The sequence below is a fragment of the Sphingobacterium sp. MYb388 genome (assembly GCF_037479535.1).
In the GTDB taxonomy this organism is placed as follows: domain Bacteria; phylum Bacteroidota; class Bacteroidia; order Sphingobacteriales; family Sphingobacteriaceae; genus Sphingobacterium; species Sphingobacterium anhuiense.
In genome coordinates this window covers 980,414-1,038,084 of sequence record NZ_JBBGYV010000002.1, presented here as the reverse complement: position 1 = coordinate 1,038,084, position 57,671 = coordinate 980,414, and the positions used below count along the sequence as shown (strand labels likewise).

At 35.3% G+C, this 57,671-nt stretch carries 51 protein-coding genes (2 of these 51 running past the window's edge); 26 read left to right on the top strand and 25 right to left on the bottom strand.

Features of this window, described 5'->3' with window-relative positions:
- The 8 genes from WH188_RS10115 to rodA all read left to right on the top strand — a co-directional run.
- Positions 1-79, top strand: partial view of an NAD(P)/FAD-dependent oxidoreductase gene (locus WH188_RS10115; protein ID WP_132772643.1) — the 3' portion only. It extends 1,241 nt beyond the left edge of the window; the window shows 79 of its 1,320 coding nt (coding positions 1,242-1,320); the start codon falls outside the window, past its left edge; the stop codon is at positions 77-79.
- Between the two features lies 1 nt (position 80).
- A complete protein-coding gene (locus WH188_RS10110) occupies positions 81-1,736 on the top strand; it encodes a DNA polymerase/3'-5' exonuclease PolX (RefSeq protein ID WP_132772641.1) in 1,656 nt (551 codons plus the stop codon).
- 83 nt (positions 1,737-1,819) lie between these two features.
- Positions 1,820-3,478 carry a M1 family metallopeptidase gene (locus WH188_RS10105; RefSeq protein WP_132772639.1) on the top strand — a complete coding sequence of 553 codons (1,659 nt, stop codon included), beginning with the start codon at positions 1,820-1,822 and terminating at the stop codon, positions 3,476-3,478.
- A 173-nt stretch (positions 3,479-3,651) separates the two neighbouring features.
- On the top strand, positions 3,652-4,677 hold the full coding sequence (locus tag WH188_RS10100; protein WP_021191193.1) for a rod shape-determining protein: 1,026 nt from the start codon (positions 3,652-3,654) through the stop codon (positions 4,675-4,677).
- A gap of 89 nt (positions 4,678-4,766) precedes the next feature.
- On the top strand, positions 4,767-5,609 hold the full coding sequence (gene mreC / locus WH188_RS10095; RefSeq protein ID WP_132772637.1) for a rod shape-determining protein MreC: 843 nt from the start codon (positions 4,767-4,769) through the stop codon (positions 5,607-5,609).
- Positions 5,602-6,117, top strand: a complete 516-nt coding sequence (locus tag WH188_RS10090) for a rod shape-determining protein MreD (protein WP_132841317.1) — start codon at positions 5,602-5,604, stop codon at positions 6,115-6,117. The genes mreC and WH188_RS10090 overlap by 8 nt, the downstream gene beginning before the upstream one ends.
- Positions 6,118-6,152: 35 nt before the next feature.
- Positions 6,153-8,129 (top strand): penicillin-binding protein 2, encoded by a 1,977-nt coding sequence (mrdA, locus tag WH188_RS10085; protein WP_132772634.1) that lies wholly within the window; start codon positions 6,153-6,155, stop codon positions 8,127-8,129.
- Entirely contained in the window at positions 8,122-9,387 is a 1,266-nt protein-coding gene (gene rodA / locus WH188_RS10080) for a rod shape-determining protein RodA (RefSeq protein ID WP_132772632.1), read from the top strand. The genes mrdA and rodA overlap by 8 nt, the downstream gene beginning before the upstream one ends.
- 20 nt (positions 9,388-9,407) lie before the next feature.
- On the opposite strand, the gene WH188_RS10075 is transcribed toward rodA, so the two are convergent.
- Genes WH188_RS10075 through WH188_RS10065 form a run of 3 tightly spaced genes read right to left on the bottom strand, consistent with a single transcriptional unit; the run spans position 9,408 to position 11,736 of the window.
- On the bottom strand, positions 9,408-10,262 hold the full coding sequence (locus WH188_RS10075) for a nucleoside phosphorylase (RefSeq protein ID WP_168127447.1): 855 nt from the start codon (positions 10,260-10,262) through the stop codon (positions 9,408-9,410).
- Positions 10,259-10,876, bottom strand: a complete 618-nt coding sequence (locus tag WH188_RS10070) for a YigZ family protein (RefSeq protein ID WP_021191198.1) — start codon at positions 10,874-10,876, stop codon at positions 10,259-10,261. Before WH188_RS10070 ends, WH188_RS10075 begins: the two co-directional genes overlap by 4 nt.
- Positions 10,873-11,736, bottom strand: a complete 864-nt coding sequence (locus WH188_RS10065; protein ID WP_021191199.1) for a hypothetical protein — start codon at positions 11,734-11,736, stop codon at positions 10,873-10,875. The genes WH188_RS10070 and WH188_RS10065 overlap by 4 nt, the downstream gene beginning before the upstream one ends.
- A gap of 878 nt (positions 11,737-12,614) precedes the next feature.
- On the opposite strand from WH188_RS10065, the gene WH188_RS10060 reads away from it, so the two are divergent.
- From WH188_RS10060 to WH188_RS10040, 5 genes are all read left to right on the top strand, one after another.
- Positions 12,615-13,439, top strand: coding sequence for a prephenate dehydratase (locus WH188_RS10060; RefSeq protein WP_132772628.1), 825 nt, complete (start codon positions 12,615-12,617; stop codon positions 13,437-13,439).
- A 133-nt stretch (positions 13,440-13,572) separates the two neighbouring features.
- On the top strand, positions 13,573-14,679 hold the full coding sequence (locus WH188_RS10055; protein ID WP_021191200.1) for a chorismate mutase: 1,107 nt from the start codon (positions 13,573-13,575) through the stop codon (positions 14,677-14,679).
- Positions 14,679-15,926 carry a 3-phosphoshikimate 1-carboxyvinyltransferase gene (aroA, locus tag WH188_RS10050; RefSeq protein WP_132772626.1) on the top strand — a complete coding sequence of 416 codons (1,248 nt, stop codon included), beginning with the start codon at positions 14,679-14,681 and terminating at the stop codon, positions 15,924-15,926. Before WH188_RS10055 ends, aroA begins: the two co-directional genes overlap by 1 nt.
- 68 nt (positions 15,927-15,994) lie before the next feature.
- Positions 15,995-17,098, top strand: coding sequence for a chorismate synthase (aroC, locus tag WH188_RS10045; protein ID WP_132842160.1), 1,104 nt, complete (start codon positions 15,995-15,997; stop codon positions 17,096-17,098).
- A complete protein-coding gene (locus tag WH188_RS10040) occupies positions 17,088-17,948 on the top strand; it encodes an ROK family protein (RefSeq protein ID WP_021191202.1) in 861 nt (286 codons plus the stop codon). Before aroC ends, WH188_RS10040 begins: the two co-directional genes overlap by 11 nt.
- Before the next feature lie 20 nt (positions 17,949-17,968).
- Here the strand turns inward: WH188_RS10040 and WH188_RS10035 are convergent, their stop codons facing one another.
- Positions 17,969-20,383 (bottom strand): alpha-ketoacid dehydrogenase subunit alpha/beta, encoded by a 2,415-nt coding sequence (locus WH188_RS10035; protein ID WP_168127446.1) that lies wholly within the window; start codon positions 20,381-20,383, stop codon positions 17,969-17,971.
- A 212-nt stretch (positions 20,384-20,595) separates the two neighbouring features.
- Here WH188_RS10035 and WH188_RS10030 point away from each other — a divergent pair, with 212 nt between their 5' ends.
- From WH188_RS10030 to WH188_RS10015, 4 genes are all read left to right on the top strand, one after another.
- Complete coding sequence (locus WH188_RS10030; RefSeq protein ID WP_168127445.1) at positions 20,596-21,774, top strand: DEAD/DEAH box helicase; 1,179 nt, start codon at positions 20,596-20,598, stop codon at positions 21,772-21,774.
- 85 nt (positions 21,775-21,859) lie between these two features.
- Complete coding sequence (locus WH188_RS10025) at positions 21,860-22,606, top strand: hypothetical protein (RefSeq protein WP_132772619.1); 747 nt, start codon at positions 21,860-21,862, stop codon at positions 22,604-22,606.
- Positions 22,606-23,409: a 3-keto-disaccharide hydrolase gene (locus WH188_RS10020; RefSeq protein ID WP_237682805.1), complete on the top strand. Its 804-nt coding sequence runs from the start codon at positions 22,606-22,608 to the stop codon at positions 23,407-23,409. The genes WH188_RS10025 and WH188_RS10020 overlap by 1 nt, the downstream gene beginning before the upstream one ends.
- A gap of 11 nt (positions 23,410-23,420) precedes the next feature.
- A complete protein-coding gene (locus tag WH188_RS10015; protein ID WP_021191207.1) occupies positions 23,421-23,873 on the top strand; it encodes an NUDIX domain-containing protein in 453 nt (150 codons plus the stop codon).
- 550 nt (positions 23,874-24,423) lie between these two features.
- On the opposite strand, the gene rlmH is transcribed toward WH188_RS10015, so the two are convergent.
- Positions 24,424-24,897: a 23S rRNA (pseudouridine(1915)-N(3))-methyltransferase RlmH gene (rlmH, locus tag WH188_RS10010; protein WP_132842155.1), complete on the bottom strand. Its 474-nt coding sequence runs from the start codon at positions 24,895-24,897 to the stop codon at positions 24,424-24,426.
- Between the two features lie 497 nt (positions 24,898-25,394).
- Between rlmH and WH188_RS10005 the strand changes: the two genes are divergently transcribed.
- Positions 25,395-26,276 (top strand): DUF3078 domain-containing protein, encoded by an 882-nt coding sequence (locus WH188_RS10005; RefSeq protein WP_168127444.1) that lies wholly within the window; start codon positions 25,395-25,397, stop codon positions 26,274-26,276.
- A gap of 59 nt (positions 26,277-26,335) precedes the next feature.
- Here the strand turns inward: WH188_RS10005 and WH188_RS10000 are convergent, their stop codons facing one another.
- From WH188_RS10000 to pheT, 5 genes are all read right to left on the bottom strand, one after another.
- On the bottom strand, positions 26,336-26,860 hold the full coding sequence (locus tag WH188_RS10000) for a hypothetical protein (RefSeq protein ID WP_031289036.1): 525 nt from the start codon (positions 26,858-26,860) through the stop codon (positions 26,336-26,338).
- 1,129 nt (positions 26,861-27,989) lie between these two features.
- Positions 27,990-29,543, bottom strand: coding sequence for a ribonuclease Y (gene rny, locus WH188_RS09995; RefSeq protein ID WP_132772610.1), 1,554 nt, complete (start codon positions 29,541-29,543; stop codon positions 27,990-27,992).
- 247 nt (positions 29,544-29,790) lie between these two features.
- The gene (locus WH188_RS09990; RefSeq protein WP_021191210.1) at positions 29,791-30,081 is read right to left on the bottom strand and encodes a cell division protein ZapA; all 291 of its coding nucleotides are present in this window, start codon (positions 30,079-30,081) and stop codon (positions 29,791-29,793) included.
- Positions 30,082-30,136: 55 nt separating this feature from the next.
- Positions 30,137-30,445, bottom strand: coding sequence for a hypothetical protein (locus WH188_RS09985; protein ID WP_021191211.1), 309 nt, complete (start codon positions 30,443-30,445; stop codon positions 30,137-30,139).
- A 36-nt stretch (positions 30,446-30,481) separates the two neighbouring features.
- Positions 30,482-32,878: a phenylalanine--tRNA ligase subunit beta gene (gene pheT, locus WH188_RS09980; protein WP_168127443.1), complete on the bottom strand. Its 2,397-nt coding sequence runs from the start codon at positions 32,876-32,878 to the stop codon at positions 30,482-30,484.
- Positions 32,879-33,288: 410 nt separating this feature from the next.
- Between pheT and purL the strand changes: the two genes are divergently transcribed.
- Positions 33,289-36,963: a phosphoribosylformylglycinamidine synthase gene (gene purL, locus WH188_RS09975; RefSeq protein ID WP_168127442.1), complete on the top strand. Its 3,675-nt coding sequence runs from the start codon at positions 33,289-33,291 to the stop codon at positions 36,961-36,963.
- A gap of 75 nt (positions 36,964-37,038) precedes the next feature.
- Here the strand turns inward: purL and WH188_RS09970 are convergent, their stop codons facing one another.
- From WH188_RS09970 to WH188_RS09950, 5 genes are all read right to left on the bottom strand, one after another.
- Positions 37,039-37,485, bottom strand: a complete 447-nt coding sequence (locus tag WH188_RS09970; protein ID WP_132772605.1) for a DoxX family protein — start codon at positions 37,483-37,485, stop codon at positions 37,039-37,041.
- Positions 37,486-37,869: 384 nt separating this feature from the next.
- Entirely contained in the window at positions 37,870-39,012 is a 1,143-nt protein-coding gene (locus tag WH188_RS09965) for a glutathionylspermidine synthase family protein (protein ID WP_132770117.1), read from the bottom strand.
- Positions 39,012-39,386, bottom strand: a complete 375-nt coding sequence (locus tag WH188_RS09960; RefSeq protein WP_132770120.1) for a hypothetical protein — start codon at positions 39,384-39,386, stop codon at positions 39,012-39,014. Before WH188_RS09960 ends, WH188_RS09965 begins: the two co-directional genes overlap by 1 nt.
- 2 nt (positions 39,387-39,388) lie before the next feature.
- Positions 39,389-39,682 (bottom strand): hypothetical protein, encoded by a 294-nt coding sequence (locus WH188_RS09955; protein ID WP_021191215.1) that lies wholly within the window; start codon positions 39,680-39,682, stop codon positions 39,389-39,391.
- A gap of 141 nt (positions 39,683-39,823) precedes the next feature.
- The gene (locus WH188_RS09950) at positions 39,824-40,315 is read right to left on the bottom strand and encodes a hypothetical protein (protein WP_021191216.1); all 492 of its coding nucleotides are present in this window, start codon (positions 40,313-40,315) and stop codon (positions 39,824-39,826) included.
- A gap of 86 nt (positions 40,316-40,401) precedes the next feature.
- Here WH188_RS09950 and WH188_RS09945 point away from each other — a divergent pair, with 86 nt between their 5' ends.
- The 4 genes from WH188_RS09945 (at position 40,402) to WH188_RS09930 (ending at position 43,155) form a co-directional block, all read left to right on the top strand.
- Entirely contained in the window at positions 40,402-41,052 is a 651-nt protein-coding gene (locus tag WH188_RS09945) for a YiiX/YebB-like N1pC/P60 family cysteine hydrolase (RefSeq protein ID WP_132770122.1), read from the top strand.
- A gap of 63 nt (positions 41,053-41,115) precedes the next feature.
- Positions 41,116-41,823, top strand: a complete 708-nt coding sequence (locus tag WH188_RS09940; RefSeq protein WP_132770124.1) for an FkbM family methyltransferase — start codon at positions 41,116-41,118, stop codon at positions 41,821-41,823.
- A 24-nt stretch (positions 41,824-41,847) separates the two neighbouring features.
- Positions 41,848-42,429, top strand: a complete 582-nt coding sequence (locus WH188_RS09935; RefSeq protein ID WP_132770126.1) for a Crp/Fnr family transcriptional regulator — start codon at positions 41,848-41,850, stop codon at positions 42,427-42,429.
- A 135-nt stretch (positions 42,430-42,564) separates the two neighbouring features.
- A complete protein-coding gene (locus tag WH188_RS09930; protein ID WP_132770128.1) occupies positions 42,565-43,155 on the top strand; it encodes a YceI family protein in 591 nt (196 codons plus the stop codon).
- Positions 43,156-43,204: 49 nt separating this feature from the next.
- On the opposite strand, the gene WH188_RS09925 is transcribed toward WH188_RS09930, so the two are convergent.
- The 4 genes from WH188_RS09925 to WH188_RS09910 form a co-directional block, all read right to left on the bottom strand.
- The gene (locus tag WH188_RS09925; RefSeq protein ID WP_206368487.1) at positions 43,205-43,993 is read right to left on the bottom strand and encodes an SDR family oxidoreductase; all 789 of its coding nucleotides are present in this window, start codon (positions 43,991-43,993) and stop codon (positions 43,205-43,207) included.
- Between the two features lie 31 nt (positions 43,994-44,024).
- A complete protein-coding gene (locus WH188_RS09920; RefSeq protein ID WP_168127441.1) occupies positions 44,025-45,680 on the bottom strand; it encodes an ABC1 kinase family protein in 1,656 nt (551 codons plus the stop codon).
- 107 nt (positions 45,681-45,787) lie between these two features.
- Entirely contained in the window at positions 45,788-46,429 is a 642-nt protein-coding gene (locus WH188_RS09915; RefSeq protein ID WP_168127440.1) for a hypothetical protein, read from the bottom strand.
- On the bottom strand, positions 46,419-46,925 hold the full coding sequence (locus WH188_RS09910; protein WP_021191223.1) for an RNA polymerase sigma factor: 507 nt from the start codon (positions 46,923-46,925) through the stop codon (positions 46,419-46,421). The genes WH188_RS09915 and WH188_RS09910 overlap by 11 nt, the downstream gene beginning before the upstream one ends.
- A gap of 143 nt (positions 46,926-47,068) precedes the next feature.
- On the opposite strand from WH188_RS09910, the gene WH188_RS09905 reads away from it, so the two are divergent.
- Positions 47,069-47,509 carry an acyl-CoA thioesterase gene (locus WH188_RS09905; protein ID WP_132770134.1) on the top strand — a complete coding sequence of 147 codons (441 nt, stop codon included), beginning with the start codon at positions 47,069-47,071 and terminating at the stop codon, positions 47,507-47,509.
- A 50-nt stretch (positions 47,510-47,559) separates the two neighbouring features.
- On the opposite strand, the gene WH188_RS09900 is transcribed toward WH188_RS09905, so the two are convergent.
- Entirely contained in the window at positions 47,560-48,003 is a 444-nt protein-coding gene (locus WH188_RS09900) for an Hsp20/alpha crystallin family protein (protein ID WP_021191225.1), read from the bottom strand.
- A gap of 374 nt (positions 48,004-48,377) precedes the next feature.
- Between WH188_RS09900 and WH188_RS09895 the strand changes: the two genes are divergently transcribed.
- Positions 48,378-49,148, top strand: coding sequence for a methyltransferase domain-containing protein (locus WH188_RS09895; protein WP_168127439.1), 771 nt, complete (start codon positions 48,378-48,380; stop codon positions 49,146-49,148).
- Between the two features lie 39 nt (positions 49,149-49,187).
- Here WH188_RS09895 and WH188_RS09890 read toward each other — a convergent pair whose 3' ends face one another.
- Together WH188_RS09890 and WH188_RS09885 are read right to left on the bottom strand one after the other, a co-directional pair.
- A complete protein-coding gene (locus tag WH188_RS09890) occupies positions 49,188-49,814 on the bottom strand; it encodes a methyltransferase (protein WP_132770138.1) in 627 nt (208 codons plus the stop codon).
- Between the two features lie 406 nt (positions 49,815-50,220).
- Entirely contained in the window at positions 50,221-50,880 is a 660-nt protein-coding gene (locus WH188_RS09885) for a DUF2625 family protein (protein WP_206368484.1), read from the bottom strand.
- Between the two features lie 933 nt (positions 50,881-51,813).
- Between WH188_RS09885 and WH188_RS09880 the strand changes: the two genes are divergently transcribed.
- Positions 51,814-52,794, top strand: coding sequence for a hypothetical protein (locus WH188_RS09880; RefSeq protein ID WP_132770140.1), 981 nt, complete (start codon positions 51,814-51,816; stop codon positions 52,792-52,794).
- Between the two features lie 203 nt (positions 52,795-52,997).
- Here WH188_RS09880 and WH188_RS09875 read toward each other — a convergent pair whose 3' ends face one another.
- From WH188_RS09875 to WH188_RS09865, 3 genes are all read right to left on the bottom strand, one after another.
- Positions 52,998-53,981: a DUF4973 domain-containing protein gene (locus tag WH188_RS09875; protein ID WP_132770142.1), complete on the bottom strand. Its 984-nt coding sequence runs from the start codon at positions 53,979-53,981 to the stop codon at positions 52,998-53,000.
- A 188-nt stretch (positions 53,982-54,169) separates the two neighbouring features.
- On the bottom strand, positions 54,170-56,224 hold the full coding sequence (locus tag WH188_RS09870; protein WP_168127438.1) for a RagB/SusD family nutrient uptake outer membrane protein: 2,055 nt from the start codon (positions 56,222-56,224) through the stop codon (positions 54,170-54,172).
- Positions 56,225-56,235: 11 nt separating this feature from the next.
- Positions 56,236-57,671, bottom strand: the final stretch of a protein-coding gene (locus WH188_RS09865) for a SusC/RagA family TonB-linked outer membrane protein (protein WP_237682804.1). Its footprint extends 1,714 nt past the window's final position; the window shows 1,436 of its 3,150 coding nt (coding positions 1,715-3,150); the start codon falls outside the window, past its right edge; it ends in the stop codon at positions 56,236-56,238.

Here is a 57,671-nt window from a genome sequence, read left to right as displayed (position 1 = left end):
TGTTCGATTAATTTTCTATAAATTCAATCAACCGGCGCCAGAGGTAAAACAACAAGATCAAGTATTAGAAAATAACTAAAATGGATAATAAGACAATTGCTAAAAAATTCAAGTTATGTAGCCAACTGATGGAATTACATAATGAAAACCCATTCAGAACAAAAGCAATTGCCAGTGCATCCTTTAAGTTAGATAAAATACCTTTTCTGCTGGAAACAGCTTCTTTAGAAGAAATAAGCAGTCAGCCCGGTATCGGGAAAAGCACTGCAGAGAAGGTGAAAAAATTAGCCGAAACTGGCTCGTTCGATGAGCTAGACGCAATGTTAAGCATTACTCCAGAAGGAATTTTGGAAATGCTTAACATAAAAGGCTTAGGTCCAAAAAAGATACAAATTATCTGGACTGAGCTCCAGATTGAAAGTGTTGGTGAGTTATTGTATGCGTGCAACGAAAACAGGCTCATTGAGGCAAAGGGTTTTGGCCTAAAAACACAAGAGGATATTAAAAAATCCATCGAATTCTCCATATCCAATCAAGGTTGGTTTTTATATGCAAGGGTATTATCCAATGCAAACAACTTACTAGCTTCATTACAAAAGAACTTATCTCCTACCCTGATTTCATTTACTGGAGATTTTAGACGAAAATGCGAAGTACTTAGCGCTGTTGATATCTTATTGGATACGGATAAACAAACTACTTTAGCTTATCTAAATGCCAATTATGCTGACAGTCTAAAGGAAGAACTTGAATACATTTCATTTCGAGATGAATTAGGATTTTCCTTTCATATATATCTATCAGCAACAGCAGAATTTTACCAAAACTTAATATTAACCACCGGTTCTAAAAACCACTTAGAATTACTCGATCTAACTTTGGTTACAGCTTTAGGTTCTGAAGAAGAAATCTATGCTAAACAAGGCTTAGACTATATTGAACCTGAGCTTCGAGAAGGGCTGGATGAAGTATTTTTGGCGAAAAATCATCAATTACCCAAATTGATCAATTTTGATGATCTTAAAGGAACTTTACATAATCACTCGACATATAGTGACGGTGTGCATACCTTAGCTGAAATGGCAAGATATACAAAGGAAGAATTAGGACTTAGTTATTTCGGAATTTGTGATCACTCAAAAACTGCTGTATATGCCAATGGCCTCCCTATTGAGCGGGTGCAAAAACAGTGGGAAGAAATCGATCAGCTTAATCAACATCTTGCTCCCTTTAAAATATTCAAAGGCATTGAGTCAGATATTTTATCCGATGGTTCGTTAGATTATCCAGATGAAATTCTTGCAGGTTTTGATTTTGTAGTTGCGTCCGTTCACTCTAATCTAAAAATGGATGAAGAGAAAGCAACTGCTAGACTGTTAAAAGCAATAGAAAATCCCTACACGACGATATTAGGACATCCAACAGGTCGCCTCTTATTAAGTAGATCCGGTTATCCATTGGATTATAAAAAAATAATTGATGCTTGTGCGGCTAACAACGTTGTGATTGAAATTAATGCTAACCCGTTAAGACTTGATTTAGATTGGAGATGGCATCGCTATGCCTTAGAAAAGGGCGTACTTTTATCAATTAATCCAGATGCTCACCGCACGGAAGGCTTACTTGATATGCATTACGGGATATTTGTCGCAAGAAAAGGAGGATTAAGTGCTAAAAATTGCCTTAATAGCTTTTCATTAACAGAAATTGAAAGCTTTTTTAATAAAAAAAGCTAATAGATCTATTTCTTAGAAAAGATCCCATTTTTTTAAATAGGCAAATTATCTTATATTTAACACTTATATTAAAATTATAAGCGTTGAAAAATCTATCCTATTTAATTCTATTTCTTTTATTATCTCCCTGCCTTGTAAATGGGCAATTATTATCGGACAAAAATGAATTTTCCCGCAAAGATTCTTTAAGAGGTCAACTGACTCCCTTAAGAACCTGCTACGATGTCACCTATTATCACTTAGATGTTGATATTAATATTCCAAAACGTAGCATTGCAGGAAGCAATCTCATTAAATTTAAAACTATTCAAGATTTCAATCGCATCCAGATTGATCTTTTTGATAATATGGCAATTGATAAAATTCTTTACAGGGGTAAACAGCTAAAGTATACAAGAGAATTTAATGCGGTTTTTATAGATTTTCCAACACAGATTAAAGCAAACACACTGGATTCTATTTTAGTGTATTTCTCAGGCACACCACATCAAGCCAACAGAGCTCCTTGGGATGGCGGATTTGATTGGAAAAAAGACAGCAATAACAAACCTTGGGTAGCAAGTGCAAATCAAGGCATTGGAGCAAGCTTATGGTGGCCCAATAAAGATCATCAGTCAGACGAACCCGATAGCGTCTTAATCTCTGTAACGGTGCCTAAAGAACTTATGAATGTTTCTAATGGTCGTCTCCGTAATACGGAAAGCATCGGTAAGAAGAAAACTAAATTCAACTGGTTTGTTTCCAATCCCATTAACAATTATAACATTGCAATCAATATTGGTGATTACGTACATTTTCAAGATAGCTTTAATGGTGAAAAAGGAAAGCTAGATATTGACTACTACGTACTACGTGAAAATATAGAGCGGGCAAAACCGCATTTCGAGGCCAATGTAAAACCGATGTTAAAAGCATTTGAATATTGGTTTGGCCCCTACCCTTTTTATGAAGACAGTTTCAAACTAATTGAAACATCTCATCTAGGGATGGAACATCAAAGTGGTATAGCGTATGGCAATCGTTTTTTAAATGGCTATCTGGGAAGAGATGGTTCTGGAACAGGATGGGGATTAAAGTGGGACTTTATCATCATACATGAAGCCGGACATGAATGGTTTGGAAATAATATCACAGCATCGGATATTGCCGACATGTGGATTCATGAAAGTTTTACCAATTATTCAGAAGCACTTTATATCGATTACTATTTTGGTAAAAAAGCTGGACAAGAATACATACATGGCAATCGAAGAGCAATTCAAAACAAAACACCGATTCAAGGACAATATCATGTTAATAATGAAGGCTCCGGAGACATGTACAATAAAGGTGGTGTACTGCATAACATGATTAGAACAATTATAGCAGACGATGATAAATGGCGATCTATTTTGAGAGGATTAAACGCTAAGTTTTACCATCAGCAGGTTGATTATGATGATATTGTCAATTTCATCAATCAAGAATCTGGTTTAAACTTCAACTCCATATTTGAGCAATATGTGAAGACAACTTTGATTCCTGTGTTATGTATTTCAGAGACAAAAGATGGAAAAGTTCAGGCGAAATGGAAAAATACAGTCGAAAATTTTGAAATGCCAGTCTATATTGGTACCGCAGATAATAATTTAAAAGCAATTAATATCACGAACAACGACCAAACATTAAATATTCACAATCTAACCAAAGAAAATATAAAGATTGACACTTTTAATTACTACATTGACATACAGAAAAATTAATTTCTGCAGTAAAAACATAAGAAAATGCTTTAATTAACGTTTACTTGTTATCATCCTTAAAGCTCCGCAAAAGAGTTCTAAATTATCAATAAAAAAAATCAAGACTTACCTACAAAAACTAATAATTTTTAGTAGGTTTGCATATTCATAAAAAGTAGCTTAAAATACAGCAAATGGGTTTATTTAACTGGTTTACACAAGAAGTTGCCATCGATTTAGGTACCGCAAATACCTTAATTATCTATAATGACAAAGTAGTAGTTGATGAACCTTCTATTGTAGCCTTTGATCGTACGACAAACAAAGTAATTGCAATCGGACGTCAGGCAATGCAAATGGAAGGTAAGACACACGATAATATAAAAACAGTACGCCCTCTCCGTGATGGAGTTATTGCAGATTTTACTGCCGCAGAACATTTGATTCGTGGTATGGTAAAATTAGTAAATAATGGTAAAAGTTGGTTTTTCCCTTCTTTAAGAATGGTGGTTTGTATCCCTTCAGGAATCACTGAAGTAGAGAAACGTGCCGTACGCGATTCTGCAGAAATTGCAGGAGCAAAAGAAGTGTATTTAATTCATGAGCCAATGGCTGCCGCAGTAGGTATCGGAATTGATGTCGAAGAACCAATGGGTAACATGATTATTGATATCGGTGGTGGAACAACAGAGATTGCAGTAATTGCACTTTCGGGTATTGTTTGCGACCAATCAATCCGTGTTGCAGGAGATAACTTCGACTCCGATATTGTACAGTATATCCGTAGACAGCACAACATCATGATAGGTGAACGTACAGCTGAGAAAATTAAGATTGAAGTTGGTGCCGCTCTTCCAGAATTACAGGATCCACCTGAGGATTTCGCCGTTCAAGGCCGTGACCTCATGACAGGTATCCCAAAACAGATCACCGTTTCATATACAGAAATTGCACATTGTTTAGATAAATCGATTTCTAAAATTGAAGAAGCAATATTGAAAGCTTTAGAAATTACTCCTCCAGAGTTGTCTGCTGATATTTACCAAACTGGTATCTACTTAACAGGTGGTGGTGCTCTACTTAGAGGATTAGATCGCAGAATTCAAGCTAAAACTAAATTACCGGTACACATTGCAGAAGATCCTCTTCGTGCAGTAGTGCGCGGTACAGGCATAGCATTAAAGAATATTGGCAGATTTAAGTTCTTAATGCAATCATAATTGCCACAACATAAAATTTTATATGCGATATAGCTGATTTTTCACTATATCGCTTCTTTATTAAATAGCAAAGTAATAATTATTAAACAATGAGAAACCTTTGGTTATTCCTTAGACGTTATAACGCTTTCTTTTGGTTTATCCTTTTTTTTGGATTTTCTATGTTTCTGGTTGTTACTAACAATACCTTTCAGCGTGCTAGTGCATTAAACTCTTCCAACACGATAATTGGCAATATTTACCAAAAAGTGAATTCATGGAAAAGCTACCTGTCACTAACAGAAACAAATGATCAACTTGTAAAAGAAAATGCAAGTTTGAGAACGCAGTTAGAAAACTATTTGACGACCGATACAGTCGCCATGGCTAAGAGACCGGTCATTGATAGTAGTGAATTTGGACGTTATGAGTTTATTATTGCAAGCGTTACAAATAATAGCATTCACCAAAAAAGTAATTATCTCACCCTAAATAAAGGTTCTTTAGCTGGTATTGAAAAAGGAATGGGCGTAATTGCTCCAAATGGTGTGGTCGGTATTGTGCTAAACGTAACACCGCACTTTTCGACAGTTCAGTCTCTACTTCATCCCGACACAAAAATATCAGTAACATTAGCTAATACAGATGTATTTGGTTCTTTAGTTTGGGGCAGCAACGTAGACTACCGTTTTGCAATGGTCAAAGAAATCCCGAATCACGTAAAAGTTAAGACTGCGGAAAAAGTGTTCACTTCAGGCTACTCTGGCCACTTTCCAAAAGGTATACTCGTAGGCGCAGTTGTGGAAACGGGAATATCTTCCGGAGACTCTTTTTTAGATTTAAGAATTCTCTTGAGTACTAATTTTTCAAACCTCCACCACGTATATGTTGTGAAAGACTTATTGGCAAAAGAATTAAAACAATTAGAAGAAACGAATCAGGATAATGGCTAGAATATTACTCTTTAATATCATTCGGTTTTTGGTACTTATTGCCATGCAAGTATTCTTGTTTAAAAATATCGGCTATTACAATCTAGCAAGTCCTTTTCCATACATTCTATTTATCTTTTTGCTTCCTACCGGAATGCCGAACTTTGTATTATTTACAGTTGCATTTTTAACCGGACTTTCGGTAGATGTATTTTATGATACACTTGGAGTCAATGCCGCAGCTTGTGTTGCCTTAGCCGCCTATCGTGTATTTTTTATGAAAATTACAATTGAAAACGATATGGATACATTCATTACACCAATTTTAGGTGAAATGAATTTTAAATGGTTCTTTTCATATACTTTTTTCGGAACATTGATTCATCACTTTGTTCTTGTCACATTAGAAACATTCAGTTTCAAACAGTTTCAGTACACATTAGCGACTATTGGTTTAAGTTGTATCTTTACAATGGTTATCCTACTCATTTTTAGTTTTCTTTTCTATAAAAGAAAGAGTAGAATTTAGTAATTCCATCGCTTAAAAGGAGGATAAAAGAATTTATGAATAGTTTTTTTGCACGTAAATTTGTCATTCAAGGCATTATTATTAGTATTGCGTTATTAATAATAGCAAGGCTATTTTATCTTCAGATTATAGATGACTCCTATATACATTCTGCTAACAGCAATGTCATGCGGAAAGTTATAGTATATCCCGCACGTGGTGTTATTTTAGATCGTACAGGTCAGGTATTAGTACAAAATGAACCTGTATATGACCTCATGGTTACGCCAAGAGAAGCAAAAGATATCGATACCGCTCTATTATGTCAATTGATTGAAATTGACAAAGAAGGTTTTATCAAACGTATGGATAAAGCCCGTGCACATTCCCCTTATCGTGCCTCCATCTTTGAAAAACAACTATCATCCCGAACGTATGCCCATTTACAAGAGTATTTGTATCGATTCAGAGGTTTCTATGTTCAAAATAGAACTGTGCGAAATTATCCGGATAGTATCGCAGCACAGTTTCTAGGCTATGTAAATGAAGTTACAGAAAAAGATGTGGAGAAGTCAAATGGCTTCTATCGTCCAGGAGATTATATTGGCCGAAGTGGTGTTGAGCGCTCTTATGAAGATTTATTAAGAGGAAAAAGAGGAGTTAAAAACCTCATGGTCGATGCCTTAAATAGACCAAAAGGTGTATTTATGGAAGGACGCTATGATACTTTGGCTGTTTCTGGGGAAGGTCTAGTATCTTCTTTAGACAAAGAACTTCAGATCTTGGGTGAAAAACTGATGAAAAACAAACTGGGATCTATTGTTGCCATTGAACCTTCCACAGGAGAAGTGCTTGCTTATGTAAGTAGCCCCAGTTATAATCCAAATGACATGGTCGGTCGTGAAACAGGTAATAATTATATGAAATTATTAAATGATGAGACCAAACCCTTATTTAATCGTCCAATTCAAGCATCTTATCCCCCTGGCTCTGTATTTAAGGTTGTTGCAGCCTTAACTGCTCAACAAGCTGGCGTTATTGATGAGAACACCTCTTTCTTTTGTCCACATGGTTATAGCTATGGTGGCGGAAGAGGTTTTATGCGCTGTACCCATTACCATGGAGCAACATCTTTGATCAGATCCATTCAAGTCTCTTGTAATACCTATTATGGGTATACTTATGCCAAAATGATTGATTCAAGAGGCCTGTCAGGACCGAAAGCGTACGATCTATGGTACGATGCAATTTCCAAATTTGGTATTGGTCATCGATTAGGAATTGATTTACCTGGTGAAAATGCAGGCTTATTATATAAATCGGAACATTTCACTAAAAGTTACAGAAACGACAAATGGCGTTCATCTTTTAATATTTCATTATCGATTGGTCAGGGAGAAATGGGCGTTACTCCACTGCAGATGGCAAATATTATGGCTATTGTGGCAAATAGAGGTTTTTATTACCGTCCTCACCTTATTAAAGGTATTGGCGATAAAAAGATCGTTAAAAAGGAGTTTACTGAAAAAATATCAGCAGGTGTAGACGCTAAATACTATACTCCGGTAATAGAGGGATTAAGCAGAGCAGTAAATATGGGAGAAGGAACAGCCTTCGCAAATAGAATTGCTGGTATTGAAATGTGTGGAAAAACAGGAACAGCACAAAACCCACATGGTAAAGATCATGCTGTATTCTTTGCATTTGCTCCTAGGGATAATCCTAAAATTGCCATTGCCGTTTTTGTTGAAAATGCTGGTTATGGCGGTGTATGGGCTGGCCCTATTGCCAGTATGATGGTTGAAAAATATATCAAGGATACAATCACAATGCCGAAGCATATTCAAGATCGTATTTACAATGCTAATTTTATGCCTGCTCCAAAAGCAGACCCAAAGAAAGCAGATTTGAAGAAAACTACGGATTCAACTAAATCTAAAAAAGATACCACAAAAAACGTTAACCGTATTGCTGCAGTAATGCCAAAGGAAACAATTGTCCACCATAGTGCTGTAAGGAGAAATCATGAATAACCAAAAAAGTAGTTTTTTCGGAAAGATAGACTGGTTAACCATTTCTTTATGGTTAGCTTTATGTTTGATCGGTTGGTTTAATATACATGCAGCTGTCTATGATCCAGAAAATCCTGGATTATTTAATATGGCAACAAATTATGGTAAACAGTCCATGTACATTGCTTCTGCATTAATTATAGGTATTACCATCTTAATTATAGACGCTAAGTTTTTCAGTTCCGCATCTCCCGTTATCTATGCTGTAGTTGTGCTATTATTAATAGCGGTCTTGGTTATTGGTCGAAATGTTGGTGGAAATCAGGCATGGATTCCTATTGGAAGTTTCAGGCTTCAACCATCCGAATTTGGAAAACTGGCAACCTGTCTCCTCTTGGCCAACTACCTCAGCTCTCAAAGCAACAAAAACCCAAATATGCATACTTTAGCCATCGGTGCTGGTATAGTATTATTCCCCGTATTCCTCGTAATGCTTCAGCCTGATACCGGTTCTGCTCTAGCTTTCTTTTCCCTCATCTTTGTATTCTATCGAGAAGGATATGTCAATAACAGCTTACTTATTTTCGGAGGACTCTGTATTGTCCTATTTGTTATGGCACTACTCGTAAATGCATGGATATTAATTGGCATACTCGCTTTAATTGCGGGCTTTTTCATGTGGACGTTTAGAAAAAAGCGGAAAAATTTAATTAATATAGGAATTCTTTTTGCCGCTTCGTCGGTATTCATATTATGTGTGGATCTTGTCTACAATCATGTTTTACAATCTCATCAAAGAAATCGTATTGATATCATCCTTGGGAAAATGGACGATCCACGAGGACAGGGTTACAATTTAAATCAATCTAAGATAGCAATTGGTTCTGGACAATTTTGGGGTAAAGGCTATCTTCAAGGTACACAGACCAAATACAATTTTGTTCCCGAGCAAAGTACAGATTTTATTTTCTGTACAGTGGGTGAAGAATGGGGATTTGTCGGCTCTACATTTTTAATAGCGATATACTTAACATTATTGCTCCGCATCATTCATATAGCAGAACGACAGCGATCTGCTTTTGCAAGAATTTATGCTTATGGAGTGGCTTCCATCCTATTTTTTCACTTCTTTATTAATATAGGAATGACAATAGGAATTGTACCTGTCATTGGTATTCCATTACCATTCATAAGTTATGGAGGATCTTCGTTATGGAGTTTCACCATTTTACTCTTCATCATGCTAAAATTTGACTCAAATAGAAAAGGAGTTGTTTAATACAACTCCTTTTCTATTTTTTAAAAACGTTCTAAAATCATTTTTATAGCACGATCTACGACTTTATCTGGCTCTGAACTAAAATGTCCCGCTACACGGCTGGCTAAAATAGCATTAATAGATAGCGCTTGATGACCAAACATACGGGATAAAGCATATATTCCAGCAGTCTCCATTTCTAAATTTGTAATTCGTAAACCATCTGACTTGAAGCTATTCGCCAATTGGATCAAATTAGGAAACGTATTTTCAGAGCGCACATTCCTACCCTGAGGTGCATAAAAACCAGGAGCAGTCATCGTCACTCCTTTTGGCAAATCGTAAGCATATTGTGCTAATAAATTTTTACTGGCCTCCGCAACATAAGGCTTTAGATATAAATTCGGAAAAGCATCCCATACTGCTCTTTCCAAAGTTTTCTCATAAGCTGAATAGGGTTTTACATAATATTGCATCAGGGCATCAAAGCCTACTCCAAATGAAGAAGCCAAAATCGTTCCCATTTCAATATCCGATTGAACAGCACCAGAAGTTCCGATTCGAATGATATTTAAACTTGTTAGCTTTGACTTTAATGCTTTTGATTCAAAATCAATATTCACGAGCGCATCCAATTCATTAAAGACAATATCAATATTATCCGTTCCAATGCCTGTTGATATAACAGAAATACGTTTATTACCAATATATCCTGTGTGTGTAATAAACTCCCTTTTTCCCTTCTGAAGTTCAATACGGTCAAAATACTGAGATACCTTTACTACACGGTCAGGATCCCCTACTGTGATAATGGTATCTGCAATATCTTCTGGCATTAAATTCAGATGATAAATACTCCCATCTTTATTCAATATTAATTCTGAATCATTTATCATATTGTCCGCAAATAAGAAAGTTTACAATTATCAATTTTATCAAAACGTGTAATGACCGAATTGACCTGCATTTTTCGTACTTCAATTTCCATATAGCATGTATTATCAAAAACTTGTTTACTGACAGTTATATTCTCTTCTTTAACCACGCGCATCACGTCGTTCATAGCTAAGTAATCAAATTCAATTTTATAGATATCATTGACAGTTTTCTCTACAATCTCTACGGCAGATAAAACCTCTTGAGTCGCCGTTTTATAAGCATTAATCAGACCTGGGACGCCTAATAAAGTTCCTCCAAAATAACGAACCACAACCACAATAATATTTGTTACATCTTGTGATAGTAATACATTTAAAATAGGCCGACCGGCCGTCCCCGAAGGCTCTCCATCATCATTCAGCCGATATACTGTTCGATCCGGACCAATTCGATATGCCCAGCAATGGTGTCTCGCTTTAGGATGTAGGGTTTTTAGATCTGCTATGATTTCCTTCAACTGATCTTCCGTAGTGAATGGGTAGGCATAGGAAATAAATTTACTTCCTTTATCACGAAATATTCCCTCTGCACTTTTTTCAATTGTACGATAAGTATCTTCAAATAAACTCACAAATATGTTATAATTAAAACTGATATAATAGAAAGTGCTAGCCCTAATTTATTGATAGCACTTAATTTTTCTTTAAATAATAAAACACCGACCAGAGCCCCTATTGAAATTACACCAATATTCATCCCTGTGAAAACAATAGAAGGATTATCTGGAATTGCTCGATGAGCTTTCATATAAAACAATATATTCCCAAAATTGAAAAAGCCCAATACAATGCCAAATCCGAAAGATTTAAAAGAAAATGACTGCTTTTCAATTGCTAAGAAATAAATCATAAATAGAAACGCCACAGCTATGGCCAATAAAAAAACAACAAACATAGCTGTAATATAAGGAACAGATTGATGAAGCGCTATTTGTTTAAAAAGAATGTCAATAACACCCATTCCAATAAAAACAATTAAAGGATACAGCAGGCTACCAATCTTATTGTTATTTTTAACATTCCCCTTTTGCCAACCAATGGAACAAATGATAGCAACTAAACCGACTAGAATACCAATTCCTTTATTCCAGGTAATGACTTCCGAAAAAAGTACAAAGGATGCCATTAAAGGAATAAACAGAGACAATCTTTGTGCAATCTCCGTTTTAACCAAACCTGTGTATTGAATTGTCAATGCAATAAAAATAAAAAGTGTTGGAAGTAAAATTGCCAAAGGAATATACAATTCCCAAGGCATTTGTCCAATCTGTATATCTCCGAGGTCTGGCTCTAAAACAAAATAAGTTAGTACTGCTGCTACAGGATAATTCCAGACAATAATTTGTTTGGTGCTTACCTGCTGTAGTTTTGCATACTTTAATAGCACTGCGACCGTAACACTACATAGAACACTTAATAAAACAAAAATCATAAACTTAAATAATTTCGAAAACCGTTTAAAGCTATTCAGGCCTTCTCCTTCAATTTTACGAAATATTCCCCGTATTTCACATTTAGAAGACCTAAAACTGATAAAAGCCAGTTGCTATCTTCAGATAGGAATTAGTGATTGGTATCAAAATTAGCTAGCAATTTTCCAGCGATACAGCTTACTCACTATCCAGCCTTAGTCATTGATGTAGTTTTTATGTTCCGTCATATGAGAAATATCTCCGATAACATAGACTTCTATTTATGCATAACTTAAATAGTGATCGTATGACAAGCAACACACCTTGATATACCTAATCAACTCATTGCGGAGACTAAATGTTGAAAATTTTCAGCTTAATTTTCGATATATTCTAAACAAAAACACAAATAAACCACCAAATTAATGACATAAAATAGTGTTTTTAAAACAAAAATATAACATAAATAAACTTAAAAAAAACACAAAAATAAACTTAAAAAAGAGACAAAATAAACCGATTTTTTTCATAAAAAAATAATCTATATTATAATTTATATGCATTTAAACAAAATAAACAAGGATATCAAACACAAAAAGCACATAAAAAATTACATAAAAAACAGATAAAAAAATAGCTGTTTTTTTCATTAAAAAACACATAAAATTACGACTAAAAAAATATTTAATTTTTATCTTGCATTTATAAAAAACATCCGTATATTTGAAATATCGAAACGAACAAATAATGAAAACGACGACTACATATTTTTTCAATTACTTTTATTTTAGACAATAAGAGCAGGGACGAATTTGTAATTATCACAAGATATTAAAAAGCAAAAGTTCCGATCAACAATCGGAACTTTTGCTTTTTCTAAGAACATATAAAACAAACAATGGGTTTAAAAATTGCAATACAGGGAGTAAAAGCTTCCTTTCATGAAGAAGCATCATTTAAGTACTTCGGTGAAGACATCGAAACGATAGAATGCGATACTTTTAAAAAAACCTGCGAATTATTAAAGCAGAAAAAAGTTGATTATGTTGTAATGGCTATTGAAAACTCAATTGCGGGAAGTATCTTACCCAATTATAATCTTTTGAGAGATTATAAATTCAACATTGTAGGTGAAATTGCCTTAAGCATTCATCAAAATTTATTGGCTTTACCAGGAGTTAAACTTGCTGATATAAAATTCATAGAATCGCATCAAATGGCCATTCGCCAATGCGAAGAGTTCTTGCAGGAATTACCAGATGTTAAAATATCAGAAAGTTCAGATACAGCGGCTTCAGCAGCAAAAGTGGCAAATCAAAAATTAACTGACACTGCTGCTATTGCAGGTACACTTGCTGCAAAAACGTATGGTCTCAATATATTAGAAGCAAAGATTGAAACTAACAAAAAAAATAGTACGAGATTCTTAGTGTTATCCAATGATGTCGAAGAACAAGCAAGTGCAAATAAAGCTTCTTTATCCTTTCAAACAGGAAACTCGGTAGGTTCTTTAGCTTCGATTTTACAATGCTTTGCTGATCAAAATATTAACCTAAGTAAAATCCAATCTATGCCTGTCATAGGAAAAAGAAATGAATATGATTTTTTCGTTGATGTGGAATGGAAAAAGCAATCAGATTATGACGCTGCTATTCGTAAAGTATTAAAACACAGCATCAATTTTAATATTATGGGTGAATATGTAAAAAATGACCGCATATAAGTTCTAGTAAATAAAAAGTAAAAAATAAAACTCACAATAGATATTGAAATCATCATGGCCTAAAGCGCTCGAAAAGTAACGAAAAATGATCATGATAACTTCATAACCACTAAAAAAATAAAATTACATAATAATGAAAAACACATTAGATATCGTCCCTTTAAAATCTTGGTTAGATACAGGAGACAAGCCTTTAATCATAGCAGGACCTTGTAGTGCTGAAACAGAAGATCAATTGGTTTCAACAGCGCATTTATTAGCAAATACTGGTAAAGTAAACATCTTACGTGCAGGTATATGGAAACCACGTACTCGTCCAGGAGAATTTGAAGGTATTGGTTCTATTGGTTTAGAATGGTTGAAAAGAGCAAAAGCAGAGACAGGATTATTGACAGCGACAGAGGTTGCAACAGCGAAGCATGTTGAAGAAGCATTAGCTGCTGGCGTAGATGTGTTATGGATTGGAGCGCGCTCTACTGCAAACCCATTTACTGTGCAAGAAATTGCTGATGCATTAGTTGGAGTAGATATCCCTGTATTCGTTAAAAACCCGGTAAACCCTGATTTATCATTATGGTTTGGTGCTTTAGAGCGTATTAACCGTGCGGGAATCAAAAGATTAGGAGCTATTCATAGAGGTTTCTCTTCTTACGAAAAATCAGCTTTCCGTAACGAACCAATGTGGGATCTTGCGATTCAATTAAAATCATTATGTCCTGATTTGCCAATTATCAACGATCCAAGCCATATCTGTGGTAACCGTGAATTGTTGCCGTACATTTCTCAAAAAGCAATGGATATGGATTTACAAGGATTGATCATTGAATCACATATTGACCCTTCAGTTGCTTGGACTGATGCAAAACAACAAGTTACTCCAGCGGCTTTGGCTGATTTAATTGATCACTTAAACTTACGTAAAGCAGACTCAGATAATCAAGCTTTTGAAGATAAATTAGCAGAATTACGTACAAGCATCGATAAATTAGATGATCTAATTATTCAAAAAATTGGTGAACGTATGAAAATTGCTGAAAAAATTGGCGAATACAAGCGTGATAATAGTGTCACAATCTTACAAGTTAACCGTTGGGACGAAATCGTTCAAAAACGCACGCAGCTCGCTGAAGCATTAACTTTGAGCAATGATTTTGCAGTTAAATTCTTAGAATTAATTCATAATGAATCAATTCGTAAACAGAATGCAATCATGAATACTCAACCTACTGCGGAGGCATAATGAGTCAACAGGTGATTACACTTACTCACCCATCTAAAAGTATTAATGGTACGGTTCAACTTACTGGTTCAAAATCAGAAAGCAACCGTGCCCTTATTATTCAAGCATTGGGAAAAGAGAAAGTACAAATAGAAAATCTTTCGCAAGCTTTTGATACAGTTACACTAAAGAAGGCTCTTCTGCTAGCTACCAATACGCAATCTGAACTAACCAAAATTGATATTGGACCCGCAGGGACCGCAATGCGTTTTTTAACAGCCTATCTTAATCTGATTAAAGGAAATTTCATTCTAACCGGTTCAGAACGTATGCAACAAAGACCTATCGGTATTTTAGTTGACGCGCTCAAGACTATCGGAGCTGATATTCATTACGAAGCAAAATCTGGCTTCCCACCTCTTCATATAGAAGGTGGCATGATTCAGAGTAAGGATAAAATTTCAATTAAGGGAAATATTAGCAGTCAATATATTTCAGCTCTATTGCTCATTGCGGCATCCTTAAAAAAAGGTTTAACACTTGAAATTGAAGGCGAACTTACTTCACGACCTTATGTCACCATGACGTTGAATATGTTGAAAGAAGTTGGTATTCAATACGAATGGTTGCATAATACCATTCATATTCCAAATCAAGAAACAAAGGAAGCAACGATTTATGTCGAACCTGATTGGAGCGCGGCGTCTTATTGGTATGCCATAGTAGCACTTTCTAATTCAGGATCGATCATACTTCCCGGATTGAAAAAAAGTAGTCTACAAGGTGATATAGCAATTGTTGAAATTATGAGCCACTTTGGTGTTGCCTCAGCTTTTGAACAAGATGGTTTACACCTTACAAAAATAAGTGAACCTTCTGGGAAAACATTTTTTGACATGAAAGAATGCCCAGATTTAGCACAGACAGTAGTAGTTATAGCGGCTGCATTAAGACGCGATATATCACTTACAGGTTTAGAAACATTGAAAATTAAAGAAACAGATCGAATTTTAGCTTTAAAAACAGAAATTGCTAAATTCGGAGCAAAATTGATCGAAGATGGAACCACTTATCACATCAAAACTGATGAAGTCTTCGAACCAACAGCTGTTTCTTTCGCCACATATGAAGATCATAGAATGGCAATGGCATTTGCCCCACTTGCATTAATATTCAAAAGTATTAATATTGAGGAACCACAGGTTGTCGAAAAATCTTATCCAGACTTCTGGAAACATTTAGCTGAGCACAAATTTATTATTACTTAGCAAAAAATACCGCAATAATGCTCCTATTATTGCGGTTTTACCTATATTTATAGAAATTATATTAAATCATGGCAGGAAATTCATTTGGCGATTTATTTAGAATTAGCACTTTTGGGGAATCTCACGGAAAAGCGATTGGTGTTATTTTAGATGGCTGTCCTCCAAATATAGCTATTGATGAGGACTTTATCCAAGCAGAACTTGATAAACGTAAGCCCGGTCAATCAAAAATAACCACACAACGCAAAGAAAGTGATACAGCACAAATTCTTTCTGGCGTATTTGAGGGCAAGTCTACAGGAACACCTATTGCCATACTTATCCCAAACGAAGATCAAAGATCGAAAGATTACTCACATATAAAAGATATCTTTAGACCATCACACGCAGACTATACATATCATATGAAATATGGTCATCGTGATTACCGAGGTGGAGGTCGCTCATCGGCTAGAGAAACTGCAGCTAGAGTTGCCGCAGGAGCAATTGCCAAATCCTTTTTAAAACAACATGGAATAGAAATATTTGCGCACGTATCAGGTGTTGGCAAAATTGAATCTCCAAATTTAGATACAAAAGATTTAGAAGCATTGTTAGATTTGAGAGAATCTAATATTGCACGATGTGCTGATCCTGCTACAGCGAATGAAATGATTGAATTCATTGATGCTGTTCGTAAATCAGGTGATACTGTAGGAGGACGCATTTCAACTATTATTAGAAATGTACCAGTCGGATTGGGTGAACCTGTTTTTGACAAATTACATGCGGATCTAGCTAAGGCAATGATGAGCATCAATGCCGTACACGGTTTCGAATATGGATCAGGATTTGCTGGCTCTGAATTACTAGGTTCACAGCATAACGATCTTTTTGTATCTGAAGAACATGATATCCATCGTACTAAAACCCATACCAATTTCTCTGGAGGAATACAAGGTGGTATTTCAAATGGTATGGACATCACATTTAAAACAGCTTTCAAGCCTGTTGCTACTATTATGAGAGATCAACAGACAATTGATTCAAATGGTAATGAAGCTACAGTTCAAGGAAAAGGAAGACATGATCCTTGTGTAGTTTCCCGAGCTGTTATTATTGTTGAGGCAATGGCTGCATTAGTTATTGCTGATCATTTATTAAAACAATCTAGTTACAAAAATGTCAGATAAAAGTGAATTCATTTTAGGAGTGGATATCGGCGGCACACATATTAGCGCCGCTATAGTAAATAAATTAGATTGGAAAATTATTCCGAATAACGTGGTGAGAAACCACGTTTTTTCGCAAGAAAATGCTAAATCGATTTTCCTTACTTGGGCAAACACAATTAACAGTTGCGTAGAAGCTGCTGGATCTATGGTAAAACACATTGGAATAGCAATGCCTGGCCCTTTCGATTATGAAAATGGTGTGTCTATGATGACTGGACAAAGCAAATATGATGACCTATATAAAATGAATGTCAAAACCCCGTTGGCAACATTAATAGGAATTCCAGAACAAAATATTCATTTCATTAACGATGCCGCGGCTTTTTTGCAAGGAGAGGTTTTTGCTCAACATCTAAATACAAAAGAAAGAATTTTAGGAATCACTTTAGGTACAGGTCTCGGTTCAGCAGTCTGGAACAAAGGAGAAAAATCTTTCGATGCCGATCTTTGGAACACACCATATAAAGATTTAATTTTTGAAGAGTTTTTAGTAACCAGATGGTTTATAAAACGGTTTAAGGAACTTACAGATATTGAAGTAACGGGACTTAAACAAATTATCAATGAGCATCAACAAAACCCTGCCTTTAGCATATTATGTGAGGAATATAGCATCCATTTATTGGATTTTCTTGATTTCTTCAGTAAAAAATATAATTGTATAGACTTTGTAATCGGAGGAAATATTGCAAAAGCACTACCTATACTATTGGGTCAAAAGAAAAATCAAGTAGAAGCATATAATATAAAAACTGCAATTCTAGGAGAAGAGGCGGCAATTATTGGTGCTGCCGCTCAATTCTCATAAAAGTATCTATCCCTCACTGACTAAAATAGTGAGGGATATTTATCCGGATTACCTTCGTTCATCATTTCAAAGACAGTTTCCACAATATCATCGCTCGAAGGTTTTGTGAAATAATCACCATCAGAGCCATAAGGAGGCCTATGTGCTTTAGCACTCAACGTTCTAGGCTGACTATCTAATAAATAATAACCATTTTGATCCTCCAATATTTGCTGCATTATAAATGCCGATGCACCACCAGGGACATCCTCATCCACAACCAATAATTTATTCGTCTTTTTTAACGATTCAGCACATAAATGAGCTTTATCAAAAGGCTGTAAAGTTTGAGCATCAATAATTACAACACTGATGCCCAATCGATCCAGTTCCATCGCAGCCTCTTCGACCACACGTAAAGTAGAACCATATGAAACAACAGTAATATCAGCACCTACTCTAATGCACTCAGCATAACCAATCGGGATCGTAAAGTCACCAATATTATCTGGTAAACGTTCTTTTAAACGATAACCATTTAAACACTCGATCACAAGAGCAGGCTCATCGGATCTAAACAAAGTATTATACATTCCAGCAGCTTGCGTCATATTACGAGGAACACAAATATGCAACCCCCTTAAAGTCCCCAAGATCATAGACATTGGGGAACCCGAATGCCAGATACCCTCTAAACGATGACCACGAGTACGAATAATAACAGGCGCTTTCTGTCCCCCAAACGTACGATAACTCAAACTCGCCAAGTCATCGCTCGCCACCGTAATACCATAAAGAAGATAATCTAAATATTGAATTTCAGCAATAGGCTTAAGTCCCCTAATAGCCAATCCAATTCCTTTCCCTATAATAGAATTCTCTCTAATTCCAGTATCAAATACTCTATGTTCTCCAAACTTCTCTTGTAGACCAGCAAACCCTTGATTTACATCACCAATTTTACCAACATCCTCACCAAATGCTAACAAGCGCTCATCTCGACGGAAATTCTCTTCGAAGCATAAGTTAAGAACTTCCCGGCCGTCAATAAATTTAGCATCATCAGAATATTGAGGGGCGATAACTTGGACATTTTCCGGACCATCAACTCCTGTGGTAAATAATTTCGAATTATATCGGGATTCATTTACCCCTTGTTGAAGTTTATACCAAGCCAATAAAGCACCTTTACCTTCAATATCCTTCCCTTTCAGTTCACGAATAACCTTGCGGACAGTACTATAAACCTCCTTCAAAGAAGGTTCAGTTAAAGATTGCAATTGTTTTAAAGGTAATTCGACCAGTTCGTCATCAATTTGACTTAAAAGTCCAATAGCCTGTGAAGCATCAACAGCTAAAGCTTTATTATAATCAGACCAGGCACGTCTCTGCTCCTTCCTCACGAAATCCTTCGCTTCTTCATCAATTAAATTCAACTGCTCAGCAGTTGCAATATCCGAATCAATCAACCATTGATGCATTTTAGCAATACAATCATGCTCAAGCTCCCAGTTTAAACGCTCTTTCGACTTATAACGTTCATGAGAACCAGAAGAAGAATGCCCCTGTGGTTGAGTCAACTCGATAACATGAACAATACAAGGCGTATGGTGCTCCCTAGCATATTTTGCAGCTCGCTCATAAGCCTGACAAAGTCCTGGGTAATCCCAGCCTTTTACTTTAAATATCTCAAAACCGTTAGATCCATCTTCCTTCTGAAATCCTTTCAAAACTTCGGAGATATCCCCTTTAGTCGTTTGCACCTCATTCGGAACCGAGATTCCATAACCGTCATCCCATATCGAAATAACAACAGGAATCTGTTTAACACCTACAGCATTGACAACTTCGAAAAATACTCCCTCTGAAGTTGACGCATTACCTACAGAACAAAAGACAACCTCATTACCCCCATTAGAAAAATACTTTAAATAAGATAAATTCGGATTCTCACGATACAGTTTTGAAGCTAGGCCAAGACCTAAGATACGAGCCATTTGCCCGCCAGTAGTCGAAATATCTGAGAAAGTATTCTTTTGCTTCGTTTGGTCCAACCAATTACCTTCCTCATCAATAACACGGACTGAAAAATGACAATTCATTTGACGCCCCGCAGAAGAAGGATCATACTCAACATCAGGATGAGCATATAATTGCGAAAAAAAATGATAAATTGAGGTCATTCCACTTGCAAAGGCCAAGGTTTGGTCCCTATAATATCCGGAACGCCAATCACCCTTTTGAAATACTTTAGACACTGCAATCTGCGCCAGTTCCTTCCCATCTCCAAAAATTCCAAATTTTGCTTTTCCTGTTAAGACTTCCTTACGTCCCAATAGACTAACATATCTGCTCTCTACTGCAACCCTATAATCTTCAACAATGATCTTTCTAAAGTCATCAAAACTTAATTTCGAATTTAAATCACTGCCTTGGTCTAATGTGGTTTCCAACATATTATATTTTCAGTTTCCAACAAATTTAATAAAAATAATATTCTAAAATAATCATTATTAACATTAATAAATAATTGGAGATAGCTATTTAAACAATATAAATAATTGCTTAACGGAATTAGCACTTACAATTAGCTTATAGCTACTCTACTAAAGAATATTATCAATTTAGTCACTAAATCTTATCTTTGGTAAAATAAAACATCAAAACTTTGAAATTTCAAGATCTTAATATTCATTCAAGTCTTTTATCCATCTTAGAGCAATCAGGATTCACAATCCTGACATCCGTTCAAGAACTTGTGATTCCTCATATACTAAATAAAAAAGATCTTATTGCGATTGCTCCTACAGGAACAGGAAAAACCGAAGCGTTTACAATACCCATCTTACATCGCTATTTCACACAAGAAATTACATTACAGGAGCAGACACTTATATTAAATCCTACAAGAGAATTAGCGTTGCAAACACAAAGCCGTATAAATAAGCTCATTCAAAGCTACCCCGTTACAACCATCACACTTGTTGGAGGACAGGCTTATGATATGCAGCTAGCAGGACTATTGCAAAGTCCTACTATACTTATAGCGACCCCTGGCCGTATCTTAGATCTTATTGACCAAGGGAAAATTACATGTAATACTATTAAAACGCTGGTTATAGATGAGTTTGATCAGTTATTACAGCTAGGTTTTATTAAAGAAGTAAATCAAATTTTAAAGCATTTACCAAATAAAAAACAAAGCCTTTACTTTTCAGCTACACTTCCTAAAGATATTTTGAAAATTGTGAATAAAACGTTGAAAAATCCAATTAAAATTGAAATAGAAAAGGAAGTGAAGAAATGCACGATCGAAGAAAGTGTATTTTATGTAGACAGAACCAATAAAAAAAATCTGATCAAGTACTTAATCGAGTTAAACCCGGAAGAACAGATACTGATCTTTAGCAGAACAACACATGCAGTAGATCGTATCGTAGCGGATTTAAAAAAAGAAGGAATTGTCGCCGAAGGGCTTTACGCAGATAAAGCGCAGAAAAATAGAACGCAACTATTAACGGCTTTTAAATCAAAAGAAATTCAGATACTTGTTGCCACAGACCTACTGGCTAGAGGAGTAGATATCGAAAACCTTCCCATGGTAATAAATTACGAAGTCCCGGATAGTGATTCCTTATACACGCATAGAATTGGGAGAACAGGAAGAAGTATGACAACAGGTAAAGCTTATACCTTTTGCGACGCACAAGACAATAACAAGTGGATCCAATTACAATTATCATTAAATAGACAAATAAAAATAAACGACCAGCACCCTTATATATTAACCTGGGAACAAATGATTTCCACAAGTCAAGTCAAAACAGCTAAGAAGAAAAAAAAATAAGGAATCGAAATTGTTGCACATCCTTATATCCCATTCCTAATAAAATGTCTATTTTTACTAATTATCATAATGATCGAAATTTAATATGAGTACGGTACATTTATTTAACGACAGTGAAAACTCAAATGAAAATCTGCTAGGGGATCTTTCAAAAACTATCAATATTAATTCTTTACTGGAGATTCCGTTTAAAGAACGTGATGAAAAATGGGTAGCAGAATTTTTAGACAACATAGGTGAGTCAACCTTCCAGCTGGCAGCATCAGAACTAATCATAGGTCCTGATGGATATCCTTATTTTCAATTAGAAAATGCACCGAAAGATCAAAATTTTCAAGCTTTTGTGATCAAACATAAATTGAAATCATTCCTTCTCAAAAAAGGTATGGGGCTTGCTATTAATACGCATCAAGAGCAACCAGACTGGATCTTCTCATATGGTGACCTAGTCAACTATTCCTTAAATAATGAATTCTATTCTGATGAGTCTATTTTTTCAAAAAAAACGGAAGAGGCTCACATTGATAAAGATGAAAAAATCTTAGTGGGACAACCTTCAGAAACAATTCTACCAAAAGACTTACGCCATAATTTGAGAGAATACTTAGTAAACATGGGGATCAAAGAACCCAAAATTATGTTGATAGCAAGAAATTATGATGATGAAACTTTGGTAAGTCAGGATTTAGTTTTTAATATTACACCAGCTATGTTTCAGACTGAGCAAGATTTTAAACAAATTATGGCATCTATATCTTGGTTTTTACCGAGGCATTATTCCTACATGGGTATAGACGAGCAAACAGTTGAAAATGGTTTTATGCCTTTATAATGATGAAACTCAAATATATATTGCCGATCGGCTTATTAGCACTGTCTGCTGCCTGTGCTACACAGCATCATTCAAAAAATCAAAATAAGAACGGGTGGATCAGTCTGTTCAACGGAAGAAATCTTGATAATTGGATTGTGAAAATACACCATCATGATGTTGATGTAAACTTTGCCAATACCTTCCGAGTAAAAGACGGTGTAATACAAGTCAATTACGATAGCTATGGTGATTTTAATGAGCAATATGGACATCTTTATTATAAAACGCCCTATTCAGATTATCACGTTAAGCTAGAATATCGATTCTATGGAGATTTACAAAAGGGTGCACCATCCTATACCTTACGGAATAGCGGACTTATGTTTCATTCACAAGATCCAAGAACGATGCCTAAAGAGCAGGATTGGCCAATCTCAGTTGAAATGCAATTTTTAGGAGGGTTAAGCGATGGAAACCCGAGACCAACCGGCAATATGTGTTCTCCAGGAACAGATATCGTCTATAAAGGAAAAAAATTGGAATCACATTGTCTAGAATCAACCTCTAAAACATATGATGGAGATCAATGGGTCAAAGCAGAATTGATCGTACATGGTGATTCATTGATAACACATATCATTAATGGGGATACTGTCCTTCAATATAGCCAGCCAACGATAGGTGGCGGAGTGGCAAATAGGTATGACCCAAGAATAAAAATTGATGGCAAAAAGCTAAAACAAGGATTTATAGCCTTGCAAAGCGAAGGTCAGCCTGTGGAATTCAAAAATATTTATCTTAAAGATTTATCAAAAAAATAAAATAATAGCACATGTTTCCTTTTAATGTAAGAGTATATGGAATTTTGATTAATGATGATAATGAAGTACTCATCAGCGATGAGAAAACTGAAAATGTATCGTTCACCAAATTTCCTGGAGGTGGTTTAGAATACGGAGAAGGACTTATTGATGCCCTAAAAAGAGAATATCAAGAAGAATGCAACTTTGATATTGAAATCTTATCACACATCTATACAACTGATTTTTATGAAAAATCAAGCTTTAATGACAGTCAGATTATTTCAATATATTATTTAATCAAAAACAGCACCCCCATTCAGATCCGAACCACAAAAAAAGAATTTGACTTTGAAGGCCAGGAATATGAAGATGGTAAAGCGCAATCTTTTAGATGGGTAAAAATAGAAAACTTGAAAGAAATTAATCTAACATTCAAAACCGACCAAATGGCATGGAATATTTTTTATAAGGATATAAAATAAATTTGTATTTATAAAAAAAAACATTAAATTTACGTATACCAATAAAAAAATTACCTTTTATAGAAGGAACCTAATAAGTTATTTTGTTAAGACTATTCCAGATTTAAAAAAGTAAAACTTTGGTATACTGAATTTTGCAAATTCCTAGTTCTATAGGTATTTTAATAGTTAGTGTGATTTTATGGCGATACTCCCGGTATCGCCTATTTTGTTTTAATAAAAGTCCAGACACTTAAGTGCAGGAACTTACATTGCTTCAAAAATTATATTGAAAATATATACTTTTATACAGGATCTCTACGCATTTATAATCAAATCACTAAAACTAAAAGAGGCTCTAAACGAAGAATAGAACCTCTTGTGAAAAGTTCGTGCTATAAATCGTTTAGACAAAATAAGCCAAAAGCAATACAATAATAATACAAACAATAATAATAATCTTAGTGACTCCTGAATTATTATCATCGCTCTTAAAGTGATAATCTCTTTTACTTGGTAACATATGTAACTCCTTTCTTTAATTGATGCATAAATTATATTAATTCCACAATTATTCGTGATGATAAGGCTCACCTTTTAAAATTGAAAATGCGCGATAGGTCTGCTCAACAAAAAACAAACGAATCATCTGATGCGAAAATGTCATCTTTGATAATGATATTTTCTGATTAGCACGCTGATAAATCTGATCATCAAAACCATAAGGCCCTCCTATAACAAAGATAAGATGCTGCGTACTCTGAATCATATTCTTTTCCAAATAAGAAGCAAATTCCAAAGAACGATACTCCCTCCCAAACTCATCCAGTAAAACAACAGTATCCAAAGAATTAATATGTTTCAGCAAAAGTTGTGCTTCCTTTTCCTTTTGTTGTTCTTTCGTTAGATTTTTACTATTCTTGATATCTGGAATAACTACGAGATTGAAGGTTATATAAAACTTTAATCGTTTCAAGTATTTTTCAATTCCTTCAATCAAATATTTATCATCTGTCTTCCCAATGCACAACAAAGTTATTTTCATAAATCATTCTCTTTCTACAAAAATGACTTATTTTTTGATTATTTTGTAATAAAAGTTCCAATTATTAAACAAGCGAACTATTAACTTTGTTTAATATGCTAGATTTGGAACAGTTAAAGCTACCCTATTTCTATCAAAGTCCTAACACCTGCTGCCAAATCGACTCACAAGTAAATGATGCATCAATCTGTATCCTATTTTTCAGACATCGGATTACGACCAAACCCTCTCCCCTAATAAAAAACTAGCACAACAATCAAATAATCATCTTGATCACAAACAGTTCCATATGACCTCCTTTTCTAATTCCTATTTAGATCTGAGCAATTACTTTTTTAAGAATAGTGATTCTTAATACACATCATATTGTTTGCAAAAAACAGTGTTCTTCTAGACAAAGGTTGTTTTTTTTGATTGTTTAATAATAAAATATTGACTTTAACTAAACAATCTAAGTTGGCTTTGTGTTTAAGCTTTTAGACTTAAAAAAATGAAATATGAATAAAATAAAACTTTTATTGTTTACAGCCATCTTTCTAATAATTAACAAAGGTCAGGCACAAGTTGATTCGACAAAGAATTGGACCATGCATGGAGAGAACACATTTCTGATTAACCAAAGTTCATTCTCGAATTGGGCTGCCGGGGGAGTCAATTCTTTCGCAGGCAACATAATCTTAAATTATGACTTCAACTATAAAAAAGAAAAATGGTCTTGGGATAATAAAGTAATTGCAGCTTATGGTCAAACTTTTCAAAAGGAAACAGATTGGAGAAAAAATGACGACCGATTATCTTTAAACAGTTTATTGGGTTACCAAGCTAAAGAACATTGGCTGTACACCTTTTTTCTTAATTTTAACACCCAATTTGCCAAGGGTTATGATTATACATCCGCAAATAAAAAATTGCTATCAGAGGCCTTTGCTCCTGCCTATTTAAGCTTTGGTCCCGGTATAGCTTATAAAAAATCAGATAATTTAAAATTTAACTTGTCTCCCGCAGCCGTTCGCTTTGTTATTGTTAAGAATGATAGCCTAGCGCCAAATTATGGACTGGATCCTGGAAAAAATACACGCGTAGAATTTGGTGCTTCATTTGATGCCTATTATAAAACACAAATTATGGAGAATGTTACTTTTGAAAATATCCTAAAACTTTATTCCAACTATTTAGAGAAGCCACAAAATGTAGATATTGACTATACGGCCAATCTAAATATGAAGGTGAACAAATGGATTACAGTAAATGCAGGTGTACAGTTAATATATGATGATAACACCAAACTTCCTAAAATAGAAAATGGAGTTCAAGTAGGCAAAAAATCTGATCTACAAGTGAAACAAATACTAGGAGCTGGTATTACTTACAAATTCTAATAATGTAAAAAAGCCTTGTTCTTAGTAAAGAACAAGGCTTCCAAATAACTATATAAGTTTTAATATTTTAGCTTAACCTTTCTAAAAACAAAATGCCAAAGCCAAATAGGACCTACGGAAATTAATGTCCAAAATTCACCTAATGAAATAGCTTTATTCTCTTTAGACTTACCCCACCATAATGCAGCTAAAGAAACTGCTGTAATCACTCCAGAAACAAGTAATACACTTGGTCCACCATCCCGCTCAATATATTCGAGTTGCACAATAAAATAACTCATTATGCCTATACATAGTAAAACAGCATAAGATAGTGTTGGAGAAAGCTTTAAATAATAATAGATAAGCACGGCAATAAAAAATGAACCCCAGTTCAGAAAAGTATGCCATCCCAATTTAACCAAAAAATCAAATTGAGGAAATGGAATCATCCAAATCAGTCCCATTAAACCAAAAAAGAATAACGGTAAAAAAATAATTTGAAAAATTCGATTCGTAGGATTCTGAAAATTTGCATTTAAATTCTCAAAATATTGATCAACTGGTCTTTTTACTTCTTGAACGGGCGGTTGCTTTTTCTTCATCTGATCTGCGTTATAGTTGCTATGCAATATGAACTGCAAAAATACTAAAAATAAAAGTTGAAAGTAAGGCGAAATAGCGATTAAAAACAAAAAAAGCCAGTCTCTAAATAAAACTACTCTGTTGAAAACCGAATATAATGCCAATAATACATCTTAATCACTAAATAGGATCAAAAAGAAATCTAAAACACTTATTTTCATTACGGTACAAATATTCAAAAATTACTTAAGAGACAGCTTTTCTTATTAGAGACTAGATAGCAAGGGATGATATTTTCACGCTCAGAAGCAAAAATATCTTAACATATGCTTTATGCAAGGATGTTCTCTATTTAAGTTTAGAGTGACTACAATACATAAAAGACAATGGAACCTTGGACCTTTCGACACGATAAATGTAGAAATCATTTTGCGTAAACGCAGTAAAGCAAAGCACAATGGCTTATTGATTTCTCCCTCCCGCCTACATATATCACAATATGGCGGACTGACTATGCGCCTTTAGTCAATCATGATGCGCAAAGGCAATAAAGCAACGCGCTATGGCCGATTGGTTTATCTCCATAGCCATAGTATCGTGCATTATGGCGATACATTTCGATACTCTGGGTAGTTCATATTGCGACACGGCATATTGAAAATTCGGGATGGCCTTTAAGTATCGCTACGTAACATGCTTTTAAGGTAACCCTATTTAACTATTAAGAATAAACGATTTACAAACAAGTAACGTTGCAATACTATTTAGCCCCCTGTTAAAACCCAAAGTACTCCTCGCAGAAACTCTCTGCACCTACGGAAAGTGTTATTTTTACTCGAATCTTTTCATAATCATCTTTGGGAGCTTATTTTTCAGTCAAGCGAAACGAAAAATCCATGTAACAACTTTGCTTTGCAGTATGGTGAAATAAAATAAACAGAAGGATTTGTGCGCAAACTATACCGCGATAAGATCAATCACATGCTCCTGCTTTCCATGTTACGTAGAATAATGAGCTACTTTGAATATATAACAGTAAAAACATCCTCTTAACAGCTCAAAATATAGCTCAAATCATTAAAAAAAACTAAGGCTGTCTCAAATAAATGAGACAGCCTTAGTTTTAAGCTATATTTTTAAAATCTCGTTTTATTTCGCGTAGGCGACAGAACGGATTTCACGAATAACAGTTACTTTAATTTGACCTGGATAAGTCATCTCAGTCTGAATTCGGTTTGAAATATCAGCGGCTAGAATCTCAGCCTGTGCATCAGATATCTTTTCACTTTCAACAATAACACGTAATTCACGACCGGCTTGTATAGCGAAAGTTTTTTCAACGCCTGGATAAGATAATGCTAGATCTTCTAACTCCTTTAGTCGTTTGATATAACTCTCCACGACTTCACGGCGAGCCCCAGGACGAGCTCCTGAAATAGCATCACAAGCTTGTACAATTGGTGAAATCATTGCCGTCATTTCAACTTCATCATGGTGAGCACCGATAGCATTACAAACATCAGGATGTTCTTTATACTTTTCAGCCAGTTGCATTCCCAAAATAGCATGTGGCAATTCTGGATTATCATCAGGCACTTTACCAATATCATGTAAAAGACCAGCACGTTTTGCATGCTTAACGTTTAACCCCAACTCTGCTGCCATTGTAGCTGCAAAATTTGCAACCTCACGGGAGTGCTGTAACAAGTTCTGTCCATAAGAAGAACGGTAACGCATACGACCGACCATACGGATCAATTCCGGGTGTAAACCGTGAATACCAAGATCAATAGCTGTACGTTCACCTATTTCAACAATTTCGTCTTCTATCTGTGTACGTGTCTTTGCAACTACCTCCTCAATACGCGCAGGGTGGATACGTCCATCTGTCACAAGACGGTGCAAAGCCAAACGAGCGATTTCACGACGAACAGGATCGAATCCCGATAAAATAATTGCTTCAGGGGTATCATCAACAATGATCTCAACACCAGTAGCAGCTTCTAATGCACGAATATTACGTCCCTCACGTCCAATAATACGGCCCTTGATTTCATCATTCTCAATATTGAAAATAGAAACCGTGTTCTCAATAGCAGATTCTGTAGCCGTACGTTGAATGGTCTGGATGACCACTTTTTTAGCTTCTTTTGTTGCTGTCAATTTAGCTTCATCAACGATATCTTTAATTTGGCTAATTGCTTGTGAACGTGCCTCTTCACGCAAAGAGTCGACCAGTTGATTTTTAGCTTCTTCCGCTGTAACTCCAGCAATACCTTCCAGTTGTTTAATCTGCTGTAACTTTAACTGCTCGACTTCCTCAGACTTACTTTCATTTACTTCAACAAGCTTTTCAAGCTGTTTACGGGTTCCATCTAATTCTTGTTTTTCGCGGTTTAAATTCTCAAGCTTCTGATTGACAGATTGTTCCTTCTGGCGTAAGGTATTTTCCTTTTGACTGATTGTATTATTTCGCTGACTGACCTCTTTTTCATGCTCTGATTTTAGCTGTAGAAACTTCTCTTTAGCTTCTAAAAGCTTTTTCTTTTTCAGATGTTCTGCTTCTTGATCTGCCTCTTTTATAATGCTTTTCACCTTTTCTTGAGCTTCTGCTGTTTGTTTACTAAACAAAAGAGCTAAAAGATAACGGCCAATTGCAATACCAACAATCAGAGAAAGTATGATATAAATTGCGATGTCCATGTAATATTAATTGTTTATATGTATTTTATTTATTTATAATTTTCAAAAAAAAACCGCAATTAAATAACGGGTATCTAATATTATTAAACTTCTATATCATATGATTAGGCTATGATCATGGTCCAGATGGCTTACGCAAAATGACCTACATCTTTTTCGCCTGTAATATTGAAGCGTTAAGTTTAAAATAGTGACAACCCGAATTCAACTGCGGCAAATTCGTTTAGTAAAGCGCTATAAAGAACGATTATTTTGTAAAGAAATTAGATAATAGCTGATCCAGTTCATGAACTGATTGCTCTAAACCTTGATCTTGTGTTTGAACTTGTCGCTCAGCTTTCAACATTCCTGTTGCGTACTGAAGGACGCACATTGACAATAAATCCTGTTTATCACGAACAGTATAGCTATCTTGTAACTCTTTTACTTTTTCATTAATCAATTTCGCTGCATGGCGGATTATCTCCTCCTCTGCTGTATCAACACGTAGCGGATACACACGATCAGCGATATTTATTTTGATGGAAATCTCTCCCATTGTTATTTGAGCTTTACGTTGTATTAGTAAGTTATCCTTGTACTACACTCTTCACTTACTTCAACAAACTAATACATTTGTCTATTTCTCGCACAAAATCGTTAATTTTTTGCTTTGTGTCAAGTATTTTCTCATTAATTGCATCCTTATCGGCTTCAGAACTATCAAGAGAACGAGCAACTGCCATTGCTTTCATTTGCTCCTCCATTTGCTTATTCTTATCGCTACTCGTATTGAAAGCGACTTGAAGCGATTGAACCTCTAATTTAAGTAAATCATTTTCTTCTTGCAAGACTTCGCACATTTGAATCAAATTTTTCGTTTTCTCAACGATAATATTCATTTGTGAAGATAATGCTGCCATATACTAAATTTATACAATTAAATGTTATTATTCAAATTAACCACGCACTTCTGCGTTTACTTCTTTCTCAAAGTTAAGAATTAATTTTTGAACTATTGCGTCAATTTGTTTGTCCATTAAAGTTTTTTCCTCATCCTCGATAATAAAACTCAAAGCATATGATTTTTTGCCTGCAGGAATCTTGTCTCCCTTATAAACATCAAATACTTTAACCTCTTTTAAGAGTTTACGTTCGGTTTTATGCGCGATTGTTTCCAATTGTTTGAACGTAACTGCTTCATCGATCAACAACGATAAATCACGTTTTACAGCAGGAAACTTAGATACCTCTTTAAACTTAATAACATTTTTACGGATGATCTTCAGTATTTGATCCCAGTCAAAATCAGCAAAAAACACTTGCCCATCGACGTCAGCTTTGGATAAAGCAACATCAGATACCGCTCCGAAAGTTACTAAAGGTTTTGTACCCTTCATATAACTTAATCCGTAAGCGAAATGATCGGTAGGTGCATCTTCCAACTGAAGTCCTTCAATTTTCAATCTTTTCAAAATAAGATCGACAACCGCTTTCAGATTGTAAAAATTTACCGATTGCTTACTATTGTTCCATTGCTCAACTTCCAACTTTCCACTAATAGCAATAGCCAAGTGCTGTTTCTCTTTATATCCCTCACCATCGATCGAATATGTTTTTCCAATTTCAAAAACCTTCAAATCAGAATTTCTTCTCTTTTGATTATAAGAAACTGCTGTTAAAGCTGAAAACAACATATTTTGTCTCATGGTATCCAAATCAGAACTTAATGGATTACACAAACGAACGGCGGTCGCTTCATCATTTACATAATCCAACTTCGTTAATGAATTCGAAAGAATTTCTCTAAAACCATTTGCAATAAGCAAATCTGCTAGTTGATTTAAAACAACCTCTTTATCAGGTTTTTCTGAAGTATTTAAAGATGACTTTATCTGTGGTTTCAATGCGACGTTATTGTAACCGTAGATACGCAAAACCTCTTCTATCACATCCACCTCACGCGTAACATCAACACGATAAGCAGGAACTAATACATCAATACTATCTGCCGATTCTTTTTCAATACCGATACCTAAGGCAACTATAATTGATTTTATTTCCTCATTAGGTATATCCTGACCGATTAATTTACGGACATTATGGTAATTGACATTAAAAGCAAATGGATTTATAACAGCAGGATAAATATCGGTAATATTAGAAGTGATCTCACCACCAGCGATCTCTTGAATCAGAATAGCCGCCTTTTTTAAGGCATTAACGGTAATATTTGGATCAGTTCCTCTTTCATATCGGAAAGAAGAATCTGTTTTCAGATGATGACGCTTTGCTGTTTTACGTACTGAAACTGCATTAAAATATGCTGACTCTAAAAATATGTTTGTAGTCGATTCTGAAACGCCTGAATTAGCACCACCAAAAACACCAGCGATGCACATTGGCTTCTCAGCATCGGCAATAACAAGATCTTCAGCAGAAAGCTTACGCTCAAAACCATCTAAAGTGACAAAAATCTCATCTTGTTTCGCTTGTCTTACAGTAATTTTATTACCTGCAATCTTATCTTGATCAAAAGCATGAAGTGGCTGACCCAAGTCATGTAATATAAAATTAGTAACATCAACGATGTTATTAATGGGACGAATACCGATAACGTTTAAACGCTCCTTTAACCAATCAGGGGATTCAGTTACTTTAACACCTGAAATATTAATTCCTGAATATCTTGGACTGCCGGAATGATTTTCTACAATTACTTCTGTATTGACACCAGACCCTTCTTTAAATTTAGAAAGATCAATTTGCTTCATTTCAGATCTAAAATATGCGGCAATATCACGAGCGACACCTAAATGTGAAGCTGCATCTGCACGATTCGGAGTCAAACCAATTTCATATCGGTAGTCATCTTCGATCTGATAAAAATCTTTGACAAGTGTACCAACCTCAGCATCTGAAGGAAGTTCTACAATACCTGCATGCGAATTGCCTAAACCAACTTCATCCTCCCCGCAGAGCATTCCTTCAGAAACTTCACCACGGATTTTTGATTTATTGATCTTAAAAGGCTCACCGCTAGTTGGATGAACTGTTGAACCAACTGTCGCAACAATAACTTTTTGACCGACTGCTACATTTGGAGCTCCACAGACAATATTTAACAACTCGGGCTGACCAACATCAACCGTTGTAACTTTCAATTTATCTGCATTCGGATGTTGTTCGCATGATTTTACTTCCCCTATGACCAACCCTTCTAAACCTCCTGGTATACTTTGGACCACATCTAAAACCTCAACCTCTAATCCTACGTTAGTTAGAATCAAAGAAAGCTCTTCTGGTTTTTTATCAATATCGATATGATCTTTAAGCCACTTATATGAAATATTCATTTTAGAATCTTATTTTACGCACAAACTTAGATAAATTTGCTCTGATTCGCAATATAATTACAGTCTTATCCATGCAAATTTATCGTTTTATCCTCTACCCTTGAGAGTTTATTACTACCTATAATATTAAAATTTGTATGTAAATAACCAATTCAGTTTTATAGACTGGCTCAGTTTCTATATTTAAGTAATAAAAAAAGAAAACGTATGGGCAGCTCATTTACAGCATATAAAACTTAAAATCGTAAGTACTTCAAAAATTAAAAAGAAGTTGAGATCAAGCAAAAGATGAACCGCTTAAGAGTAAAAAATATTTTTACGATTATTTAGCACTTTTCATTCCTAATAAGTCAAAGGATTAACGTAAATTTGTATTTTAATTTGAAGAACGTTCAAAACTTACAGTTATAATGATTCATTTCTTTGTGAACCCAAGCGACATCGTTTACGGTGTGCAAACCCTACAAGATTTATCAACCGATGATATCTCTAAACTAAACTGGCTATTTGGAAACGCTACCAAAATCGAAAAAGCAACCTTAAACGATTATTATGTTGGTCCTCGTGCAGCTATGATTACTCCATGGAGTACCAATGCCGTAGAGATAACCCAAAACATGGGTATTCAAGGGATTATTCGAATTGAAGAATTCCATAAGGCACAAGCTGATTTTATCGATTTCGACCCAATGATTTCTCAAAAATATGAGTCATTGACACAAGAAATGTATACCATCAATATTGCTCCTGAATCTATTTTAGAAATTGAGGATATTGATGCTTATAACAAACAAGAAGGTCTTTCTTTAAATCCTGAGGAAGTTCAATATCTTTCGGACTTAGCAACAAAATTAGATCGTAAGTTAACCGACTCAGAAGTATTTGCCTTCTCTCAAGCAAATTCAGAACACTGTCGCCATAAAATATTCAACGGTACTTTTATTATCGATGGCGAAGAACAGCCGACATCGCTTTTCAAATTGATTAAGAAAACATCTGAAACAAATCCCAACGAAATCGTTTCGGCATATAAAGATAACGTAGCTTTTGTTAAAGGCCCACGGATCACCCAATTTGCACCACAATCTGCAGATAAGCCAGATTTTTACGAAGAAAAAGAATTTGACTCTGTACTTTCTGTAAAAGCAGAAACACATAATTTCCCAACTACCGTTGAACCTTTCTCAGGAGCAGCAACTGGTTCAGGAGGTGAAATTCGCGACCGTTTAGCTGGAGGACAAGGATCATTACCTTTAGCAGGAACAGCGATTTATATGACGTCTTACTCCCGCTTAGAAGAAAACCGTCCTTGGGAACAAGCGATGGAAGAACGTCCATGGTTATACCAAACTCCAATGGACATTTTAATCAAAGCTTCCAACGGTGCTTCAGATTTTGGCAATAAATTTGGACAGCCTTTAATAACAGGATCGGTCTTAACATTCGAACATGAAGAAGATGCCCGAAAATTAGGATTTGACAAAGTAATCATGCAGGCTGGTGGTATAGGCTATGGTAAATTGAACCAGGCAAAAAAACATACTCCAAAAATTGGTGATAAGATCGTTATACTGGGTGGTGAAAATTACCGTATCGGTATGGGGGGAGCAGCAGTTTCTTCTGCTGATACAGGAGCTTTCGGTTCCGGTATTGAATTAAATGCAATTCAACGTTCAAATCCAGAAATGCAAAAACGTGCCGCAAATGCAGTTCGTGGAATGGTGGAATCCGATCACAATCCAATTGTATCTATTCATGATCATGGTGCAGGAGGTCACTTAAACTGCCTTTCAGAACTAGTAGAAGAAACAGGCGGCCTAATTGATTTAGATGCACTACCTGTAGGTGATCCTACCCTATCAGCAAAAGAAATTATCGGTAACGAATCTCAGGAAAGAATGGGATTAGTGATCGGTGAAAAAGATATTGACACGTTAAAACGCGTTGCCGATCGCGAACGCTCTCCAATGTACACTGTTGGCGATGTAACAGGAGATCACCGTTTCACTTTCGAATCAAAAACAACCGGTGAAAAACCAATGGATTATGCCTTAGAAGATTTCTTCGGGTCATCTCCCAAAACAATTATGAAGGATACAACTGTCGTTAGAAATTACGCAGATGTAAATTACAGCACTGAAAATATCCCAACTTACCTAAAACAAGTGCTGCAATTAGAAGCAGTAGCCTCTAAAGATTGGTTAACCAATAAAGTTGACCGTTGTGTTGGCGGACGTGTTGCTAAACAACAATGTGTTGGTCCATTACAATTACCATTGAATAACGTGGGAGTAATGGCATTAGATTACAAAGGTAAAGAAGGTGTAGCAACTACAGTAGGTCATTCCCCCGTAGCAGCAATTATAGACCCTGCAGCGGCAAGTCGAACGGCTATTGCCGAATCATTGTCAAACTTAGTATTTGCTCCTATTAAAAATGGTCTTGCAGGTGTATCACTGTCGGCAAACTGGATGTGGGCCTGTAACAACGAGGGTGAAGATGCTCGCCTTTATAAAGCTGTCAAAGCATGTTCAGATTTTGCTTTGGAATTAGGAATCAATATCCCTACAGGAAAAGATTCACTATCGATGAAACAAAAATACCCGAACGGTGACAATGTCATAGCTCCAGGTACTTTGATCGTTTCTGCAGCTGGTAACTGTACGGATATTACAAAGGTTATAGAACCTGTGCTAAATAAAAATGCTGGTTCTATATACTATATCAATCTATCAAAAGATAGTTTCAAATTAGGCGGTTCTTCATTCGCTCAGATCTTAAACAAGATTGGTAAAGAAGTTCCAACCATTCAAGATGGAACATATTTTAAAACGGCTTTTAATACGATTCAAGATTTAATAAAAGCTGGACAAATTGAAGCTGGTCATGACATTGGTTCAGGAGGTTTAATTACGACTTTATTAGAACTGACATTTGCAGATGTAAACTTAGCTGCAAATTATGATTTATCAAGCTTAGGTGAAGCAGATACTGTAAAAGCACTATTCAATGAAAACATTGCTGTTGTTTTACAGGCAAAAGATGACGCTACATTTGAAAGTACTTTCGCCGCTGCTGGTATTGATGCTGTTAAGATTGGAGAAGCAATCTCAGGTGCAGAAGTTTCCTTCAAAAATAATGCTGACACGTTTACTTTCAATGTTGTAGAAACTCGTGATACTTGGTATAAAACGTCTTTCCTATTAGATTCAAAACAATCTAAAAATGGAACTGCTCAAGCTCGTTATGATAATTACAAAAATCAGCCATTGAATTTTGTATTCCCAAATCACTTCACGGGGTTGAAACCTGCAATAGACGAATCAAAACCTAGACCAAAAGCAGCTATCATTCGTGAAAAGGGTTCAAATTCTGAACGCGAAATGGCAAATGCGATGTTCTTAGCGGGATTTGATGTAAAAGATGTCCACATGACTGATTTAATTTCAGGACGTGAAACACTAGAAGACATTCAATTTATTGGTGCTGTTGGGGGATTCTCGAACTCTGATGTTCTAGGTTCTGCAAAAGGTTGGGCTGGTGCATTTTTGTACAATGAAAAAGCTAAAACGGCATTAGAAAATTTCTTTAAACGTCCTGACACCATGTCGGTAGGTATTTGTAACGGCTGTCAATTGTTTATGGAATTAGAATTAATCAACCCAGAACACGGAGTTCATGGTAAATTACTTCATAATACTTCACAGAAACATGAATCTAATTTCTTATCCGTTACCGTTCAAGAAAACAACTCGATCATGTTATCAACGTTAGCTGGTACAACATTAGGGGTATGGATCTCACATGGTGAAGGTAAATTCAATTTACCTGAAGAAGAGTCACAATATAATATTGTTGCTAAGTACGCTTACGATCAGTACCCTGCAAACCCTAATGACTCTGATTATAATACAGCTATGCTTTGTGACAAAACTGGTCGTCACTTGGTAACCATGCCACATATTGAGCGCTCAACATTCCAATGGAATTGGGCAAATTATCCGAAGGATCGTCAAGATGAAGTGACACCTTGGTTAGAAGCATTTGTAAATGCCCGTACTTGGATTGAAAAAAATAAAAAATAGTTTTCTATACGGAAAAAATAAAAAAACCTCTTGCATGAATTGCAGGAGGTTTTTTTTGAATTGATATAATCAATATTAAATCTTTCTCTCATAACCAGGTCTATTCATTAAATTATCTAATGAATATTTACCCGAACCCATAACAAGAAATAAAATAAGCAAAAGTAGAACAACAATGGACAACCATAATTCTCCATTAAGAAAACTAAATCCATGCGTTAAGTTTACAAAAAATACAGCACCAAACAAGATCGGCAAAAGAACTAGACAAGCTAACCTGGTCTGGAAGCCAAAAATAATAAACATCCCACCGACAATCTGGGCAAAAACAATATAATGCACCCCTCCCCAAATATAAAATGTATAGTTAACTTGCTGCACCAAAGAACTAACCCGATCTAGATCACCAACAAAGCTCATTCCTTTGATTAAAATTAAGAATCCTACAGCAATCCGTAGGTAATCTATCCATTGCGGATGATGCGTATCACCCCAATGCTCAATTTTGTGAATAAGGTTCATAATATTATTCCTTTCTTATTGATTTATAGCTACAACAAACCTAAATTAGTTTTGTTTTTATATAATTTTCAACAAAGAATAATAGCTGTTTTTAATAAAAAAAAGTAATTTTAATATATTGCTAATATAAATAGATGTATCCTTATCATAATAAAATAAAACAGCGTATTGCTAATGGAGAATTCATTACATATGAGTATGTACCGAAGTACAAACAAATTGCACCATGCATGTTGCTATACTTTAAAACTGAACCGTACATTCGGCCGATAAGAGAACATCGGTTCCAAGAATATGAACAAATATTCCGGACTTTAAAGCAGGAATTAGAATGTCCAAAAAGTAAATAGTCTATTTGGGATAAAAAGGATCATCAATTTTTGATCAATGCTTAATGATATGCGGAACAAATCGACTCTTATCCGTGGTGATGGGCATAGTCGATTCTCTAAAACTTATACCACACGGTTCCTGTCCAATAATCCAGCTGCCTATGATAGAAAAACCCGATTCTTCTTTATGAAGTGTGGCCAGCTCTTGATAAATATACCCTTCATGTCCATATGCACCAGATGTTGAATAAATGAGCTCCTTATCATAATACATTGCGATATTAGCACCCTCCCTGGATAGAATAGGTTTTTTAATGTAATTCCTAAGTGTTCTCTGCTCTTCAAAATAAGCTGGCAATAAGTTATCATGATGCGGAAACAAATCCCATAATATGGGTAAAATAGCTTTGTTAGACAGTATCATTTTCCATGAAGGCTCTATCCATTGAGTTTTATTGATATCATTGAGAATATGGTGCCCAAACTCCTCATGTACCATCCATTCCCAAGGATACAATTTAAATATAGATTGGATCGAGTCACCCTCTAAATCAATAAATGAATTTCCATTCCAACCAATATCGTCGATGTAGATCAATTGTGTTTGGATGCCAGCTTGTGTGGCCGTATCTCTTAAATATTCTACATTGGTCAGATCCTCCAATGTCTCCTTTGCACAAGTGAAATACAAAATATCACCTTTGAGATAAGGTTTAATATCTTTCCAAGAAGTGATCAATTGCTCATGTACGCTATTAAACTGATCGACTGATTCTGAAAAATAATGGTTTTTCCAATACCACTGGACAATGCCACACTCAAATAAAGAAGTCGGTGTATCCGCATTAAACTCCAGTAACTTTAATTTTCTTTTACTGCTATCATAAGCAAAATCAAAACGACCATAAATTGAAGGAGATTCACTTTCCCACGACTGTTCGATATGAGGTACCATATGATCGGGAATATGAAATAAAGCGTAAAGCTTATTTGCAATCACATGTTCAACTGCTTTTAGACACATATCCCAAACCTCAGCTGTTGCTTGATAAATAGTGTCTGCTTCATTACTAGTGATTTCGTAGTAATAATTATCTATCCAGTAAGGTTCATCATGATCCGAATGATAACCATATCCAATAGCCGTTAATCTAGATTTCCAATTTGGATCAATCGTAAGATGTTTAATTTTCATTATGAACCGACAGAAGAAGAGTGGGAAGAAGCAGCAGTATTGCCAAAACCACCTCGCTTTGCTTGATATGCAGCAGATTTTTTAGCATTAGTACCAGAAACAGAACTGGGATTTAGATTATTGTTCGCATATCCCATTCCTCCCCCAAGATGTCTAAAGGCCATAAACCACAAAAGAGAAGACCCCATACCTCCTCCCGTACGATGCTGATCCTTATAATCATTTGTAACTTCTGTATAAGGAGCAGTAGAATCAGCACGCATAAAAACACGCTGTTTATTTTTATCCTCCGGAGGAGACTGAGCAGTTCCACATGAGGCCAAAACGGAAGTAATTAATACTAATTTAATCGCTGAAGATGTTTTTTTTCTCATAATTACTGTACGGTTACGTAAATAGGAACTTCACTAAGTGTTTGAGCAGAATCCCCAACACTCCAGGTATTCACTTTCTTTGCTGTAATGATCGTATCACTTTGAGAAGCAATTTGCTCTCCATTAAACCAGATATGCTGTTTAGTAATATGCAGGACTGAATCACCCTTCACTTCGGTCACTAAAACCACTTCACGAGCAGACTTTTTATCTAACTGCTCTAATGGCTTATCTTGTTGCGCATTGGAACAACTCATGAAAACCATGACTGGAAGTACGAATAAAATATATTTCATTTCAACGGAATTTAAACAAGAAGAATACTGCTAGCTATTCTGATAGCTTAGAAAATAATAGGGCAATTTACAAAAAACTAAATACAAAACATTAAAAAAACAGTACTTAGCGAACGTTTAAAACGATAGATAATGATTTGATTAAAATTCTTTATCGTATGTACGATTCCAATGTTTATTGCTGTCCAAAGGAGTTGGAATAACACGATACTCAAGGTTTATTCCATTTAATCTTCTTTTTTTGATCCGTTTATTTACTTCGTTAATAAAGGCAATATGGGTAATTCGGTAAGTTCCAAAACTTGTTCCTCTTATATCTTCTCTATCCAACAAATCCTCAACCAATTCAAAATTAAAAAAGCATCCTAAATAATCCTTCCAAAAGAAAATAGGATTGTCAATTTTATCCAAATAACTGTCTTCAGGATAACATAATTCACCATCCTCAACTTCAAAGTGGTCGGATAATACCTTATTTGTATGAGCTACAAATTCTTTCGCAACTTCTTCATCTTCGATTGGAAGAAATGAAATTACATCTTCCTCCTCTAAGCTATCAAACATCAAATGATTATTGAAGCAATGAATCAATTCGGGCAATAATTCCACCACATCATTATACATTTTTCCCATCTTGCAAAGATACAAACATTCTATCATTACATAATTATTTTTAGCTAATGATTCTATTTACATCAAATTGCATGTAAATTTATGCCATGAAAGCACAAAGAATATTCTTCAGCATCCTAGTTATACTTTTATCCCAACTTTGTTTTGCTCAAAAAGTTGAAACTAAAAACCTTAAAAATGGTGATCTTATCTTTGTAGAGGCGGAACAAGAAAATCTATCTGGAGCTATAAACCGTGTGACACAACGTGACAAAAAAAATTCTTTTGATCACATTGGACTCTTAGAAGTTGAGCATGATTCTATTTTTGTTTTACACGCAAGTTCCAAAAATGGATCCATACGTCAAAACTTAAAAGATTTTTATGATTCTCAAAAAAATAATCAAAACAATTTAGTCGTTTACAGACTAAAAAAAGAATATCAGAAAGCTATACCCCTAGCGATAAAAACTGCAAAAAATATGCTGGGAAAACCGTACAATTGGAGCTATATTTTAAATGAAAACACTTACTATTGTTCCGATTTTATCGAAAGAGCTTTTAGAAAATCTCAAATTTTTACCTTAGAGCCCATGACCTTCATCAATCCTGCTACGGGTGAAATAGACAACTTTTGGAAAGATTTTTATAACAAACAAGGACTGGAAGTTCCTGAAGGAAAACTAGGTTGCAATCCCAATGGATTGGCAGCGTCAGAAAAATTAACAAAAATCGGTTTTCTAACACCCTTAAATTAATTAGAATATCATTAAAATTAATTTTTATCGTAACTTACGACCACCATCAAACATACAAATTATATGAGTCCAAGCCTAATCAACACGTTGAAGAAGCAATATAAAATACTTTCTGGAAAAATATCATCATTCAAGATCGAACATAAATGTCCACATGTTTGGTACGGAAATTCTTATGGTGGATTTTTTGTCAATCCAGATCTGCTGCATCCCGATGCGATTGTATACTCTTTTGGAATAGGACAAGACACTTCTTTTGATGATGCCATTATACAAAAGCACAATTGCCATGTCCATGGCTATGACCCAACACCGAAATCAATTGAATGGATAGCGCAACGATCAGATCTATCTCCCAAATTTCATTTTCATCCGTTCGGATTGGACAAGGAAACCAGAATAACCCATTTCAATTTACCAAAAAACAAAGAGCATGTCTCCGGCTCCATCATTAACCATCAAAATGTTGATGAGAATAATATGGTAGAAGTACAAATGAAATCACTTATAGATATTGTATCTGAAAACAACCATAGCTACATCGATGTGCTAAAAATGGATATTGAAGGCTCAGAATATTGCGTCATAGAAAGTATTCTAAATTCATCCATCGAGATCCGCCAGATTTTATTAGAAATACACGAAAGATTTTTTGATAATGGAATTGAAAAAACAAAAGAGTTATTAAACTCTTTACATCAACATGGATACAAAGTATTTGGGATTTCTGATACTTTAGAAGAAATTTCTTTTATTAAAGTCTCTAGTTAATATCATTTCAGAATTAATTATCTCATGGACATTTTCAAGGATTACATAAAAAAAAGAATAGCCGTTACAGAAGAACAACTTGAACAGATCACGTCTAGTTACACCCAAACACATGTAAAAAAAAAGAGCTTCATTCTGCGGGCAGGGGAAATATGCAATTTTGAAGGATTTGTAAAGAAAGGCTGTTTTAAAATTTTCTATTTGACTCCAAATGGAGAAGAACATATTTTATACTTCGCTATAGAAGAATGGTGGATATCAGATATTGCCAGCTTCAATGATCAAGAACCCGCTCAATTATATATTCAAGCTTTAGAAGATTCTGAAATACTAATAATCTCGAGAGAACAGAAAGAAAAACTCTTCACTAATTGTACTCAAGTAGAACGGCTATTCAGAATTATGTCCCAAAGAGCTCAAGTAGCATCACAACATCGCATCATTGCGGCTCTGGGATTTACGGCGCAGGAGCGCTATCTGGATTTTATTAAACGTTATCCAAAAATATACCCCAGAATATCTAATTTGCAGCTCGCATCTTATATCGGAGTTACACAAGAGTTTTTAAGCCGATTAAAAAGGCAGATCCTAAAACCAAAAAAATAGTACATTTTATTGATGTAGGTCAATTTTTAAAACAGCATTATTCGTCATCTTTGTACAAGTTAATACAACAATTTATTTGTTTATCGACAAACATTTTGAACAAGATTACTGTTAAAAAAGATAAAAAGAAAGATTATGAATAATTTATTGAAAATTGTAGCAGCCACAGTCTTAATGATCAATGGCGCCTTAGCACAAGTAAAATGGAGTGCAGATCCTGCACATACAAACGCAAGATTTGATGTAAATCACTTAGGGATAAGCTTTGTCGATGGTGAATTCACGAAAGTATCCGGATCCATTGATGCTCCGAACAAAGAAAGTTTTGATAATGCAAAATTAGATTTCACGATTGATGTCAACAGTATTGACACACGAATAGATGCTCGTGACGGCCATTTAAAATCAGATGACTTTTTCAATGCAGAGAAATATCCAACAATGAAATTAAAATCTGTTTCTTTTAAACAGGGTAAAAAAGGAAAATATGTATTAATCGCCGATCTAACAATCAGAGATGTGACAAAGAAAGTTACTTTTGACGTTACTCAGAACGGAGGAATCATTACTGATCCTTGGGGAAAGACACGGGCTGGTTTCACTGCGAAAACTACTATTAATCGCTTTGATTTCGGAATGAAATATAATGATAAATTACCATCAGGGGTTGAAGCTGTCGCAGCAGATGTGGCTATCACAGTAAATACAGAAATCGTACTGAATTAAGAAAATAAACAGATAAAAGCCCTTAAGTAAATACTTAAGGGCTTTTATTTTAAAATCCATTCATCATGCCACCGTCAAGTGGAATATTGGATCCCGTGAGGTAGCTCGCATACTCAGAACAGATGAAGGCGACAAGATAACCGTACTCCTCGGGTCTGCCCAATCTATTCATGGGAACTTGCTTCAATCGCAAAGACAAAGCCTCTTCATACGGTATATCTAGACGCTCCGCATCCATCTGTGTCAATGATTGAATGCGCGCAGTATCAAATAGACCTGTCAATACACTGTTAACTGTTATATTATGAACGGCAACATCTTTCGCTAATGATTTGCTCCAGCTCATTAATGCCGTACGCACTGTGTTCGATAATACCAAATTTGACATTGGCTCTTTTACAGTTAACGAAGAAACATTAATGATACGCCCATAACCCGCACTTTTCATATGAGGTAATGCCAGATCTGTCGTATAACAGTGAGTCTTAAATAATAAGTCAAATGCCCGTTGATAGTCTGCTAATGATTGATCTGCAATAGTGCCGGCCTTCGGACCATTGGTATTATTAATCAATATATCAACAACATGATGAGTAAAATACTGGGATATTACACGTTGGTATTCTTCAAAATCATTAAAATCTACGACAAGATAACGGTGCTGCTGTCCTCTACTCCTATCTAATGTAGCAAGTGCAATTTTCAGCTTCTCTTCATTTCTAGCCATTAAAGTGACAGATGCACCATGTAAGGCTAATTGTTGTGCTATTGCGCAACCTATACCACCAGAACTGGCACCAACCAATGCTTCCTTATTTTCTAAATTTATTTGTATCATATTATTTTATATCATGTCTAACCTCTATTGACTAATCTCGATTTTTAGCACGTATCATAGCTATAAATAGATAAATCGATAAAGAAAAAGAAGTTCCTAAAAACACCCATGCCCAAACTGGAATTCCTAAAAATTTAGGCTCAACATGCGCGATAATAACCATACCTGCAAGCATATTCAAGGACAAAACCATAATTCCGATTACAATACGGTTAACGCCTTTTCTTAAGATCTGGGTAAATGACTTAGCACTGATCAAGTGGTGATTAAGCGTGAAATTTCCAAGCTTTATTTGCCTAAATAAGCCTCTAAGATCATCAGGAAGTTTTTCAATATCACGAGCAAAAGAAAAAGCCTTATTCTTCCCTTTTTCAAATAAATATTTTGGATCCATTCGCTCCCGCATAATACGGTTTGCAAACGGTCTTATACTCTTCATAATATTCAAGTTTGGATTGAGTTGTCTGCCAATTCCCTCCATTAATGATATGCCTCGAATAAGCTGATAGATATATTCAGGAAAATAAAGACGGTTATCCCCAATGATCGTCCATAATTTATCAAATAATGACTCCAAACTTATATCTCCCAATGAGACGTTATCAATCAGATCAAAAATCTCATACAAAGAACGTTCAAATCTAGCACGATCAGGAATATTACTCACAACCGCCACATCTTCTATCGTATCAGCTAGATGCATCGCATTGGAAGAAACTGCCGCCTGGATAAACTCTTCTAAATTTTGTCGGTCTATACCTAACAATTTACCCATATTTCCAAAATCAATAAAAGCTAGTTTACCATTTGGAAGCACAAGTAAATTACCAGGATGAGGATCGCCATGAAAGAAACCATGTACGATCACCTGTTCTAAATAAAGATTGATGCCATTATCTACAATCTCCTCTAAATCAAGCCCCATAGACTGCAACTTCTCCTTATCCGTCACTTTAACACCGTCCATAAATTCCATTGTCAGGATACGATCAGAACTTATTTTCGGATAAACTTTAGGAACACTGATTTTGCTGTTGCCCTTAAAGTTTTTGGCGAAACGCTCTATGTTATGACGTTCATTTAACAGCGAAATTTCCTGAACCAAGGTGGTTGCAAAAGAGTCAACAATTAATGGTAAATTAAGGTTGTGCAAAGGTTCACTATAGCCTACCAAAATCCGGGCAATATCTCGCATTAAAGATAAATCCGTTTTCAGAATCTCATCGACTTGAGGCCTACGAACTTTAACAACAACATCTTTTCCATCCATGAGTTTCGCCTTATAAACCTGGGAAATAGAAGCGGCGGCAAAAGGTTCTGGATCAATAGAAGCGAAATGATCATCAAAAATAATATCCAGTTCCTCTTCAATATAACTTTTGATATCAATGCTAAATGGATCAACACGATCTTCCAAAAACTTCAATTCTTCAATAAGCTCTTGTGGCAATAAACCCTCGCGTGTAGAGGCAGACTGCCCAAGCTTAACAAATGCTGGCCCCAACTCTTCCAAGGCCATTCGAATACGTCTGTAAACGGAAATATTCTCGACATCAACACCTATTTCTAAAGAAGTTTTACCGGTATTCCAGGGGAGTCTGTTTAAGATATCGCGAAATCCATATTTAGCAAGTACGCTAATGATATGAGAACTACGCTGTATTTTTTTAGCTGAATGCTGCATCATAACCTTTTATTCGATTAGATCATCAAGATACAAAAACCTTGCCCACAAATCGAATTGAGAAACTCTTTTAAAGATTGATAACTCAAAATAAAACAGTTTTATTACAATTACTCTTCCTCTAGGGCATCGATATTTTTTTTGATCATTTTCAAATATTTGCCATAGTAGTAATAACTCATAGACTCAATACAAACAACCAAACAAATCAAACCTGCAAAAACCCCAAGAATAAAAAATATGATAAACGAGGAATCATTTTCCCAAGTAGCACCAAAATGATAAATCTTATCTGCCCACTCCGCAGAATGACCTAAAGAGAAAAATATGAAACAAATAAGAATTCCCTGAGGAACTAATAAATAAGAAGACATTTTATAAGTTTCAATCGAAAATTTTAAATCGTAATACAACTTTAACAGATTTTCACGGGAACTTAATAGTTCAAATTGCTTTGTGGTTTTATAAAAATAAAAAAACTTTTTATAGTAAAATAGACTGGATATGCACATTTGAAGTAATAAAAAGTAATAGGCAACTTTTGTATATCCTGTGATCATATAGGTATCAATGTTGGGCAATAACATCAAAAATGTAATTGCACACAACCATGAGAAAAATTCCATTTTAATATTTCTCCTCAGTTTCACAAGAATGCTACCAACGGATTTATAATGATTAAGATTTGGATCAATCTCAAAATTATTTTCCGCTTGTTTATTCCATTGTTCTTTTAATTCATCAAAATTCATAACCTTGTGTTTTAATAATCTGTTGCAATTTTTCTTTGGTTCTGTTCAATTTAACACGTGCATTTACTTCAGAGATACCGAGATTAATAGAAATATCGCGATGACTTTGTCCTTCCAAAAACAGAAAGATTAATGCTTTCTCTACAGGATTCAGATGTTGAACTGCTTGATAGAAATAACGTAACTGCTCCTCTTTTCTTTCCGAATCAAATTCATCTACGACATCAATATCAACAGTAAGCTCATGCTGATCAGGCCGGCGTTTCTCCTTTTTGAAATACATGAGGGCAGTGTTAATTGCCACACGATACAGCCAGGTAGAAAATAAACTCTCCTTCCTAAAGGAGCCATAAGACCGCCATAACTGCATAACAATTTCCTGAAATAAATCCTGCTGATCCTCTAAGTTGTCCATATACATTCGAGACACCTTAATGATAGCACCTTTATTCTGCTCTATCTGTTTTAAAAATTGCTGTTCGTCTGGCTTTATCATTAATCGTGTAGCCTCTTAATGTAATTAAGTTTAATATACAGGATTAGTACCGCATTTTTGAAAATGTTACAGTCAATATTTAAAAAAAAGAATCTTTTGCATTTTATTCACTATTTTAGGTTGAAAACAAAAAATATCATCGTATGGATAAAATATTTTTTAAAGGTCAGGTATTATGGGCGCAGATTGATCCAAATCGGCATTTACGTCACTCCGCATATGCAGACTTCTGTGCACAAGCAAGAAGCAATATGTTAAATAAAATTGGATTATCTCTAGAGCAATTTGCTAAACATCACATAGGCCCCATCCTATTTAGAGAAGAGCTACTATATCATAGAGAAATTCATCTCGATGAAGAAATTTATGTTGAAGTAGAATTAACCAAATTCAATATTTCCAATAGCCGATTTTCTTTTAGGCATATCGTTTTTAAAGCAGATGGAACAAAAAGTGCTACCATTAATGTCGATGGTGCTTGGCTAGATTTAGAAAAAAGAAAATTAACATTCATTCCTCAAGAATGGAATCATTTTATGGATAAAATTCCTAAAGCGGACGATTACACAGAAATTTTAGAATAAAAAAAGCTTCAAGGAATTTACTCCTTGAAGCTTTTTTCAATAAACACATATTACTTAACTTCTATTAATCTTTTTGCTACAATAGCATCTTCTCTCTTGCCCACTGTCACTACTAAAACACCATCTTCGTAGACCGCGTCAATATTGCTGTGATCTACCGTTTCAGGCAATGCAAAAGATCTTGAAAAAGAAGTGTAATTAAACTCTCTTTTACTAAATAATTTCTCTTCACTTACTGACTCTTCTTTTTTCTCAGCAGATATAGTTATTATTTTTTTATCTACATTGATCTTAAAATCAGACTTCGTTAAACCTGGAGCAGCCAGCTCAATACGAAAAGCCTTTTCTGTCTCCGAAATGTTCACCGCCGGAACGCGGGAAATCAGACGATCCGAAATAAAAGAATCGTTAAACAAATTATCAAACACTGTACTTACAAATGGATTTACAGAATCAGTATTCAAGCTTTTTGTTGGAAATTTAATTAATGCCATTTTTTGTCCTCCTTTTATGTTTATACTTTATTTTTTATTAATCAATTTACATCAGTATTTCAATTCCCATACCAAAACATTAAAACAAAAAATACATAGACAAAATGTCTGAATAACTTATTTAAAGTTGACAATATGTCACTTTCGATATAAAGAAAGAAAATAACAAACTTAAAATCAAGCAATTTGAAAATAAAATTTTATTATCAAAAAAATATAAATTGTTTACACTTAGTTTTCAACATAGAAAAAATTGTAATTGATAGCCAAAAAAAAAAGAAAAACAAAAGCTGAACATATAATTAGTGTTTATCAATCAAAATTTAGTTAAATTAGATTACAAAGATGTATTGACAATCATAACATAGAAAAATATGAAGTGGAATCCCCAAATTTACAATCAATTTAAAGATATACGCAATCAACCATTTTACGATTTAATCAATTTTATTACTGAAGAACCACAACAAAATTGTATCGATATTGGCTGTGGTACAGGTGAACAAACTTTTATCCTGTCCAACAAGTTAAAAAACGCGCAATTTGTAGGTGTTGATTCTTCAGAAGCGATGTTATCGGAGTCTTCACAATTTAAAAATGACAGATTAGCGTTTAAAATAGCTACTACTGAGGATGTCCTCGATACAAAACAAAAATGGGACCTGATATTTAGCAATGCGGCATTACAGTGGTCTGATAACCATCAAACCTTATTTCCCGATCTTTTGTCGCTATTAAATCCCAATGGCCAAATTGCAATTCAAATGCCGATGCAATCGGATAATATCTTAAATCAAATTTTATTAACATTAGTACAAGAACAGCCATTTAATGACTATCTCAGTGGATGGAAAAGAGAATCACCAATGTTATCAATAGATCAATATGCGGCAATTATGTATGACGCAGGATTGATAAATTTGCAAATTATTCAAAAAGTATATCCCATAATTGCACAAAGTTCACAAGAATTACTAAACTTTATTTCTGGCTCTGCTTTAATTCCTTATCTGGACAAACTACAGGAGGATCAAAAAGAAGAGTTTATTACGGTTTATAAAAGTCGTATCGAACAAAAATTTCCCAAATTTCCAGCCATATATGCCTTTAAACGATTGCTACTATATGGAAGAAAACCCGTGTAAGCTCTTATGCGCCTGCTCTCATAGAATTCCATAATTGGATTAAGGTTTTGAAAAATTAATAAAAATCTCTTTTCCTGCTCTTGGTGAAATACTATTGTAACACTTTTCCATTTTGTCGATGGAAAAAAAAGGTCTGAAAAGCTTTTCATAAGTAACAACATCACCTCCAAAAGGAGGCCCAGGTGCTTCAAATGCTTTATCAAAAAGTAAACCAACAATCCGACCCTGTGGTTTCAGCAAGGATAATACTTTTTGCACGTAATCGGCACGTCTTTCCGGTGCAATCGCACAAAAAAAAGTTTGTTCCAACAACAGATCATATTGCCTCTCGTGTTCAAAAAAATCTGTACAAAGAATCTTTATAGCAGGATATCCCGCAAATTTTTCAATCAATCCTTTAACTGCTTCTTCAGCAAAATCAATTAAAGTAATGTCAGTGAAATTATTCTCTAATAAGTAGACCGCTTCGTAGGCATTTCCGCAGCCCGCTATTAAAATTGCCGCATTTTTATTAGGGTATTGCGCCATATACGCGGTAATAGCCGGAGAAGCATAACCGATATCCCAACCGGTTTGATTGTTCTGCCACTTCGTATTCCAATAGTTTTGATCCAGGACAGGCTGTACTGTTTTAACTGGAAATTGTTTTTTAATCTTATTATTCATACACCTAATAATAAATAATGATCACTTAATACAACTGTTGAACATCTACGCTTACCTAATCAAAAGTCATATTTGTGCAATTTGAATAAATAAATTTAAAATAATTTTGCTTAGTGTAAAAATAACACTTATATTTGTGTCATCATAATTTAGGTTTATAATTGGTTATAAAGGTTTTCATTCTCCCCGTTTGAAAACCTTTTGTTTTTTAACAGAAAACCAAACTTATAACGTTAAAATTCACGTTTCAATTCCTTTAAACAAACATTTCATTCTATACTAAAATCGCTGGATAATTTTTTCACTACCTACTGTGTAATAACAAAATATCCAGCGACTAACTATGAAAGATCGAATCTTCACAAGAGCAATTATGCCGAAAAAGACTAATCACAATACGTTACGATTATATAGACTGCAATGCTAATTTGACATGTTCATCAATCAAAATTAGTCTTTTGCTCCTTCGTATATTATTATTCTTTTCAGGTACACTCAGATTGGGATCAAAAGAATACACTTGATTTCCTTCAACCGTTGCAACATCTGCTTTCCAACCATCCCATTGATAGTCTTGATAAAATAAACCAAGGTCTCCATTTAATGACCAATTAATGAAGTCTGCGTAACCGCATTCCAAACTTTCCCAACGCAAAGTATTTGGAGCAAAGTAATATATTTCACCTATCTCTTCCCCCAGCTCCCCAGCATTAATTGCAAAATATCCACCCAAAACATCATCAGCAATCAGTAAGAAGCCCCCTTTCTCTCCTTCATTGACATAGGTCTTACCTTTATTCCACTCCATCATACCTCTATTCAGCTTTGTGGAACCCGAACCTAAGATACGTAACCATCCATTTTCAATTAGAATACCCCCTGTTTCAAAAACAATAGCCCCCATCGGCGATTTAGTTGAAATCTGCAAGCGTAACAACTCCTCATCAGCTCGCTTAGAAACTCTTGGCAAAGTTTCAAAGGTATTCTTTGAATTTTCCATCCACTTTTGTACAAGTGCCCAACCAAATCCATCCTTATTTATTAAATCTTTTAATGTTTTCATCATCTAATCTTTTAAAAAAAACATACGGTGATGATAAATACATTATAACCTCCAATATTTTTCACTTATTATATTTTCAACTATTACTGATATGATAACCCCACTTTACCTTCATTGAATATAATTCAAATGGTACTATAATAAAACAGGGTAAAAAGTAATAGTGCGCATTTTTCTCCATCAATAACGTATAAGATGCTTTATGCTAAGCATAATATTCAATCTGTTTTCAAAATAGCAAGCAATACCTTATCCCAAAATCAAACAAAGAAAACGCTACTGCAAAGAAATAAAAAAGAAACGAATAACCCGTAAAAATTAAGGTTAAATCAAAATAGGATACAATTCGAAAAAAATATTAAAAAAAATTTGTCTTAGTGTACAAATAACACTATATTTGTGTCATCATAATTTAGGTTTATAATTGGTTATAAAGGTTTTCATTCTCCCCGTTTGAAAACCTTTTGTTTTTTAACAAAAAAACAACTTACCAATTCATACTTAGACTAAGAAGACAAGTCAATATTCTATTACCCCTACCATCATACTGTTCTCCATTCAAAAGAAAATACTGAAAAAACAGGAGCCTTTCGGAGCTAATTTTCCTACTTCTAGATTTCCGTATTATTTCTCTTCAAAAGTATTTAGCCAGACTTATCAATTGAAGTAATACATACACAATAAATATCCTAAACTTAAGTTCAACTTGATTAAAAATACAATAAAGGAACTGGAAAAAGACTGGCTACACTGGATCTATATCCAATAAACATAGGACTTCTGTGGACTTGTTAATGTTTTTTCAATTCTTATATTTCCATAATAATAAAGGATACCTATCTTTACTTATCTAGAAACAAGTCAACGAGTACGATAAAACTAGATGATGAACAAAGCTTTTGAAATAGACAAAAACTAACCATAAATAGAAAAACTATGAAAATTCAAAAAATGGTATTAAAACTATCACTTTTGTTAAGTTTTATACTCACAACTGAGCTTGCAACCGCACAACTTGGAGGCTTTCTCAATAAAGTAGGAAAAGTAGCAACAAGTAAAGGCACACAAGCACTAGGTTTGGACAAACTACTCAAAGAACCCGAAGCGATATCCACAAATTTTGAAGATGTAGATAGAAAAGGTGAGCAGATGCCAAGTTTTCAACAAGATGCAAATTATAAGCCATTACAGGAACTTCCCAGAAACGCCAAAGATGGTTATATTTTACAGGCTGGTCATTTCGAGATGACAAACAAAAGCTACTGCTTAAAAGCGGGCACTCATGCGCCATCATCGGGAGATGGTTATATGTATGCACCCACCTTAGGTAAGAAAAAAGAAGTTGTTACAGCCATACTTAAAAGTGCTGAACAACATCCCGAAGTAAAACAAAGCGATATTCAGATGCTTTTATGGACAATAATAGCTAAAACAAAATTTATCGATTACGCTGGCTCCGTAAAAGAAACAGCATTGACATTGCTAACACCTAAACAACTTTTGCAACTAGAAGGGGGCGCACTTGGAATTTTACCTTTTGATGCAATGGCTGCTGCCAAAGAACAATTGCCTGCATCGCTGCGCGCAGTCTTTGAAGCTGAAAATAATATTAGAAGCCTAGTTTCTTCAGGTAATTACTCCTATGAAGAATTTGAACAATATGCAATTTTGGCGGGTATGGCTATGCCAAGAACAGATACACCAAGTGGAATTTGGACATTACATCCTGATGGTTACTATATTCGTTATTTCCCTAGTGGATATAGCATAACCCGTATTCAAATTTATGTACCTGAAGAATTAATAAAACCAGGTAAAAAATTAATCTATGATGCGACAGACGATATCTCATGTCCTGCAAATAATGGTTCCCAACGTTTAGCGCAAACAAACGAACCGATTCAAAATCATGAATAATTGAACAACCAAATAAAAAAGCCAGACATGGTTACTGTTTCTCACAATATGATAAAAACGCAACCTTTAAAATTAACGGGCTAATATCTTCCATGATGTTAGCCCGTTAAAATAAAAAAAATGCGAAGTTTTTACGCTCCGCATTTTCCTACAAACTAAATCACCAAACTAGTTTTTCTGCGACACATCCGATCGTTCCTTCTTTACCATTCGATTGACTGATCTTCGTCAGGAATCTCGGTGTTCAATCGCCGTTGTAAAATCAATGACCCCGTAACCTTATATTTAATAGCAACATTTGGAACCATCGTATAGTCGGTAAATTGATAGTCAATATTATTGATAGCAATGTAGCGGTGCAGTAGATAAGGCCTTACCGCATCCATCTGCTCTGAAATAGTATAACTGGCATCTTTATTCACTTTGAAATTCATGTTGGCATTATCAGCACGAAAGCTGACCCCACCAGTTTCATTAAAAGTTGCATAAATTTTATATTTACCACGATCTTGTCGTTCTTCATCTATGTTTCCTGCATAAAAGAAAATCGTATTTTCATCAACGACATAACTCCGAATTTCACTTTTAACAATAGGAGTTTCGTTTTCATATCCCTCCATATTTGTTTTCAAAGCTGTACCGCTATAGGTTCCCGAGTAATTGTTAAAAGGATAGATACGCAATAGAGCTTTACGATAATGTTTTCGAGGATTAGCTTTGTATCCATTGGACGCATCGTCCAAGATCGTTAATGGGAGAACCCACTTATCGACCATGTCAATATTTTTAAGCGTGAAATCTATTGGCATTAAAGCAGTGCTTTCACCAGCTTTTATATGAACTGCTGGAATCATTGAAAAGTATTGACTCATAAGCTCCCGGTAATAAAAATCTTCCCTGTTTTGAAAACGTTCATAATTCAACACCTTCAATGTATCGGGATCCACACGAACTTGAACAGTCATATTTTTATCATTGATAGTCGATCCGCTAACGATCATAGGTAGCATGAAAGTCGTTTTCTGATCTCCTTTATACCGCACATAGATATTAGAAACACCCTCAATTGTCAAAGGTGCTTTAAATGACACAAAATTTTCAAATTGTTCATCTTTCCATTCATCATTGCAGCCGCTAAATAAGAACAGCAAAGAGAGTAACAAGAGTTGTATATATCTTTTTTTCATTGGACAATTTATTTTTATAAGTGTAAATTATAAAGGGCATACAAGAGTTTAGTAACACTCTTTTTTTTTAAAGGCATTTATTTTAAGTACTATATTATTTACGATCTAAAAGCATGCATCAACTAATTTTACAATATTCCATCACTGTGTTATACCGCTTAGCTCATATGCATAAGCATCACATATCTTTAATCATTGTAAGTCCATCCTGGATTTTGAGTCAATCTCTTATTACGTTTAAGCTCACTATGACTGATCGGCCAAAACCACATTTTATCCGCAAAGGTCGTTTTAAGTGTCCATATGGCTACTGGTCTATGAAAGAGATCTCGCTCCTTAACATTCATCAAAATATTACACCCATAAACTGGTAAAGCCTCCTCAACAGGCGCATCCATCCAACGACGTAAATCATAGTAACGCTGTCCCTCTCCCATCAATTCTATAAAACGTTCTCGTTTCAAAGTTTTTCTTAATTCCACTTTGCTAGTATACACCTGAGCAGGATAGTCTGGTACACCAGCACGAATACGAACCGGATGAGTACCACGCTGTATCTCTTTAATATCGCGACTGATCGCATAAGTTGTACCGCGCCACGAAGGAATATTATAGGAACCACTTAATTCATTTAATGCCTCGGCATAGACCAATAAAATATCAGCATAACGAATGGCAGGTTCAGCTTTTGAAATAACGCGTGACGCACTCCCCCCCTCATAAGTGTCACTTGGATGAACAAATTTTTTCACTCCAAAACCCGTACGAAGCCAGTATGCATTGGATGAGTTGAAGCCATTACCCTTTGTATCATCGCGGTAATAAAACACTTGCTGATTGCGATTGCGTTCCAAGGTCTCATTCAGTAAAGTCCAGAAGCTACCATTATAAGCAACAGAAGCATAAAACCGAGGCTCTCGATTGGCATATTGCAAAGAAACACCTTCTCTCAATGGCCTATATTTACCTTTGCTATAATCATCAGCTGATACATAACCACTTAACCGGTTTGTTCCATTTCCACGTCCGATCTCACTATCTTTACCTGGAATATCTTTTCCGTCATTCATATAATATGCATCGACGAGCTTCTGTGTAAGACCATGCGTATTCCATCCGGTTGCAGAACGAGGCAACTGATGGATAACCATATCTGCTACGCTTTCACCATCTTGATTATTACCTCTAGTGAAAATAAGTTCCGGATTTCCTGAGGCTTGCAAAGTACCGTCAAACACTTGCGCATAGGATTTGGCAGGATCAATATTTGCCCAACCTTCCGGCCAGTTCTTTCCTGAAAAATTATTATCATTTGGCGGAACTACAGTTGCATCATCACCAGTTTCTTGGATTGGAACCCAATACAGCCGATATACGCCTAATTCAATCACATCTCGCGCAGCGGCTGCAGCCAGAGCCCATTTCTCATCTTGATAATCTACTGAAAGCAACCGCTTACCGACATCATCGACCAATCTCACTGAAAAGCTTGACGTATTTCCGTTGGCTAATGGACTTGCCGCATACAGCAATACTTTAGCACGTGTGGCCAATGCGGCACCGCAACTAGGGCGAGCAGAACCATCTTGACCACGATTCATACCTAGCTTTTCCATTTCTTTAGCCGCCAATAATAGCTCATCAGCAATAAATTTAGCACACTCCTCATAGGTGCTGCGTGCTGTAGCAATGTCATCATAACTTTGTGTATAATCAATTCCTTCATCAGGTAACAATGGAATCGGACCGTATTTCCGCAAGAGTAACCAATAGAGGTAAGCTCTACCAAAACGAGCTTGCCCGCGATAATCTTCGATCTCAGCAGCAGTCATTTCTGTATTCATATACACATGATGAATAAAAGTAGTGGCATTGCGAATGCCCCGATAACACTGCGTCCAGCTACCTTGCTTATCATTTTCAGTATAAATCCCCATTTTGAACATATTATAGGATAGTTCGGTCTTTGAAGGATCAAAATCACGATCCCGATCACCATAATACATATCATCTGCAAAATTATGGGGCGTGAGCCCCTTGCTGGCAACGTCAACATTCTCTCCTTTAAACTCTTGGAAAACATGTGCTAACCACTCCTCTGTATATACTTTACTCTTAAAGACTTTTTCAATCGTGATCCGATCCTTAAAATATTGATCAGATTCCAGATAATTCTTTTTACAGGAGGAAATAAAAGTTGTGCACAGCACAAATAATAGCATGAAATATATCTTCTTTTGCATTTTTATTCAATTTATAGATTAACATTAATGCCTAACGTAAATGATTTCGGAAGCGGATAGTCTTCACCCCTAGGGCTCGCGAGTTCAGGATCCCAAAGCTTAAATTTTGACCAGGTCAACAAGTTACTTCCAACAAGAAAAATTCGAATGTTATTAGTCTTGATTCGATTAGCTAATGACTTAGGAATAGAGTAACCGATATCCAGCGTTTTAAGACGAAGATATTGACCATTTCTAAGCCAGTAGGTAGATTCTCTAAAATTGTTAGCGTTATAGCCATAACTTAAACGTGGATAGGAAGCATTTGGGTTTTCAGTCGCTGGATCTCCTGAAATATCCTCAGAAACCCAACGGTTATCGCCCATTACGCCTTTCATAACTTGCCCCCACTCGCCCTCACTGAATGCGTGCACAGTTTTTCCATAGGTGGAGAAAGTAGATTTTCCCGCTCCTTGAAAATGGACATTTAGATCAATCGCTTTCCAACTGATCGAAGCACCGATACCATAAATCAAATTTGGTCTTCTGGTAGCACCAATAGGTACACGGTCACCATCATCAATCACTCCATCACCATTAATATCTTTATATTTCAAGTCTCCAGGTTGATAATTTCCGAAAGTTTGATTCGGACTGTTGCGGATGTCATCATAATCTTTGAAGAGACCTAAAGCAACTAATCCTTTAGCCTGATCAACACGGAAACCGCGTTCATTCTGATAACCGTACACATTATTCTCTTCATCTTTTTCTAAAATGATATTCTTACTATAGGTAATATTACTTCTTGCAGTGATATTGAAAGCCCCTAACGTTTGCTTATATTCAAATCGACCATCGAAACCCCGTGACTGCACCGCGCCTACATTGGCACGAGGCGTACTTTCAAGTCCAACGATCGCAGGTAAAAATCTGCGTTCCATATATATACCTGTACGCTCCTCATTGAAGAAATCAAGATTAGCAACAATCTTATCTTTAAAAAGTGAAATATCGAATCCTAGATTTTGTTTCGTTGCCATCTCCCAGGTCACATATGGAGACGCTACTTGCGCATATTTCATTCCTTGATAGTACCTATTGAAACCATAATCGGCCCATTGGTAACCCCCATCTGGTATCCTGTTACCTGCACCATCTAAAGCAAAACTTCCGTCACTATTCCTTCGCCAGATTTCTTCGATCGTATATAAATAAGGAAACCTTTCCTGATTATTACCTACTTTTAATTGATCATTACCGACGCGACCCCATGAATACCGGATCTTAAACATATTGACCCAATCCAAGTTTTCCTTGATAAAGGATTCCTCTGATACGTTCCAGGCTGCAGAAACTGCTGGAAAAAAACCATACTGCTGTCCAATAGCGAAATTTTCGGAACCGGTGTAACCAAAATTAAAATCGGTAATGTATCTATTTTTCCAATTATAGGTTACCCGTCCTG

What these genes read in the sequence shown, in the direction of transcription:
- WH188_RS09985 (WP_021191211.1), bottom strand. Translation starts at nt 30,445, where the DNA reads ATGGCAGCATTATCTTCACAAATGAATATTATCGTTGAGAAAACGAAA.
- WH188_RS09875 (WP_132770142.1), bottom strand. Translation starts at nt 53,981, where the DNA reads ATGAAAAAAAGATATATACAACTCTTGTTACTCTCTTTGCTGTTCTTA.
- purL (WP_168127442.1), top strand. Translation starts at nt 33,289, where the DNA reads ATGATTCATTTCTTTGTGAACCCAAGCGACATCGTTTACGGTGTGCAA.
- WH188_RS10100 (WP_021191193.1), top strand. Translation starts at nt 3,652, where the DNA reads ATGGGTTTATTTAACTGGTTTACACAAGAAGTTGCCATCGATTTAGGT.
- WH188_RS10075 (WP_168127447.1), bottom strand. Translation starts at nt 10,262, where the DNA reads ATGATAAATGATTCAGAATTAATATTGAATAAAGATGGGAGTATTTAT.
- WH188_RS09870 (WP_168127438.1), bottom strand. Translation starts at nt 56,224, where the DNA reads ATGCAAAAGAAGATATATTTCATGCTATTATTTGTGCTGTGCACAACT.
- WH188_RS10040 (WP_021191202.1), top strand. Translation starts at nt 17,088, where the DNA reads ATGTCAGATAAAAGTGAATTCATTTTAGGAGTGGATATCGGCGGCACA.
- WH188_RS09895 (WP_168127439.1), top strand. Translation starts at nt 48,378, where the DNA reads ATGAAGTGGAATCCCCAAATTTACAATCAATTTAAAGATATACGCAAT.
- WH188_RS09960 (WP_132770120.1), bottom strand. Translation starts at nt 39,386, where the DNA reads ATGAGAAAAAAAACATCTTCAGCGATTAAATTAGTATTAATTACTTCC.
- WH188_RS09955 (WP_021191215.1), bottom strand. Translation starts at nt 39,682, where the DNA reads ATGAAATATATTTTATTCGTACTTCCAGTCATGGTTTTCATGAGTTGT.
- rlmH (WP_132842155.1), bottom strand. Translation starts at nt 24,897, where the DNA reads ATGAAAATAACTTTGTTGTGCATTGGGAAGACAGATGATAAATATTTG.
- WH188_RS09910 (WP_021191223.1), bottom strand. Translation starts at nt 46,925, where the DNA reads ATGATAAAGCCAGACGAACAGCAATTTTTAAAACAGATAGAGCAGAAT.
- WH188_RS10025 (WP_132772619.1), top strand. Translation starts at nt 21,860, where the DNA reads ATGAGTACGGTACATTTATTTAACGACAGTGAAAACTCAAATGAAAAT.
- WH188_RS09925 (WP_206368487.1), bottom strand. Translation starts at nt 43,993, where the DNA reads ATGATACAAATAAATTTAGAAAATAAGGAAGCATTGGTTGGTGCCAGT.
- WH188_RS10090 (WP_132841317.1), top strand. Translation starts at nt 5,602, where the DNA reads ATGGCTAGAATATTACTCTTTAATATCATTCGGTTTTTGGTACTTATT.
- WH188_RS10000 (WP_031289036.1), bottom strand. Translation starts at nt 26,860, where the DNA reads ATGAAGAAAAAGCAACCGCCCGTTCAAGAAGTAAAAAGACCAGTTGAT.
- WH188_RS10055 (WP_021191200.1), top strand. Translation starts at nt 13,573, where the DNA reads ATGAAAAACACATTAGATATCGTCCCTTTAAAATCTTGGTTAGATACA.
- rny (WP_132772610.1), bottom strand. Translation starts at nt 29,543, where the DNA reads ATGGACATCGCAATTTATATCATACTTTCTCTGATTGTTGGTATTGCA.
- mreC (WP_132772637.1), top strand. Translation starts at nt 4,767, where the DNA reads ATGAGAAACCTTTGGTTATTCCTTAGACGTTATAACGCTTTCTTTTGG.
- WH188_RS09990 (WP_021191210.1), bottom strand. Translation starts at nt 30,081, where the DNA reads ATGGGAGAGATTTCCATCAAAATAAATATCGCTGATCGTGTGTATCCG.
- mrdA (WP_132772634.1), top strand. Translation starts at nt 6,153, where the DNA reads ATGAATAGTTTTTTTGCACGTAAATTTGTCATTCAAGGCATTATTATT.
- WH188_RS10020 (WP_237682805.1), top strand. Translation starts at nt 22,606, where the DNA reads ATGATGAAACTCAAATATATATTGCCGATCGGCTTATTAGCACTGTCT.
- aroC (WP_132842160.1), top strand. Translation starts at nt 15,995, where the DNA reads ATGGCAGGAAATTCATTTGGCGATTTATTTAGAATTAGCACTTTTGGG.
- WH188_RS09945 (WP_132770122.1), top strand. Translation starts at nt 40,402, where the DNA reads ATGAAAGCACAAAGAATATTCTTCAGCATCCTAGTTATACTTTTATCC.
- rodA (WP_132772632.1), top strand. Translation starts at nt 8,122, where the DNA reads ATGAATAACCAAAAAAGTAGTTTTTTCGGAAAGATAGACTGGTTAACC.
- WH188_RS09880 (WP_132770140.1), top strand. Translation starts at nt 51,814, where the DNA reads ATGAAAATTCAAAAAATGGTATTAAAACTATCACTTTTGTTAAGTTTT.
- aroA (WP_132772626.1), top strand. Translation starts at nt 14,679, where the DNA reads ATGAGTCAACAGGTGATTACACTTACTCACCCATCTAAAAGTATTAAT.
- WH188_RS09950 (WP_021191216.1), bottom strand. Translation starts at nt 40,315, where the DNA reads ATGGGAAAAATGTATAATGATGTGGTGGAATTATTGCCCGAATTGATT.
- WH188_RS09885 (WP_206368484.1), bottom strand. Translation starts at nt 50,880, where the DNA reads ATGATGAAAACATTAAAAGATTTAATAAATAAGGATGGATTTGGTTGG.
- WH188_RS09935 (WP_132770126.1), top strand. Translation starts at nt 41,848, where the DNA reads ATGGACATTTTCAAGGATTACATAAAAAAAAGAATAGCCGTTACAGAA.
- WH188_RS10110 (WP_132772641.1), top strand. Translation starts at nt 81, where the DNA reads ATGGATAATAAGACAATTGCTAAAAAATTCAAGTTATGTAGCCAACTG.
- WH188_RS09920 (WP_168127441.1), bottom strand. Translation starts at nt 45,680, where the DNA reads ATGATGCAGCATTCAGCTAAAAAAATACAGCGTAGTTCTCATATCATT.
- pheT (WP_168127443.1), bottom strand. Translation starts at nt 32,878, where the DNA reads ATGAATATTTCATATAAGTGGCTTAAAGATCATATCGATATTGATAAA.
- WH188_RS09930 (WP_132770128.1), top strand. Translation starts at nt 42,565, where the DNA reads ATGAATAATTTATTGAAAATTGTAGCAGCCACAGTCTTAATGATCAAT.
- WH188_RS09900 (WP_021191225.1), bottom strand. Translation starts at nt 48,003, where the DNA reads ATGGCATTAATTAAATTTCCAACAAAAAGCTTGAATACTGATTCTGTA.
- WH188_RS09970 (WP_132772605.1), bottom strand. Translation starts at nt 37,485, where the DNA reads ATGAACCTTATTCACAAAATTGAGCATTGGGGTGATACGCATCATCCG.
- WH188_RS10060 (WP_132772628.1), top strand. Translation starts at nt 12,615, where the DNA reads ATGGGTTTAAAAATTGCAATACAGGGAGTAAAAGCTTCCTTTCATGAA.
- WH188_RS09940 (WP_132770124.1), top strand. Translation starts at nt 41,116, where the DNA reads ATGAGTCCAAGCCTAATCAACACGTTGAAGAAGCAATATAAAATACTT.
- WH188_RS09905 (WP_132770134.1), top strand. Translation starts at nt 47,069, where the DNA reads ATGGATAAAATATTTTTTAAAGGTCAGGTATTATGGGCGCAGATTGAT.
- WH188_RS10005 (WP_168127444.1), top strand. Translation starts at nt 25,395, where the DNA reads ATGAATAAAATAAAACTTTTATTGTTTACAGCCATCTTTCTAATAATT.
- WH188_RS09890 (WP_132770138.1), bottom strand. Translation starts at nt 49,814, where the DNA reads ATGAATAATAAGATTAAAAAACAATTTCCAGTTAAAACAGTACAGCCT.
- WH188_RS10015 (WP_021191207.1), top strand. Translation starts at nt 23,421, where the DNA reads ATGTTTCCTTTTAATGTAAGAGTATATGGAATTTTGATTAATGATGAT.
- WH188_RS09915 (WP_168127440.1), bottom strand. Translation starts at nt 46,429, where the DNA reads ATGAATTTTGATGAATTAAAAGAACAATGGAATAAACAAGCGGAAAAT.
- WH188_RS10035 (WP_168127446.1), bottom strand. Translation starts at nt 20,383, where the DNA reads ATGTTGGAAACCACATTAGACCAAGGCAGTGATTTAAATTCGAAATTA.
- WH188_RS09965 (WP_132770117.1), bottom strand. Translation starts at nt 39,012, where the DNA reads ATGAAAATTAAACATCTTACGATTGATCCAAATTGGAAATCTAGATTA.
- WH188_RS10065 (WP_021191199.1), bottom strand. Translation starts at nt 11,736, where the DNA reads ATGATTTTTGTTTTATTAAGTGTTCTATGTAGTGTTACGGTCGCAGTG.